Source organism: Polaribacter sp. 2305UL8-11 (assembly GCF_058147165.1).
Window position 1 is genome coordinate 1 of record NZ_JBYVJW010000019.1, and the last position, 57,671, is coordinate 57,671.

Consider the following 57,671-nt stretch of genomic DNA (forward strand, 5'->3'; position numbering starts at 1 on the left):
TGTTCAAATTAACTTTGGGAATATAACAAATCTTGATGTAAAAATTACCAACCATTTTTTGCCACATTACCTAAAATCTATGTAATTGATTTTGAATACATAAGATTTTTCTATTACAGTAGAAAATGACAAATTTTAATACTTTTCAGACAGTCTCCTTTTTTTCGCCTATAGAACTTAGTCTCTAATCAAAGGCAATGTAGAACAACGTAACAAACCTTCTTGTTTTGCAATTTCTGCATAAGGCACTTCTTCTACAATAAAACCATTTTCACGTAACCAAGAATTTAATCGTGTAAAGTTTTTTTCAGAGATAATTACTTCTTCTGATATAGAAAAAACGTTGCTGTTCATATTATACATTTCTTCTTTGGTAATTTCAAAAATATTTTCTTCACCAAAATAATTTACCAACCATTTGTATTCACTTTCAACTAAAAATCCATTTTTATGAAGTATGGCTTTATCTTTACCTATTGGTTGAAAACAACAGTCTAAATGCAAGGCATTTTCTTTAGGGTTTGTATTCGATTTTCTTAACTCAAAAGATTTTACAGTTTTATGAGGAAATAACTCTTGTATAGCAATTACTGCATCTATATTTGTTCTAGCAGTTATAAAATCTGCATAATCTTTACCTGAATAAGTGCCTATAAAAATGTAGTCATTCCATGGCATTACATCACCACCTTCTATATGACATTCTTCTGATAAAAGAATTATATTGTCTGGATTAATTTGAGATATTACATTATTTATAGCTTTGTATTCCTTTTCTCTGTCTGGTAAAATATTTGCTTTTATAAATTTATCTTCAATAACAAAGGCAATGTCTCTAGAAAATATTTGATTGTAGTCTTCAATTATTTCTGGTCTAAATACTTTTACATCATATTTTTCAAAAACTTTAGCAACTGCATCCATTTCTAAAATCATATCTGATTCTTTAGGGTATGTACCTGCTAAAACGTGTTCTACACTTTTAGGATCGTAACAATCTTCTACCTTTGGAATACCTCCATTACTTTGAGCAGTTCCTAAAATAACAGCTCTTAATCTTGATGTTTCATTATTAACATTAAGTTGTAACATATTTTTAAATTGATAAAAAAAGCTTCATTATTAATGAAGCTTTTAGTTATTTAGTAAAAATAATACAATTTTTTCTATCTATTCTCAATTTTTACAAAAGGTCTTACATTTTCTCCTGTATAAATTTGACGAGGTCTACCAATTGGTTCTTTATTTAATCTCATTTCTTTCCATTGTGCAATCCAACCAGGTAAACGACCTAAAGCAAACATAACTGTAAACATATCTACAGGAATACCCATAGCTCTATAAATAATACCTGAATAAAAATCTACATTTGGATATAATTTTCTGTCAACAAAATAAGGATCACTTAATGCTTCTTTTTCTAAGCCTTTAGCTATTTCTAAAATTGGGTCATTTACACCTAAATCATTCAAAACCTCATCAGCTGCTTTTTTGATGATTTTGGCTCTTGGGTCAAAGTTTTTATAAACTCTATGCCCAAATCCCATCAATCTAAAAGGATCATTTTTATCTTTGGCTTTTGCCATGTATTTTTTTGTATCTCCTCCATCTGCTTTAATTGCTTCTAACATTTCTAAAACAGCTTGGTTAGCTCCTCCATGAAGTGGCCCCCAAAGTGCAGAAATTCCTGCTGATAAAGATGCAAATAAACCTGCATGAGATGAACCTACAATTCTTACTGTAGATGTAGAACAGTTTTGCTCATGATCTGCGTGTAAAATTAGTAATTTGTCTAAAGCATCTTTAATAATTGGGTTAATTACATAATCTTCATTAGGTTGTTCAAACATCATTTTTAAGATATTTTCTACATAACCTATAGAAGTAGAACCGTAATTTAAAGGAAGACCTTGTTTTTTACGCATTGTCCAAGCAACTAAAACAGGAAATTTACCTAATATCTTAACAATTGAACGATACATATCTTCTTCAGAATCTACATTTACTGAAGATGGATTAAATGCTGTTAAAGCACTTGTTAGCGAAGATAAAACACCCATTGGATGAGCCGTTTTTGGAAAAGCGTCTAATATTTTTTTAATATCATCATCTACAACAGATTTAGATTTAATATCTGCATGAAATTTATCTAATTGCTCTTTAGTTGGTAGGTTGCCAAAAATTAAAGCATAAGCCACTTCTAAAAAATCTGCTTTTTCGGCTAATTCTTCAATACCATAACCTCTATATCTTAAAATTCCCTTTTCACCATCTAAAAAAGTAACAGCACTTTCACAAGAACCTGTATTTTTATATCCAGGATCAATAGTTATCACCCCATTTGTTGCGCCTCTTAATGTTTTAATATTTATGGCAACTTCATTTTCTGTACCTTTTACAAGAGGAAATTCGTAAGAATTATCTCCTATTTGTAACTTAGCTTTATCTGACATTTATTGATGTTTTTATGTGTTATTTTCTCTCCAACGAAGATACCAAATTTTAAAGGATTTTAAAAGTTGTTATTAATAGATTATAAGTATAAAAAAATAAGGTCTATCGATTTAACAATTCTTTAATAAAAAGCAAAAAACCTCGCAATAAAATTGCGAGGTTTTAAACTTTAAAAAAAAAGGAACTTAAATTTTAAATGCTTTCTCTTTTGGGAAATAAGCAACTTCACCTAACTCTTCTTCAATTCTTAATAATTGATTGTATTTTGCCATTCTATCTGAACGTGAAGCAGAACCTGTTTTAATTTGACCACAGTTTAATGCAACTGCTAAATCTGCAATTGTATTGTCTTCTGTTTCTCCAGATCTGTGTGACATTACTGATGTATAACCAGCATTTTTTGCCATATTTACAGCAGAAATTGTTTCTGTTAAAGATCCTATTTGGTTTACTTTAATCAAAATTGAATTTGCTATTCCGTTTTCAATTCCTCTTCCTAAACGTTCTACATTTGTTACAAATAAGTCATCACCTACTAATTGTACTTTATCTCCAATTTTTTCAGTTAAGTATTTCCAACCTTCCCAATCATTTTCATCCATACCATCTTCAATAGAAATAATAGGATACTTATCTGCAAGTTCTGCCAAATAATCTGCTTGTTCTTTACTTGTTCTAATCTTTCCTGTTTCTCCTTCAAATTTCGAATAATCATATTTACCATCAACATAGAACTCTGCTGCTGCACAATCTAAAGCAATTTTAATTTCATCTCCAAAAGAGTATCCAGCATTTTTAACAGCTAACTCAATTGTTTCGATTGCATCTTCTGTTCCGTCTAAAGTTGGTGCAAAACCTCCTTCATCACCAACTGCTGTAGATAAATTTCTGTCGTGTAAAACTTTTTTTAGATTATGAAAAATTTCAGATCCCATTTTCATTGCTTCAGAAAACGTTGCTGCCTTTACTGGCATAACCATAAATTCTTGAAATGCAATAGGTGCATCTGAGTGAGAACCTCCGTTAATGATATTCATCATTGGTACTGGTAACGTATTCGCAGAAACACCACCTACATATCTATATAATGGCATTCCTAATTCATTTGCAGCAGCTTTGGCAGCAGCCAAAGAAACTCCTAAAATTGCATTAGCTCCTAATTTAGATTTATTGGCTGTACCATCTAAATCTATCATTAATTGGTCTATAGTATTTTGTTCAAAAACAGAAACTCCTAATAGTTCTTCTGCAATAATATTATTTACATTATCTACTGCTTTTAAAACTCCTTTACCCATATAATCTTTTCCTCCATCACGTAATTCTACAGCTTCGTGTTCTCCTGTAGATGCTCCAGAAGGAACTGCAGCTCTACCTAAAATTCCGTTTTCTGTTGTTACATCTACTTCTACTGTTGGGTTACCTCTTGAATCAAAAATCTGACGTGCGTGAACGCTAATAATAATGCTCATTGTATTTTTATTTAATTAATTTAATCTTCTATTTCTCTGCTAAATTACAAAATGTAACAAGGATTTAATAGTTTGTTTTTGATTAATTACGAAAACGTTTGCTAACGGATTATAAACAAAAATCCCACTCAAATTAACGAATGGGATAGTTGCTATGATAAGGAGTGTGATACTTAAATCACCATTACAAAGATATTGCAACAAGACAACTTTAATATTTTTTTTTGTTGAATGGCATCAATTTATCGATAAACGGTCTTTAATTTATGACACAACTTTTTTTGTTTCTTTAATATTATGTATAAACTGATCAAATAAATATTCAGAATCATGAGGTCCTGGACTTGCTTCTGGATGATATTGTACAGAGAAAACATTTTTATCTTTTAATCTAATACCAGCAACTGTGTGATCGTTTAAATGAACATGTGTAATCTCTACGTTTTCATTTGCTTCTGTTTCTTCTCTATTGATAGCAAAACCGTGATTTTGAGAGGTTATTTCTCCTTTGCCTGTTAATAAATTTTTAACTGGATGGTTTATTCCTCTGTGACCATTATGCATTTTGTAAGTAGAAATACCTTGAGACAAAGCAATAACTTGATGCCCTAAACAAATACCAAACAAAGGTAAATCTTTATTTATAATCTCTTTAGCAACTTTTTGTGCTTCTTCTAATGGCTCTGGATCTCCAGGTCCGTTAGAAATAAAGTAACCATCAGGATTAAAAGCTGCTAAATCTTCAAATGATGAATTGTATGGAAAAACTTTGATGTATGCTCCTCTTTTTGCTAAGTTTCTTAAAATATTTTTCTTGATACCAATATCTAATGCAGAAATTTTTATTTCAGCATTTTCGTCACCTACAAAATAAGGTTCTTTTGTAGATACTTTAGAGGCCAATTCTAAACCTTCCATACTTGGAACGTCAGCTAATTGTTTTTTCAGTTGGTCAATATTATCAACTTCCGTAGAAATGATTGCATTCATTGCTCCATGATCTCTAATATAAGATACTAATGCTCTTGTATCAACATCAGAAATAGCCACTAAATTATGTTTCTGAAACCAGTCAAATAAATTTCCATCAGAATCTACTCTAGAGTGCGTAAAGCTAAAATTCCTACAAATTAAACCAGAAATTTTAATTCCATCAGATTCTACTTCATTATCATTTACACCATAATTACCAATATGTGCATTTGTTGCTACCATTAATTGGCCAAAATATGATGGATCTGTAAATATTTCTTGATAACCTGTCATACCTGTATTAAAACAGATTTCACCAGTAGAAGTTCCTTCAATTCCTACAGATTTCCCATAAAAAATTGTTCCGTCAGCTAATAAAACTAGTGCTTTTTTACGTGTTTGATATTTCATTGATAGTTGTTGTGTTTGCTTTTTTATTTGTTGATGTAAAAATATAAAAAAAGGGATAAACGTAAACGTTTATCCCTTTTATATAATTTAAAAAATTTTCATTTTTTATTCTTCTGATTTTTCTTCAGTTGCTGTACCCTCTACTTGAGCAGTTTCTGCTTTCTTAGAACCTCCTCTTCTACTTCTACGAGTAGATTTCTTAGCTTTAGTACCTTTAGGATTGTAGATTTCGTTATAATCTACTAATTCTACCATAGCCATAGGAGCATTATCTCCTTGACGATTTCCTAATTTAATGATACGTACATAACCTCCTGGTCTGTCTGCAACTTTTACAGAAATTTCTCTAAAAAGTTCAGTTACTGCATACTTATCACGTAAATAAGAAAATACAATACGTCTGTTGTGAGTTGTATCTGCTTTAGATTTAGTAATTAATGGCTCTACAAAAACTCTTAATGCTTTTGCTTTTGCTACTGTAGTATTAATACGTTTGTGTTCTATTAAAGAACAAGCCATATTTGCTAACATCGCTTTTCTGTGCGCTGTTTTTCTACCTAAATGATTGTGTTTTTTTCCGTGTCTCATTTTGACGTTTGTTTATGCTTTCATCTTGCATCTACTCATTTTGAGGAGCAAAATATGAAAGGTTAATCTTTATCTAATTTGTATTTTGTTAAGTCCATTCCAAAACTTAAACCTTTAACAATTACTAGTTCTTCTAGTTCTGTTAATGATTTTTTACCAAAGTTTCTAAACTTCATTAAATCACTTTTATTAAACGATACTAAATCTCCTAATGTATCTACTTCTGCAGCTTTTAAACAATTTAAAGCTCTGACAGATAAATCCATATCTATTAATCTCGTTTTTAATAATTGACGCATGTGTAATGATTCTTCATCATACGTTTCTGTTTGTGCAATTTCATCTGCCTCTAAAGTGATACGCTCATCAGAGAATAACATAAAGTGGTGGATTAATATTTTTGCAGCTTCAGTTAATGCATCTTTAGGATTGATTGATCCATCAGTATCGATGTCGAAAACCAATTTTTCATAATCCGTTTTTTGCTCTACACGAAAATTTTCGATTGCATACTTTACATTCTTAATTGGTGTGTAAATAGAATCTGTAAAGATTGTTCCTATTGGTGCAGAAGCTTTTTTATTTTCTTCTGCTGGTACAAACCCTCTACCTTTTTCTATAGTAATTTCTGCATTTAACTTTACAGATTTATCCATATTACAGATTACTAAATCTGGATTCAATACTTGAAAACCTGAAATAAACTTTTGTAAGTCTCCTGCTGTAAATTGCTCTTGACCAGATACTGAAATAGAAACAGTTTCTCTATCTGTTTCATCTATTTGCTTTTTAAAACGTACTTGTTTTAAATTTAAGATAATTTCTGTAACGTCTTCTACAATTCCAGGAACTGTTGAAAACTCATGCTCTACACCATCAACTCTTAATGAAGTAATTGCAAAACCTTCTAAAGAAGATAATAACACTCTTCTTAAAGCATTACCTACTGTTAAACCAAATCCTGGTTCTAAAGGTCTGAATTCAAATCTTCCAGAAAAATCTGTAGATTCGATCATAATTACTTTATCGGGCTTTTGAAAATTTAAAATTGCCATATTTTTTTCTTCGTTTTAATTGTTATTTAGTTGCGCGGTTTGTAAGTGTGAAGAAATACAAACAAACCCTTTGGCCAAATACCAATATGATTAATTTATTACTTAGAATATAATTCTACGATTAATTGCTCTTTAATGTTTTCCGGAATTTGTAATCTTTCTGGTACTTTTACAAAAGTTCCTGTTTTAGTATCGTTATTCCAAGTTAACCATTCGTAAACATTATTGTTAGATGCTAAAGCATCTTCAATAGCTACTAAAGATTTAGACTTTTCTCTTACTGCAACAACATCTCCTTCTTTTAATTGGTAAGATGGTATGTTAACAATTTCTCCATTAACAGTAATATGTCTGTGAGATACTAATTGACGTGCTCCGCTTCTTGAATTTGAAACCCCCATTCTGTAAACTACGTTATCTAAACGAGACTCACATAATTGTAATAAGATTTCACCAGTAATTCCTTGAGAAGCTGACGCTTTTTTAAATAAGTTACTGAATTGACGCTCTAAGATACCATAGGTATATTTTGCTTTTTGCTTCTCCATTAATTGAGTTGCATATTCAGATTTTTTTCCTCTTCTTCTTGCGTTTCCATGCTGTCCTGGAGGAAAATTTCTTTTTTCGAAGTTTTTATCTTCTCCAAAAATTGCTTCACCAAATTTACGAGCAATCTTAGTTTTTGGTCCTGTATATCTTGCCATTTCTTTTTTGTTATAGATAGGGGTTATGAATTAAGGCTTTCTCCTTCGATAACCTGTTTCCTATCAAGTTAAAATATAATTATTATTTGATATTCTCTTTTAAAGAAAAACTGAAACAAATTCAGCTTAAACTCTTCTTCTTTTTGGTGGACGACATCCATTATGAGGAATTGGTGTAACATCAATAATTTCTGTTACTTCAATACCTGCATTATGAATAGATCTAATTGCAGATTCTCTACCATTACCAGGTCCTTTTACATAAACTTTTACTTTACGTAAACCTGCTTCTTTTGCAACTGCTGCACAATCTTCTGCTGCTAATTGGGCTGCATAAGGAGTATTCTTTTTAGAACCTCTAAAACCCATTTTACCTGCAGATGACCAAGAAATTACGTCACCTTTTTTGTTTGTTAAAGAAATAATGATGTTGTTAAAAGATGCAGTTACGTGCGCTTCTCCAATAGCATCAATAATTACTTTACGTTTTTTTGAACTTGCTTTTGCCATAATTTTTAAAATTCAGTTATCGCTTTTTAGTAAATTGTATTAAAAAATACGGCACACTAAATGCTAATAACTAGTTTAATCTCTAACTTATTTTTTCTTGTTAGCTACTGTTTTTCTCTTACCTTTTCTAGTACGAGAATTGTTTTTAGTTCTTTGTCCTCTTAAAGGTAACCCCATTCTATGACGGATTCCTCTTTGACAACCAATATCCATTAAACGTTTAATGTTTATTTGAACTTCTGAACGTAATTCTCCTTCTATTGTAAAAGATCCAACTTGTTCTCTAATTGCAGCAATTTGATCATCAGTCCAATCTTGAACTTTAATGCTCTCATCAACTTTAGCTTCTGCTAAAACTTTTTTTGCTCTACTGTTTCCTATACCAAAGATGTAAGTTAAAGCAATAACTCCTCTTTTATTCTTTGGAATATCAATACCTGCTATTCTTGCCATTACCCTTGTCTTTGTTTAAATCTAGGATTTTGTTTATTAATCACGTATAATCTACCTTTTCTGCGAACTATTTTGCAGTCGGCACTTCTTTTTTTAACTGATGCTCTAACTTTCATCTGTTTTGTTTTTTAGTATCTGTAAGTAATTCTTGCCTTTGTTAAATCGTAAGGACTCATTTCTAATTTTACCTTATCTCCAGGTAAAAGTTTGATATAATGCATACGCATTTTACCAGAAATGTGTGCTGTTACAATATGTCCGTTTTCTAATTCTACACGAAACATTGCATTTGATAATGCTTCTGTTATTGTTCCATCTTGTTGAATTGCTGATTGTTTAGCCATATTATTATTTATTCGATTTTCTATTGCTATTTCCTGCTTTCATTAAACCATCATAATGACGATTTAATAAATATGAGTTAATCTGTTGCAATGTATCGATTGCAACTCCCACCATAATAATTAATGATGTACCTCCGTAAAACATTGCCCAGCTTTGTTGTACTCCAAACTGAACTACAATTGCTGGTAATATAGATAATGCTGCTAAAAATAACGATCCTGGGAACGTAATTCTAGATAACACAGAATCTAATCTATCTGCTGTGTCTTTTCCTGGTCTAATACCTGGTATAAAACCACCACTTCTTTTTAAATCGTCTGCCATTTTATTCGTAGGAATTGTAATAGCAGTATAGAAATAACTAAAAATGATAATTAACAGTGCAAAAATAATATTATAGCCTAAACCATTAATATCCTGCAAGCTTGCCATAAAAGGAAACCTTTGCGCTAAGGCAACTGGTAAAAACATAATTGCTTGTGCAAAAATAATTGGCATAACACCTGCAGCATTTAACTTCAAAGGAATATAATCTCTTGATCCTGCAACATTTTGTATGTTTCCTGCAACTGTTCTTCTGGCATATTGTACTGCAATCTTTCGAACTGCTGTTACTAATAGCACAGTTAATAAAATTACAACAAACCAAACTATGATTTCAATTAATATCATCATAATTCCACCTGCACCTGCATTTGTAGTTTTTGCAACAAATTCTTGTAAAAATGCTGCTGGAAAATTAGCGATAATACCTACTGTAATTAATAATGAAATACCATTACCAACTCCTTTGTCTGTAATACGTTCTCCTAACCACATTGCAAAAATTGTTCCTGCTGTTAAGATGATAATAGATGATATCCAAAATGTAGCTCCACTTACTAAAAAAGCTTCTGGGCCTAAACCGAACTGCGTTTTAATAGCTGTAATATACGTTGGTGCTTGTACCAAAGTAATACCTATGGTTAACCATCTAGTAATTTGTGTAATTTTTTTTCGTCCACTCTCTCCATCTTTCTGTAATTTTTGTAAATAAGGAACTGCTATTCCCATTAACTGAACTACAATAGATGCAGAAATATAAGGCATAATACCAAGTGCCATTACTGACGCTCTTGCAAATGCCCCTCCTGTAAATGCATTCAATAAACCTAAAAGACCACCTGAAGTACTTTCTTTTAATGCTGCTAATTGTAATGGGTCTATTCCTGGTAATGGAACAGCCGCCATAAAACGATATACTGCAATTAAACCGATTGTAAGAAGAATTTTGTTTTTTAATTCTTCAATACTAAAAATCTCTTTTAACTTATTAATTAAATTCATCATTTACAATATCTTATAAAGTAACAGCTTCTCCTCCAGCTGCTTCAATAGCTGCTTTTGCGGTTGCTGTAAATTTATGTACAGTTATATTTAATTTAGCTTTTAATTCTCCATTTCCTAGTATTTTTACTAAGTCGTTTTTACCTGCTAATCTATTAGCAATTAAAATGTCTAAATTTACTGTATCTGTTATCTTTCCACTGTCAACTAAAGATTGCAATTTATCTAAATTGATTCCTTGATATTCTTTACGATTCATATTTGTGAAACCAAATTTTGGCACACGTCTTTGAAGTGGCATCTGACCACCTTCAAAACCAATCTTCTTAGAATAACCAGAACGAGATTTCTGTCCATTGTGACCTCTTGTTGCGGTTCCACCTTTTCCAGATCCTTCACCTCTTGCAATTCTTTTTCCTTTTTTAACGGAACCTTCTGCTGGTGTTAAATTATGTAAACTCATTTTTATAATATCTTATTTAATTTCTTTAAAAGAAACTAAGTGTTTAACTGTATTTACCATACCAATAATTGTAGGAGTTGCCTCATGTTCTACAGTTTGGTTCATTCTACGTAAACCTAATGCTTCTAAAGTTCTTTTTTGGTTCTTTAAACGCCCGATTTGACTTTTTACTTGTGTAACTTTAATTTTTGCCATCGTTCTTAGATTTATCCGTTAAATACTTTTTCTAAAGAAACACCTCTTTGCTTAGCTATAGATGCAGCACTGCGTAATTGTAATAAAGCATCAAAAGTTGCTTTTACTGCATTATGAGGGTTAGAAGAACCTTGAGATTTTGATAATACATCATGAACCCCTACAGACTCTAACACTGCACGTACAGCACCACCTGCAATAACTCCTGTACCAGGAGAAGCTGGTTTGATGAATACTTTTGCTCCACCAAATTTACCTTTTTGTTCGTGTGGTAATGTACCTTCTAAAATTGGTATTCTTACTAAATTTTTCTTTGCATCTTCAACTGCTTTTGCAATTGCAGAAGAAACATCTTTAGATTTTCCTAGTCCATGTCCTACAACTCCATTACCATCACCTACAACAACAATTGCAGAGAAACCAAATGCTCTACCACCTTTTGTTACTTTGGTTACACGCTGTACTCCTACTAACCTATCTACAAGCTCTAATCCGCTTGGTTTAACTCTTTCTACGTTTTTATATCCTTGCATAATTTCTTAAAATTTTAAACCCGCTTCTCTTGCTGCGTCTGCTAATACTTTAACTCTTCCATGATATAAATAACCATTTCTATCAAAAGCAACTGTTTCTACTCCTGCTTTAGCAGCTTTTTCTGCAATTGTTTTACCAACTGCTGTAGCAGCTTCTGCTTTTGTAGTTGCTTTTATATCTCTAGATGAAACTGAAGCTAATGTTACTCCGTTTACATCATCTACCAATTGTGCGTAAATTTCTTTGTTGCTTCTGTAAACCGATAATCTTGGCTTAGTAGCAGTTCCAGAAATAATTTTTCTGATTCTACGCTTAATTCTGGCTCTTCTTTGTAACTTTGATAATGCCATAATGCTATATATTATGCAGATTTACCTGCTTTTCTTCTTAATATTTCACCAACAAACTTAACACCTTTACCTTTATAAGGTTCTGGACTACGAAAACTTCTAATTTTAGCAGCAACCTGACCAACTAATTGTTTGTCAAATGAAGTTAATTTAATGATTGGGTTTTTCCCTTTCTCAGATACTGTTTCTACTTTTACTTCTGGAGCTAAGTTTAAAATAATATTGTGAGAAAATCCTAAAGCTAAATCTAATTTTTGTCCTTGATTAGAGGCTCTATAACCTACACCAACCAACTCTAACTCTTTAGTCCATCCTTTAGAAACACCTTCAATCATGTTAGCGATTAAAGCTCTCATTAAACCATGTTGTGCTTTATGGTCTTTACTTTCTGATGCTCTATCTAAGGTGATAGTTCCATCTTCAATCTTAAGTGTAATACCTTCAGAAATTGTTTGAGATAACTCTCCTAATTTTCCTTTTACTGTAATTACATTGTCTTTTACGTTTACATCTACACCTTGTGCGATACTAACTGGGTTTTTTCCAATTCTACTCATCTTTCAAGATTTAATAAACGTAACATAAAACTTCTCCTCCAACATTTTCTTGACGTGCTTTTTTGTTTGTCATTACACCTTTTGATGTAGAAACAATAGCAATTCCAAGTCCGTTTAATACTCTTGGCATCTCTGAAGAGCCAACGTATTTACGTAAACCTGGTGTACTGATTCGTTGAATTTTTCTAATTACTGACTCTTTTGTGTCTCTGTCATACTTTAAAGCTATCTTAATAGTTCCTTGAACTTTATCGTCATTGAACTGGTAACTTAAAATATACCCTTGATCAAACAAAATTTTAGTCATTTCCTTCTTCAAATTTGAAGCTGGAATTTCTACTACTCTGTGTCCTGCTGCGATAGCATTTCTTACTCTTGTAAGAAAATCCGCGATTGGATCTGTATACATATTAATATAAAATTGCGATTCCGGTTTTCAATTACCTCTATTTATCCTACAGATTTCTCTGTGATAATTGAACCTATAATCAGTTAAAATTCTTATACTCAAAAAAAATAGAGCGTGCAAAGATACACATTCTATTTTTATTATAAAGCTTTAATTCTGATTTCTACCAACTTGCTTTTTTAACACCTGGTATTAATCCTTGATTTGCCATTTCTCTGAATGTTACACGAGAAATACCAAACTGCCTCATATATCCTTTTGGGCGACCAGTTAATTTACATCTATTATGCATTCTAACTGGTGATGCATTTTTTGGCAATTTCTGTAATGCTTCATAGTCTCCAGCTTCTTTTAAAGCTTTTCTCTTTTCAGCATACTTAGCAACTGTTTTTGCTCTTTTACGCTCACGCGCTTTCATTGATTCTTTAGCCATTTCTTAATTTTTTTTGAATGGTAAACCTAATTCTCCTAATAATGACTTCGCTTCTTTATCAGTATCTGCAGATGTTACAAAAGTAATATCCATACCATTAATTTTTTTCACTTGGTCTATATTAATTTCTGGGTAAATGATTTGTTCTGTAATTCCTAAATTGTAATTACCTCTTCCATCAAATCCATTAGCTTTTATACCGTTAAAGTCTCTTACACGTGGTAAGGAAGCAGTAACTAATCTATCTAAAAACTCATACATTTTATCACCTCTTAACGTAACTTTTACACCAATTGGCATTCCTTTACGTAATTTAAATGATGCAACATCTTTTTTAGACATTGTAGAAATTGCTTTTTGACCTGTAATTTTAGTCAACTCTTCTACAGCATAATCTATTAATTTCTTATCTGCAATTGCAGCACCAACACCTTTAGAAACAACTATCTTTTCTAATTTAGGCACTTGCATTACATTCTTATAACTGAATTCTTCAGTAAGAGCTTTAATTACTCTTTCTTTGTATTCTGCTTTTAATCTTGGTACGTAACTCATGATTATTCTTATTTTTTAGTTTTTTTAGAAACTCTAGTTTTAGTGTCTCCATCAACATTATAACCAACTCTTACAGCTACACCATCTTCTACTAACATTACGTTAGAAATGTGTAATGATGCTTCCTTTTTTACAATACCACCTTGAGGATTTTGAGCGCTAGGCTTAGTATGCTTAGATACCAAGTTTACACCTTCTACTAGTACTCTATCCTTGTCTTTGATAATTTGTAAAACTTTACCTTCTGATCCTTTATGATCTCCTGCAATCACTTTTACAGTATCTCCTGATTTTATTTTGAACTTCTTCATCTTGTATAATGATTTAAAGCACTTCAGGTGCTAATGATACTATTTTCATGAATTGTTTCTCACGAAGCTCACGAGCAACAGGACCAAATACACGAGTTCCTCTCATCTCCTCTGTAGGATTTAAAAGTACACAAGCGTTATCATCAAATCTGATATAAGATCCGTCTTTACGTCTTACTTCTTTTTTTGTTCTTACAACAACTGCTCTAGATACTTGACCTTTTTTTACAGTTCCGTTAGGAGTTGCAGATTTAACAGATACAACAATCTTGTCTCCAATACTTGCGTAACGTTTTCTTGTTCCTCCTAAAACTCTAATTACTAAAACTTCTTTTGCTCCAGTATTATCTGCGACTTTTAATCTTGATTCTGTCTGTAACATATTATTTAGCTCTTTCTAGGATTTCTACTAATCTCCAACGTTTAGATTTACTCATAGGTCTAGTTTCCATGATCCTAACAGTATCTCCTTCGTTGCAATCATTCTTTTCGTCGTGTGCAACATACTTCTTCGTCTTTAATACGAATTTACCATACATTGGGTGCTTTACTCTTTTAGTTTCAGAAACAACAATAGATTTCTCCATTTTGCTACTAGAAACAACACCAATTCTTTCTTTTCTAAGATTTCTTTTCTCCATCTTTAAAATGACTATAGAATTATTGTAATTCTCTTTTTGTTAATTCTGTTGCAATTCTTGCTACAGTTCTTCTTAAGCTTCTCAATTGCAATGGATTCTCCATTGGAGTAATTGCGTGAGCCATCTTAAGATCAGTATAATTCTTTTGCAACGCTCCCAACTTCTCATTTAGATCTGCTGTAGATAATTCTTTTATTTCTGATTGTTTCATTTGTTTTAGAATTAAGCGTTAATATCAAAATCTCTTGCTATAACAAACTTCGTTTTAACAGGAAGTTTCTGAGCTGCTAAACGTAAAGCTTCTTTTGCTATATGCATTGGTACACCACCAACTTCAAACAAAATTCTACCTGGTTTAATAACTGCAACAAAATGATCTGGTGCTCCTTTACCTTTACCCATACGTACCTCTAAAGGTTTTTTAGTAATAGGTTTATCTGGAAATATTTTAATCCATAGCTGCCCCTCTCTTTTCATGTGACGAGTAGCCGCGATACGAGCTGCTTCGATTTGACGAGAAGTTAATAAATTCTGGTCTAAAGATTTGATACCAAACATTCCATTAGAAAGTTGATTTCCTCTTTGAGAATTTCCAGACATATTTCCTTTGCCCTTCTGTACCTTACGGTATTTTACTCTTTTTGGCTGTAACATTTTTAATTTCTAATTTTAAAAATTATTTTCTTCTACGAGGTCCACGTTTAGATCTATCACCACCACCTTTATTGCCACCTTGCTTTTTAGACAAGCCAACTAATGGAGACAACTCTCTCTTACCATATACCTCACCCTTCATAATCCATACTTTAACACCAAGTCTTCCGTATTGAGTATGAGCTTCTACAAGTGCATAATCGATATCAGCCCTAAAAGTAGAAAGAGGAATTCTACCTTCTTTATAATGCTCTGAGCGTGCCATTTCAGCTCCGTTTAAACGACCTGAAATTTGAATTTTAATTCCTTCAGCATTCATACGCATTGTAGCTTGAATAGCCATTTTTACTGCTCTCTTGTAAGAAATTCTATTTTCAATTTGACGAGCAACACTAGTTGCAACTAATTTTGCATCTAATTCTGGACGTTTAATCTCAAAAATATTTATTTGAACCTCTTTACCAGTAATTTTTTTAAGCTCTTCTTTTAACTTGTCTACCTCTTGACCTCCTTTACCAATAATGATACCTGGACGTGCAGTTGTGATAGTAACGGTTACAAGTTTTAAAGTACGCTCTATTATTACTCTAGAAACACTTGCTTTAGACAATCTAGCATGAATATACTTTCTTATCTTATCATCTTCAGCTAATTTATCTCCGTAGTCATTACCACCATACCAGTTAGACTCCCAACCTCTGATGATTCCTAAACGATTTCCTATTGGATTTGTTTTTTGTCCCATTTCTACTTCGATTAATTACTTAAATTTTTACTAGCTAACTCTAAAGTTACATGATTAGAACGCTTACGAATTCTATGAGCACGTCCTTGTGGAGCTGGCCTTAATCTTTTTAACATTCCTGCGCTATCTACATAAATAGATTTCACAAATAATCCAGCATCCTCTATAGATGCATCTTCGTTTTTAGCTTGCCAGTTTGCAATTGCAGATAATAACAATTTTTCTAAATTAATAGATGCTTCTTTTGGACTGAACTTTAAGATTTGTAAAGCTTTTTCAACTTCAACTCCTCTTACTTGATCTGCTACTAAACGCATTTTTCTTGGTGATGTAGGACAGTTAGTAAGCTTAGCGAAAGCACGTTGCTTTCTATCTGCTTTTAACTGATCTGCCATATTTTTTTTACGAACTCCCATTTCCTACTATTTTTTACCTTTATTTTTTGCACCAGCATGTCCTCTAAAAGAACGAGTTGGTGAAAATTCGCCTAATTTATGCCCTACCATGTTTTCTGTAACGTAAACTGGTACAAACTGACGTCCATTATGAACAGCAATTGTTTGTCCTACAAAATCTGGAGTTATCATACTTGCTCTTGACCAAGTTTTGATTACAGTTTTGTTACCAGCTTCTACATTAGCTAACACTTTCTTCTCTAATTTATAGTGAACGTAAGGTCCTTTTTTTAATGATCTTGCCATAACTTATTATTTCTTTCTACGTTCTATAATATACTTATTACTAGCCTTAGTCTTAGATCTAGTTTTAAATCCTTTAGCAGGAATACCGTTTCTAGATCTTGGATGTCCTCCAGATGCACGTCCTTCTCCACCTCCCATTGGGTGATCGACAGGGTTCATTCTTACAGCGTTAACTCTTGGCCTTCTACCTAACCATCTTCTTCTACCTGCTTTACCAGATACTAATAACTGATGATCTGAATTTGATACAACTCCAATAGTTGCTATACATGTTAATAAGATTAATCTTGTTTCACCAGAAGGTAATTTTACAGTTGCATATTTACCATCTCTTGCCATTAACTGAGCAAAAGAACCTGCAGAACGAGCCATAACAGCTCCTTGACCTGGGCGTAACTCTATACATGAAATTGTAGTTCCCAAAGGAATTTCACTTAATGGCATAGCATTACCTATTTCTGGGGTAACACCACTTCCTGAAATAATTGTTTGACCAACTTTTAAACCGTTTTGCGCAATTACATAACGTTTTTCTCCATCAGCATAACTTAATAGTGCAATAAATGCTGTACGATTTGGATCATACTCTATTGTTTTTACTGTTGCAGGAATATCTTTCTTATCTCTTTTAAAATCGATAATACGATATCTTTGTTTATGACCACCTCCTATATTACGAGTTGTCATTCTACCCTGACTGTTACGACCTCCAGACCTTTTTTTCGGTGCAAGTAAACTTTTTTCCGGCTTATCAGTTGTTATGGTGTCGAACCCATTTACAACTCTAAAACGCTGACCTGGTGTTATTGGTTTTAATTTTCTAACTGACATTCTGTCTTTTCTTAAAGATTGTTATAAAAATCAATGCTTTCTCCTTCTGCTACCTGAACAATAGCTTTCTTATACCCACTCTTTACACCAGTTACTAAGCCTTTCTTAGTAAATTTTGTATTTCTTTGAATTGGGTAATTTAAAGTCTTAATGCTCGATATAGAAACTCCGTAAGCTGTTTCTACAGCATTCTTAATTTCTAATTTATTAGCTTTACTATCAACAACAAATGCATAGCGATTGAATAACTCACTATCGTTTGTAGCTTTTTCTGTGATAATAGGTTTTATTAAAATACTCATTTTGAATCCCTATTTACTTAAATTTGTATTAATTCCTTCTAAAGACCCTTCAGTAACTACTACTTTATTAGCATTTAAAATACCATAAGTGTTAATTTCTGAAGCTTTAATTACTTTAGAGTTTTTTAAATTACGTGAAGATAAATACACATTTGCATTTTCATCACCTAAAACAAATAATGATTTTTTAGTATCTAAATCTAAAGCTTTTAAAACATCTACAAAGTTTTTAGTCTTTGGAGTGTCAAAATTAAAATCTTCAATTACTACTAAATTTTTATCATTTGCTTGAATACTTAAAGCTGACTTACGTGCCAAGCGTTTTAAGTTTTTATTCAATTTAAATGAATAACTTCTTGGTCTTGGACCAAACATACGTCCTCCACCTCTAAAAACACCAGACTTGATAGAACCTGCTCTTGCAGTACCAGTACCTTTTTGTTTTTTAATTTTTCTTGTAGAACCACTAATTTCTGCTCTCTCTTTAGCCTTATGAGTCCCTTGACGTTGATTTGCCAAATACTGCTTTACATCTAAATAAATAGCGTGATCATTAGGCTCTACACCAAATACATCTTTAGAAAGTTCAACTTTCCTTCCTGTATCTTTTCCTTTAATATCTAAAACTGCTACTTTCATTATTTCTGAATAGTTACAAAAGCATTTTTGTGTCCAGGAACAGCTCCTTTAACAACAAGTAAGTTCTTTTCAGAAACCACTTTTAATACTCTTAAGTTTTGTACTTTCACTTTATCTCCCCCCATTCTACCTGCCATACGCATTCCTTTGAATACTCTTGCAGGATAAGATGCAGCACCAATAGAACCTGGAGCTCTTAAACGGTTATGCTGACCATGAGTAGCTTGACCTACCCCAGCAAAACCATGGCGTTTTACAACACCCTGAAAACCTTTACCTTTTGATACACCAGAAACATCAACGAATTCGCCTTCTTCAAAATGTTCAACTGTAATAGAGTCTCCTAATTTGTAACTCTCTTCAAACCCTTGAAATTCAACGACTTTTTTCTTAGCAGTGGTGCCAGCTTTTTTAAAGTGACCATCTAACGCTTTGTTAGAACTCTTCGCCTTTTTGTCATCGAAACCAAGTTGTAGTGCATTGTAGCCGTCAACCTCTTCAGTTCTGACTTGGGTAACAACGCAAGGACCTGCTTCTATAACTGTACAAGGAATATTCTTCCCATTTTCGTCAAATAAGCTGGTCATTCCAATTTTTCTTCCTATTAACCCAGACATTTAGTTAAAATTTTAGACGATAGATATTATAAATCCAGCGCGTCTATTAATAATTATTTGTTTGAAACTATTGTTTCATTTACATCCTTAGAGTTTGGGTCAAAAAAAACAGCGTAAAACAAATTCAACGCTGATTTTGTTTTTCCGTTTTTCCTTTGCGAAACGCTCTGGACATGTTACTATTATTGAATTTTAATCAATAATTAGCATCACCCTACTCTATTTCGGGTTGCAAAAGTATAAAAAACTTTCGGTTCAACAAAATTAAACCGAAAGTTAACACTTTATTTTTGTTCGAGATTCCGAAACAAGTTCGAAATGTATTCAACTAATAAACTTTTTTACTGAAAAGTTTAAGTTTCATTACACTTTAATCTCAACTTCAACACCACTTGGTAATTCAAGTTTCATTAGAGCATCAATAGTTTTCGAAGAAGAACTATAAATATCTAATAATCTTTTGTAAGCAGCTAATTGAAATTGCTCTCTAGATTTTTTATTTACGTGAGGAGAACGTAATACTGTAAAAATCTTTTTATGTGTTGGTAATGGTATAGGTCCGTTTACAACAGCACCAGTACTTTTTACCGTCTTTACAATTTTTTCAGCAGATTTATCTACTAAATTGTAATCGTAAGACTTTAATTTTATTCTAATTTTTTGACTCATCTTATATAATATTAGTAGATTAACCTTTCGCTTTTGCAATTACCTCTTCAGATACATTTGATGGAGTCTCTGCATAATGAGAGAATTCCATTGTAGATGTTGCTCTACCAGAAGACATTGTTCTTAAAGCTGTTACATATCCAAACATTTCAGATAATGGCACTAATGCTTTTACAACTTTAGAACCTGCACGATCGCTCATATCATTTACCTGACCTCTTCTTCTATTTAAATCTCCAACAATATCACCCATATTTTCTTCTGGAGTTAGAACTTCTAACTTCATTATAGGCTCCATAATTTTTGCTTTTGCAGCTTTTGCAGCAGCTTTATAGCCTAATTTTGCAGCCAATTCAAAAGATAATTGATCAGAATCTACTGCGTGAAAAGAACCATCTTTTAAAGTAACCTTCATAGAATCCATTTCGTAACCAGCTAATGGTCCATTCTTCATTGCTTCTTTGAAACCTTTCTCTACAGAAGGTACAAATTCTTTAGGAACGTTACCACCTTTAATAATTGACTCGAACTGTAAACCTTGAACACCTTCATCTGCAGGCTCCATAGTAAATACAATATCAGCAAATTTACCACGTCCACCAGATTGTTTCTTATAAACCTCTCTATGATCTGCAGCAGCTGTAATAGCTTCTTTGTACTCTACTTGAGGTTGTCCTTGATTTACTTCAACCTTAAATTCTCTTTTAAGACGATCTACAATTACATCTAAGTGTAGCTCACCCATTCCAGAAATAATAGTTTGACCAGAAGCTTCGTCTGAACGAACTGTAAAAGTTGGATCTTCTTCAGCTAATTTACCAAGTCCAATTCCTAATTTATCTACATCTGCTTTTGTTTTTGGCTCAACAGCAATACCGATTACTGGATCAGGAAAATCCATTGACTCTAAAATAATAGGATTTTTCTCATCAGTTAAAGTATCTCCTGTTTTTATAGACTTAAATCCAACAGCAGCACCAATATCTCCAGCCTCAATATAATCAATTGCGTTTTGCTTATTTGCATGCATTTGATAGATTCTGGAAATACGCTCTTTTTTACCTGAACGATTATTTAAAACGTAAGAACCAGCATCTAAACGACCAGAATATGCTCTAAAAAATGCTAAACGACCTACAAAAGGGTCTGTAGCAATTTTAAATGCTAAAGCAGCAAAAGGCTCCTTTACATCTGGTTTACGAATTTCTTCTTCTTGTGTATCTGGATTTACACCTACAATACCCTCCTTATCTAAAGGAGATGGTAAGTAACGACATACAGCATCTAAAAGAAACTGAACACCTTTATTTTTAAATGCAGAACCACAAATCATAGGAATGATAGCCATATCCATTACAGCAGCTCTTAATGCAGCATGCACTTCTTCTTCTGTAATAGAATCTTCATCTTCCATGAATTTTTCTAAAAGATTCTCATCATAACTTGCTACTTCTTCAATTAAAAGCGCACGATATTTACGAGCTTCTTCTTTTAATTCTTCAGGAATATCAATTACATCAAAAGTTGCTCCTTGAGTTGCATCATGCCATACAATAGCACGATTTTTAACTAAATCGATTACACCTTTAAACTCATCTTCATCACCAATATTTAAAACAATTGGCACTGCATTTGACTTTAACATGTCTTTAACTTGTTGACAAACTCCTAAAAAATCTGATCCTTGACGGTCCATTTTGTTAACGAAACCAATTCTTGGAACTTTATAGTTATCTGCTAACCTCCAGTTTGTTTCAGATTGAGGCTCTACACCATCAACTGCAGAAAACAAGAAAACCAAACCATCTAATACACGTAAAGAACGGTTAACTTCAACCGTAAAATCTACGTGTCCTGGAGTATCTATAATATTAAAGTGATATCCTTTTGTTTCTGGAGTTGGCTCTGCATTTTCTAAAGGAAACTGCCAAGTACAAGTTGTTGCAGCAGAAGTAATTGTAATACCTCTTTCCTGCTCTTGCTCCATCCAATCCATTGTAGCTGCACCATCATGCACTTCTCCAATTTTATGAGAAACACCTGTATAATACAATACACGCTCTGTTGTTGTGGTTTTACCAGCATCAATATGTGCTGCAATACCAATATTTCTAGTATATTTTAAATCTCTAGCCATTTCTATTAAAATCTAAAGTGAGAGAATGCTTTATTTGCTTCTGCCATCTTGTGAGTATCTGTACGTTTTTTAACAGCAGCTCCTTCTTCTTTAGCCGCAGCTAAAATTTCAGCAGCTAATCGCTGTGCCATTGTTTTCTCGTTTCTTTTACGAGTATACAAAATCATCCACTTAATAGCCATAGATACTTTACGATCTGGTCTAATTTGCATTGGAATTTGGAACGTAGCTCCTCCAACACGTCTAGAACGTACTTCTACATGTGGCATAACATTAGACAATCCTTCTTTCCAAATTTCTAAAGCCGACTTTTCTTCGCCCTCTCCTTTTCTTTCTTCTACGATATCCATTGCATCGTAAAATACTTTAAATGCTACTGACTTCTTACCACTCCACATTAAGTTGTTAACAAAACGTGTTACTAACTGATCATTAAACTTTGGATCTGGTAATAAGACTCTTTTTTTTGCTGCTCTTTTTCTCATGTCTTTACATTAAAAAAGTTACTAATTTTACTTTTTTGGGCGTTTTGCACCATACTTTGAACGACGCTGGGTTCTACCCTCAACACCTGCTGTATCTAATGCTCCACGTACCACGTGATATTTAACACCTGGTAAATCTTTTACCCTTCCACCTCTAACTAATACTATCGAGTGCTCTTGCAAGTTGTGTCCTTCACCTGGAATGTATGCGTTTATCTCATTACCATTTGTTAATCTAACTCTGGCAACTTTACGCATTGCTGAATTAGGTTTTTTTGGTGTTGTAGTATAAACACGAGTACAAACTCCACGTCTTTGAGGACAAGACGACAAAGCAGCCGATTTACTCTTCTTAGTTATTTTGGTTCTTCCTTTACGAACTAATTGTTGAATAGTTGGCATACTAAATAATTACTGTTTTTCGTTTATAATTAAACTCTGCTCTTTTTTAAGAGTGCGCAAATGTACGATTAAATTCTAATTATTCAAATATCAGTTAGTTATTTTTTTCTTATTGATTTTTTATTAGTAGATTTTTACGATTTAAACTACTTTTGAAGCTAATATTTCATGAATTTTGAAGCAAAAACCTAGTCATTATATATATATAATTTTTATCCTGTTTTCTTCAACAGGTCATTTTGCTCAGAAATTATCTTTAAAAATATCGTCTAACAACGAAAAAGAACTGAATATTTTAGAAGAAATAGATTACCAAAAAAAGCATAATGACACTATTTCTATCTATGAGGAAGTTCATCAAATATCTATATATTTAAAGAAAATCGGATATTTTACCAATACTATTGATAGCTTAAAAAAAGTAGAAAAAGAATTTACAGCATACTTTTCTTTAAACGAAAAAATAGATACAGTAATTATCAAAATACAACCCAAATATAATTTTGCATTTAAAAAACTTCCAAAAAATAAAAAAAGCATTTCTATTCCAATAGAAAAACTAACAACTACACTATCTGAAATTTCAAACGGTTTAGATAAGAAAGGAAAATCTTTTTCTAAAGTTCGTTTAAAAAAGATTTTTATTAAAGATAAAACACTTTTTGCGGAGCTAGAAATTTATCAATCTAAGAAAAGAGTTATTGATAAAATCATCATAAAAGGTTATGAAAAGTTCCCAAAGTCATTTCTGAAAAATTACTTTAATATAAGAGAAAATACAATTCTTAGTCAACAAAAAATAAAAGAAATATCAACTGCTTCAAAAAGTTTAGATTTTATCAAAGAAATAAAAACTCCAGAGATTTTATTTACTAAAGATTCTACATTATTATATATGTATCTAAAAAAACAACAAAATAATAGTTTTGATGGAATCGTAAATTTTGCATCCAAGGAAAATGGAGGTGTTTTAATTAATGGAAATTTTGATTTAAAACTAAATAACATAATAAATACAGGCGAAAAACTTGAATTATTCTGGAATAGCATTGGTGAAGAAAGACAAGAATTTAAATTTTTAACAGAAATACCTTATGTGTTTAATTCGAAAATCAGCCCTCAAATTTCTTTCTCTATCTATAAACAAGATTCTACATTTCTAAATACAAAATTTGATTCAAAATTATTTTACAACCTTAATTCAAAAACAAAACTTGCAATAACTTATAATTCTGAGTCATCTGAAAACCTAAAAAAAACGATTGATAACAATATAGAAACATTCAATAATTATTTTTTAGGTATGCAACTCCAATATAAAATCAAAAAAAATGATTCTTTTTTTAATGATACCTTTTATTTAGAAATAACCCCTTCTGTTGGATCAAGAAAAACATCTTCAAACTCTTCAAATCAATTTAAAATTAAAACTATAATATCATATTTATGGAATATATCTTCAGATAACAGTATTTACATTAAAAACGAAATTGGCTATCTAAACTCAGAGTTACTTTTAAACAATGAATTATTTAGAATTGGAGGCGCAAATTCTTTAAGAGGTTTTAATGAACAATCTATTTTTACAAATAACTACTCTTACTTTAACTTAGAATATAGAAGAAACACATCTAACAAGTCATACTTATATACTGTAACAGATTTTGCAAAAACTAAATTAAACTCTAAAAACAACTATTTATTAGGACTTGGTTTGGGATACAAATTTTTAACAAAAAAAAGTCTTGTTAATATAGGTATAGTTAGTGGAAATAATCTAAATAATGCTTTAAACTTAAAAAAAACGAAGTTTATATTAAGTTTAAAAAATTATTTTTAACATTTCACAAAACAATAAAAGCCTAATTTCTATATATTTATATAAGTAAAATGGTGTTTTGCTATAATTATATTTTATTTAAACCTCTTTTTTATGTTAAAAAATTGTTTTTTTAAGATTTATTTAAGACTTTTGGGCTTAATTAATTCAAATAATTATAAAATGAAGACAAAGTTTAATGGAATTTTAACGCTTTTATTAGCGTTTGTAGTGCAAATTTCCTTTGCACAGCAAAAAACTATTTCTGGAACAGTATCTGACGAATCAGGTGCCTTACCAGGAGTAAGTGTTGTTATTAAAGGAACAACCAAAGGTACTGAAACTGATTTTGATGGTAAGTATAGCATTAAAGCAAATACTGGAGATGTTTTAGTATTTAGATACCTTGGTTACAAAGTATCTCAAAGGACTGTTGGTGGTTCTAATACTATTAATTTAACAATGGTAGAAGATTCTAATGTTTTAGACGAAATCGTTGTAACTGGTGTTGCAAGAGGAACTTCAACTAAAAAATTAGGTTTCTCACTTGCAAAAGTTAATACAAAAGCATTACAAGAAGTACCTGCAGCAGATCCTGCAAATGCCTTAAGAGGTAAAGTAGCTGGGGTTAGAGTTGTACAACCTTCTGGTAATCCTTCTTCTGCACCACAGATTAGATTAAGAGGATCTACTTCTATTAGTGGTTCTCAAAGTCCATTAATTATAGTTGATGGTATTATTACTGATGGTAGCTTAAGAGATATCCCTGTAGAGGATATTGCAAGCATGGAGGTTGTAAAAGGAGCTGCTGCTGCTTCTCTTTATGGTTCTTTAGCTGCAAATGGTGTTATACAAATTATTACTAAAAAAGGTAAAGGTAAATTTAATGTTACTTTAAGAACAGAGTATGGTTTTTCTTCTATAGCAAATGACTATCCTGTAACTAATAAGCATTCATATACTAACGATCCTTTAGGAGTTAGAAATGGAGACTGGGACAATGACCCAACAACACCAGACACTAGTAACTTTGGTTTTGATTTATCTTCAGGAAACAGAGTTTTAGATCCAGATGGTTTATTTGACAATAACTATTTGAGTCCTCTTTTTGACAATGTAGATGGTCTTTTTCAACCTCAAGATGTAAGTACAAATACAATTTCGTTACAAGGTTCTGATGAAGCTTATAACTACTACTTATCTTTTCAAGATATGAATCAAGGTGGTGCTTTAGAGCCAGTTCCTCCTTTTAGAAGACAAACTGTTAGAGCTAATTTTGGTGTAAAACCAACTGAAAAGTTAGAAATTAAGTTTACAGGATCTTTAACAAAATCTGATGGACAAAACATTACAGAGCAAGGACAAGGTGCAAACTTTTTCTATAGTGCTTTAACTGTTGAACCATTTATTAACTTGAATGCAAAAGATGCTAACGGAAATTTCCAAAATAGTGGTATTCCTGGTTACGATGTTCAAGCTGGTAACTTCCAAAACCCTTTATATGTAGCGCAATTAGATGAAAATACATTTTTAAGAAACAGAACTTTGTTAGGTGCAGACTTAATTTACGACTTAACTGATGACATTCAATTAAGTTTTAGTCAAAGTATGGATAGAACAACACGTAGTGATACTAGATATGTACCAAAAGGTTTTGAAACTCCAACACCAAGTGCTCAATTAAACAATGGTTTTATTTCTGAAAGAGAGCGTACTTGGCAAACTAATGTTTCTGGTATCCAAGGTATTTATACTAAAACATTTGGAGATGTTAATTTTGCTGCCACTGTAAAGTATTTATTCGAAAGTAGAACTTATGACGATTTATTTGCAAGAGGATTCGATATTATTGCAACTGGTGTAAAAAATGTAGAAAATACACAACAAGCAAATCAAGTTGTGAGTTCTCAAACACAAAGAGAAATTGCAAGAAACTACTTTGTTAATTTAGACTTTGATTATAAAGATAAATTAATTTTAAACCTTTTAGGTAGACGTGATGAATCTTCTTTATTCGGTGCTAACGAAAGATCAAAATACTATGGTAGAGGATCTTTGGCATATAGATTAACGCAAGATTTAGAAATTAATAACGTTCAAGAATTAAAATTTAGAGCTGCTTATGGTACTTCTGGTTTAAGACCTCCTGTTTGGAATGCTCAATATGAAACTTATTCTGTAACAGCATCAGGAATTCAACCTGGTACTTTAGGTAATAAAAACTTAAAACCTTCTGTTTCTGCAGAACTAGAACTAGGTTTAGATGCTAACATTTTTGATAGAGTAAGTGTTGTATTTAATTATTCTGATACAAAAACAAAAGATGCAATTGTTAGTGTGCCATTACCTGGTGTTGCTGGTTTTGCAAGACAATATCAAAATATTGGAGAATTAGCAAGTACATATTATGAATTGAGTGTAAATGCTAATGTTATTAATAAGGAAGATTTATCTTGGGATTTAGGATTTAACTTTGATACTGGTAACCAAAAAATAACTAACTTAAATGGTGTACCTCCTTTTACTAGAACAGGATTAGGAGCTGTAAATATATTTAGAGTTGAAAAAGGATTGCCTTATGGTACCATGTATGGACAAAGTGTTGTAAGAAACTTATCTGATTTAGCGACTGATACTAATGGAAACGTATTGAATTTTGGTGGATCTGGAGCTGCTCCAGGTGGTACTGCATCTGAATATAGCCTAAATGCTGATGGTCTAGTTGTAAAAACTGCTGACATTGGAACTGCAAATGAAACTCCTTTATTAAAATATGACACTAAAACGAGTCAAAACGAAGTTAGTTCTATTGGTAATACAAACCCAGATTTTAATGTTGGTTTTAATACAAACTTTACGTACAAAAACTTTAGTTTTTATGCTTTAGTAGATTGGCAAAAAGGTGGAGATATTTATAACTATACTAAGCAAAACTTGTACTTTAATGAAAGACACATAGATTTAGAAAACTTTGGTGCTGCTGGTAAAAATTTACAATATGCTCAAAACATTTATAATAGAGCTGAAGCAACAGATTATTTCGTAGAAGATGGTTCTTTTGTTAAAATTAGAGAAATATCTGTAGCATATACTTTAAACACCAAAGAAATCGGAGTAGATTTTATAGACAGTGTTAAATTTTCAGTTGCGGGAAGAAACTTATTTACTTTTACAGACTATACAGGATGGGATCCTGAAGTTGCGATTAATACTAACCCAACAAACTTTAGGTTAGATGAATATGCCTATCCAAACTTAAGAAGTTTCTCTTTTATAGCAGAAATTAAATTTTAATTAAAAAACTTTAAACAAATGAAAAAAATTATTAATTATTTAGTATTTTCTACTGTATTGTTTTTATCATTCACTTCTTGTGAAGATTTAAATGTAGAGAATTTAAACCAACCTGATAGAGAGCGAGCTCTTGCTCAGGATGGAGATGTTATCAGTTTGATTGATGGGGCTGTTACAAACAATTTATTCCATATAATTGGCTTTGCTGGTATTTACATGGATAATATGGCAGATCAATCTACCACTACAAATGCTTTCAGAAGTTTTTGGAGTTTTGCTAATGAGCCAAGAGAGCAAATTAACAATAGTCCAACTAATGGAGATTTAGGTAGTCACATAGGTAACCCTTGGGGAGCTTTAAATTCTTATATTAATTCAGCTAACACTATCATCACTCTTATTGAAACTGATGGCAAGACCTTGTTAGATCAAAGTGGAGCTGATGTAACTAATACAAAGTTAGCAGCAGCTTATTTTGTAAAAGGTTTATCTCAAGGATATTTATCTTTAATTTATGATAAAGCTTTTATCGTAAATCCTGATACAGATTTAGGTGCTTTAGAGTTTTCTACTTACAAAGAAGTAATGGAAGCTGGATTAACAAATATGGATAAAGCTATTCAATTAGCTGGTAACACTGCAACTTTAAGATTGCACGATGCTTACACACTAAGTAATGCAGAATTCAAACAAGTTGCAAATTCTTTTGCTGCAAAAATTTTAATTGGTAATGCAAGAACTAAAGCTGAAGCTGCGACTACAGATAAAGCTAGAGTATTAGCTTATGCAAATGCAGGTATTACTGCAGATTTTGCACCACCTGCAAGACAATCTGTAATATACAATAACTTACAAGATTGGAGAACATTCTTTATTGCTGGACAAGGGTATTTACCTACAGACATTAAAGTAATGCATTTCTTAGACCCTAATTATCCAGTAGATTACCCTACAGATCCTAACATTATTTTACAACCTATAAATAGTTCAGATCCAAGAGCAAGTTATTTTGAATACAATTCAGGTTTCGGTTTCTTGAGAGAGTCAAGAGGTAGACACTTATTTACAAACTATTTTAACGTAAGAAAATTTTCTAATAATAATAGAAACGTAGATGGTACTCCTTTAGATATTTTTATGTTAGCTGAATTACAATATATTAAAGCAGAAGTAGCAGCTAGCCCTGCAGATGCAGCAGCAATGCTAAATGCTTCACCTAGAAAAACAGTAGGTTTAATAGACACTCCTGCAGATGCAGCAGCAGTTGAAAAAGCATTATTATATGAATATTCTGTAGAATTAGATTTAAATGCATCTATTGGAACAGTTTGGTTCTATATGAGAAGAAATGATATGTTACAACCAGGTACACCTTTACAATATCCAGTTCCAGCTACGGAATTAGAAATTATTGGTAAAGAATTTTATACTTTTGGTGGTCCAGCTAACGTTGGTCAAGAAGGTACAGCAAGTGGTTCTAACTCTTGGAAAAACTTTTAACCAAATTTTTCTTACATAAATCAAAAGACTACCTTATATTTAGGGTAGTCTTTTTAATTCTATATAATATGAAAAAAATAATAATTTTATCAATAAGTCTTTTTTTTATAAGTTTTCAAAGTTGTTCAAACAAAGAAAACCAAAACACAGAAGATACAGTAACAATTTCAGCTAAAAAAATAGTGATGCAATATGACAATACTAAAATAGCTACAATTAAAAATAATGATTCCTTTATTTTTGATAATCATAAAATGGTGCACAAAGATAACTTCCTCCAAATAAATACTCCATTTTCTTTACCATCTTCAAACCCAATTTTGATACAGAATGATGTTAAAACATTAGAAGAGAAAATGAATATTATATCTATGGCAATTATTTTTTCAAAAAAGATAGCACCTTTAAATGAATATAATTTTATTAACTTAAGACAAACTAATATTAATGGTAAATTAACAATAGAGAGAAAAGATGGTAAAGACATCACCATAAAAAAACCTAAATCTTACCCTCTTTTTATAGAAGAATACAAAAAATAAATAGTTGATTTGACAGAAAACACTTATATATATGGTATTCGAGCTATAATCGAAGCTATAGAGGCTGGATCTACAATTAGTAAACTTTTTCTACAAAAAGGTCTAAGAGGAGATTTATTTTTTGAGTTAAATAAACTTATAAAAGATAGAGGAATTGCTGTAAGTACAGTACCTATAGAAAAGTTAGACAGACTATCTAAAAAGAACAATCACCAAGGAGCTGTTGCTTTGATATCTCCAATAGAATTTGAAGATTTAGAAACCTTGGTAGATTCAACTATTTCAAAAGGTGCTACTCCATTATTTTTATTACTAGATCAACTTTCTGATGTTAGAAATTTTGGTGCTATTATAAGAACAGCTGAATGTACTGGTGTTCATGGAATTATCATACAAAAAAATGGAAGTGCCCCAGTAAATGCAGAAACAATAAAAACCTCTGCTGGTGCTGCCTTTAAAATACCAATCTGTAAAGTAAATCATATTAAAGATGCCTTATTTTTGTTGCAAGCAGCTGGTATAAAAACTGTTGCAGCAACAGAAAAAACAGAAGCATCAATTTATGATGTTAAATTTAACCAACCCATAGCAATAATAATGGGGTCTGAACATAGAGGTGTAAATCCATCGATTTTAAAAATGGTAGATTATAAGGCAAAACTACCTTTGTTAGGAGAAATAGAATCTCTTAATGTATCTGTTGCTTGTGGTGCTTTTTTATATGAAACTGTTAGGCAAAGAATTCAGTAAGGAGTAAGGAGTAAGGAGTAAGGAGTAAGGAGTAAGGAGTAAGGAGTAAGGAGTAAGGAGTAAGGAGTAAGGAAAATTATTTTTTTATTCTTTTAATTCCTCCTCTATTTTTGGTGGAGAGAAATTTCCGTTTTCATCAAATAATAAATCAAATTCTGTTTCTATAAATTGATGTTCTTCTTTTACAATTCCTTTATTTCTATAAATAATTGCAAAAATAAATCCGACTAAAAAGCCAGACAAATGACCTTCCCAAGACATTCCCTCTTTTATAGGTAAAACATACCAAATCATACTTCCATATAGAAAAATAATAACTAAAGAAAGTGCTACTAACCTGTAATGTTTTTTAACTATTCCACTAAAAAAAACAAAGCTAAAAAGCAAGTATACAATACCACTTGCGCCAATATGATAAGAATCTCTACCAATTATCCAAGTTAAAAAACCTGTAAAGAAACCTCCCAATAACAAAACTTTATAAGCTGTATCTTTATAAAAATAAAAAAGACTACTTAATAAGACAAATAAAGGTACTGAGTTGCTAAAAAGATGGTTTGTATTGCTATGTATAAAATGTGTTAAAAAGACACCTCTAAACCCCTTTAATGTTCTTGGAAAAACACCAAACTTATTAAAATTGAAAGAAAACTGAATTTCTATCCAATAAATAATCCATATTAACAAAACGTATAAAATAGGAATTACAAAAATTGACTTTGATATTTTTAGCTGATTATCTGTATTCATCAAATTCAAAGAAACAAAAATCTAACCAAATAATATTTTTACAAATTCTGTCAGAAATCTTTACTATTTTTACTTTATGAATGAACCTTTGGCAGAAAGAATTAGACCTAAAACTCTTGACGATTATATAAGTCAGCAACATTTAGTGGGAAAAAAAGGTGTTTTGACTAATTTAATAAAACAAGGAATCATACCTTCTTTAATATTTTGGGGGCCTCCAGGAATAGGAAAAACAACCTTAGCGAATATTATAGCTTCAGAATCTAAACGTCCTTTTTATACATTAAGTGCTATAAGTTCTGGTGTAAAAGATGTTAGAGATGTTATAGAAAAAGCCAAAAAAAGTGGTGGTTTATTTACTGCAAAAAATCCTATTTTATTTATTGATGAAATTCATAGGTTTAGTAAATCTCAACAAGACTCATTATTAGGAGCTGTAGAAAAAGGCTGGGTTACATTGATTGGAGCAACTACAGAAAACCCTAGTTTTGAAGTGATTCCTGCACTACTTTCTCGTTGTCAAGTATATATTTTAAATTCTTTTGACAAGGATGACTTGATTGCACTTATAAAAAGAGCCATAGAAAAAGATGAGTTTTTATCAAAAAAAAAGATAATTTTAAAAGAAACTGATGCTTTACTTCAGGTTTCAAGTGGTGATGCTAGAAAGCTTCTTAATATATTTGAATTGTTAGTTTCTGCAGAAGACAAAATTACAATTACCAATGATCTGGTTCTTGAAAAGATACAGAAAAACACAGTTAGGTATGATAAAACTGGCGAACAACATTATGACATTATTTCTGCTTTCATAAAGTCGATAAGAGGAAGTGACCCAAATGCAGCTGTTTATTGGTTAGCTAGAATGATTGAAGGTGGTGAAGATGTAAAATTTATTGCTAGAAGATTATTAATATTAGCGTCAGAAGATATTGGCAACGCAAACCCGACTGCATTAATTTTAGCAAACAATACTTTCCAAGCAGTGTCTGTTATTGGGCATCCAGAGTCTAGAATAATACTAAGCCAATGTGCTGTATATTTGGCAAATTCAGCAAAAAGTAATGCTTCTTACTTAGCAATTAATGATGCACAACAATTGGTTAGAAAAACAGGAGATTTATCTGTACCTCTACATTTAAGAAATGCACCCACAAAATTAATGAAAGACTTAGGTTATGGTAAAAATTACAAATATTCTCATAACTATGAGCATAATTTTGTAAGTCAAGAGTTTTTACCTGATGAAATTTCTGGGACAAAAATTTATGAGCCTGGTCATAATTCTAGAGAAAATCAATTTAGAGAAGTTTTAAAAAATAGATGGAAAAACAAATATAATTATTAGAATTTTACTTGAAACCTTTCTATTATAAGTGCATTATTGTTGTAATATTCTGCAATCCAAACTCCCTCATTTTTATAAAATATTCCATTTTTATCTTTGATGATAAAAACATCTTTTACATTTGTTTTTAAAACTTGAAAAACAACAGCTGGTTTTGTATTTACCAATTGAAAACCATTTTCAGTTGTTTGTGCATATAAAATATTTTTTGCTATACTTTGTTTTGAGTTTGTAGGAATATTCTTTGTTTTACTAACTATTTTTATTGGTTCATCTTTTATAACTTCTGTAACTTCTTCTATTTTTACCACTTTTTTTTCTTTAGGCTGATATGAATGCCTAATATCAGCCATAGTATTGTATGCATTTCTAATAGATTCTTGATATGCTTTCTTATACTCTTTTAACTTACTTTTACCCACTTTAGAGGTGAATATAACATTAGAATAACAATCTTTAAATACAATTTTACTTTTGGTGGTAAACATGCTAGATTCATCAACAACACTAACTGTTAAAGCTTTACATCTATCTTCATAAAAATCTTTTGGTAAGTTTTTTTTGCCTAAATAAACTTTAAAATTAGATTTTTCAAGTAAAAATTTTGTCAAAGAACTTGTCTGATATTGATCTGGAGTTTTTAAAAAATCAAACTTCTCTTCAACAATAAGGTACTTATAATTATTTAAGCTTTTCGTTTGTCCGTTAATTAGCATTGAGCTTATAAACAAAACTAAAACTGCTATTTTTTTTATCATCTTAATTAAAAATTACATTTACTCCTAGTTGTATAGAAGTATTGTTACTATCTGCAATATCGTTAAATTGTGCGATATTATCAACCATACCATAAAGATTTATTTTACCTATTTGAGTAGACAAGCCAAACCCAACATTGTAAAAAGAAAATTCGTCTATGGTATAAGTTAGTTTAGTTTGCAGTTTTTGAGAGAATCTATGCTCATAAAAACCAGTTAAAGCCAATTGCGGACTTAATGGCCTAAATATTGAATATAACTGGGCTCCTATTGCATTTTTATAATAATCTTTATAGGTATTATCATAACAATATTTACTCCTTATTTCTCCAAAATTATACTTTATTGCAGCATTAAATTTTGTTGGCCTCCAAGAAACGTAGCCATTTGTATTTTCTTTTACAGGTACTTTATCTCTAAAATCTGCATCTAATTCATTCCAATAATCTGGATTATTATTGCTGTAATCAAATTCTACACCTTCAAAAGTATAAGAACCTTTTATAGTTGTATTTTTTACATTTTTTTTATGATTTACAAAACCAAAGTCTAAAATACTTGCTGTAAACTCTAACTGAGGATTTATATGGTAGGTAAGTCCAAAATCTAATCCAACACCAAGATTACTACCAAAAAAAGTATTTTTAAGATATGATGATGCATCAGAAATGTACTCATTGGTATTGCTATCTACTATACCAGAAGTTTTTAAATCTACATCTATATTTTCTAGATAATGAATATATATATTATTGTTACCTAATGTGGTTGTAAAGCTACCTGTGTTGTTTTTAGATTGTGCATTTAATGCAGATGAGTAAATTTTAAACCTACCTCCTAATGTTAATTTTTCGTTTAATTTCTTAGATACTCCAAAATGGAAAACTCCTAAAACATCTAATTTATAATTAATTTGAGAGAGGCTAAAATTTTTACCAATATAAGCTGCATTCCCTTCGTTAATTAATGTTACAGGGTCTTTTGCAAAGTAACCAATACCATCTATTTCTTCATAAAAACCAAAACTAAAATAAGTATTATCATTAAACCTAAAACCAGCATTTAAAATTTCTATCTGAGAGTTAAATAAAACAAAATCTCTTGTATTTATTTGATTTAAAACGTTTGTAACTTTTTGATTAATTGTTCTATTGTCTTTTTGAAAAACATCTTTTATAGTAAAACCTGTAGTCCCAAATTCTGCTGAAAAACCAGATAATAATGGCACTCCAATATGATATTTATAGTTTGTTTCTGCACCTGGATTTAGAAGTAGAGTTTGTGGTAGTTCTGCAAACCCATATTGTATTTGTTTATTTTGAGATTGCAAAACAAAACTAAAAAAACAGAAAAGAAATATTGCTTTTATTTTCATTATTTAAGAGATGTCTCTAAGTATACTGTAGAAGCCGATTTAAACTGAAACTCACCTATGTCTGATGCTGTGATAGGCATTGATGGATCATCTAAACTTATAGTTATCCTAACTCTTTCTGTATTTTTTATATTGGGATTATTAGCTACTAAAATAGTTTCTGTAGGTGGTTTATTTAAAGTATTTGCAGCAATTTTTAAATCATTCAATTTTTTAATAAGATTACCATTGGCATCTAAAAGAGAAATTTCTATTGTAAAATCTTTATTAAATTCATTATTAACCTCAAATGTATAGTCTGTTTTTACTAAATTATTTTTTATAATCTCGTTTTCAAAAATTTTATATTCTGTTTCTTGAGTTATTGAGGTTTTAGATGGACCACCACCAACAGCGATAAAATCGTTTGGTGTAACTTTAAAAAAGGCTATAGAAAAAGAAAAAGCGGGTTTTGTTGTGTAATCTTCTATTTGCTCAAAATCTAAATCTTTTACACAGGAAAAAATTACAAAGAGACAAATAAATAAACTGTATATTTTTTTGGAGGACATAAATTACAAAATTATAATTTTAAACGATAAAAAACTAAAGATATTGTTTTATTTCTAAGAGAGAGTTTACAGTAATAAAATCTTCTGAAACAATGTTTTCTTCTCTAAAATCACAATGTATTGCTTGTAATCCAAAATGTATTGCCCCATAAATATCGGCTTCTATACTATCTCCAATCATGATAGAATTTTCTTTATTTGCATTTGCTGTTTCTAAGGCAAAATGAAATACTTTAGGATTTGGTTTTTTTACTCCAACAGATTCTGAAGTTACAATTTTTTTAAAATAATGATGAATATTTGAGCTAAGCATTTTTTTACTTTGAATTTCTTCAAATCCGTTAGTAATGATATGCAATGTATATTTTTCTTTTAAATAGTCTAACAGCTCAAAAGTTCCGTCAAATAAATGATTAAAATCTGCTAAGTAATTAATATAATCTTCTGATAGCTTATCAATTAAATTATCAGAAATTTTATAGTCAATTGCATCAAAAGTATCTTTTAACCTACCATATCTTAGTTGTTTTTTAGATACTTTTTCTTCTCTATACAGCTTCCAATATTCAAAATTTAAAGGTTTATATACTTTAAAAAAAGTATCAGAATCTATTGAAAGGTTATTAATTTTAAATATTTTTTTAAAAGTTAAATCAGAATTTTTTTCAAAATCCCAAAGGGTATGATCTAAATCAAAAAATATGTGTTGGATATCTTTCATTTACTTTATATTTGATAAAAGTATTTTTTTTGAGAGTAAAAGTAAGGAAAAACCCGTTATCATTTTTTTATAAGAATGTTCTTATAATGTTAAGAGGTACATTAATTGCTCAAATCTTAGCTTTTGTTGGTGCTATTTTCTTAGCAAAACTTTATGGAGAAAAAGCGTATGGTATTTTTGGTCTAGTTGTGAGTATAATTACTATTTCATCTACAGTAGCTACTTTACAATTAGATAAATGTATTGTAATTTCTAAAAGCAAAAAAGAGAGTGTTAACTGGTTTAATTTTTTATTAATTGTTATTCCAGTTATAACTTTTATCATCTTTTCTGGACTCTTTATTGTTTCTTTATTTTATTTTAAAGATAAATTAAATACTCCTATACTTTTAATGGCATCAATTGGTACACTTCTTTTTTCTTTAAATCTACTGCATGAAAATTATCTTACATTTAAAAAACAATTTACAATCATCTCAAATTCAAAAGTTTTTATAACAATAAGTAATGTTTTTTTACAAATCACATTGTTTTACACTTTTAATTTGCTTGGTTTAATTATCGGTTTTTTAATTTCTCAAGTTTTAATTCTTTGCTATTATTTCTTTAAAAATAGAAATGTAATTTCTAAAACTGATTCCGTTAAAATTAGGACTGATTTTAAAAAAAACAATTCGATTATAAAATATTTGTTGCCTTCTAATGTCATAAATAGTTTAGCCAACCATTTGATGCCAATTTTAATTTTAGCTTTTTTTGGAGCAAAAGAAGCCGGAATTTATTTTTTTAGTACAAAAATTTTGGGGGCGCCTTTATTTTTAATTTCGGCTTCTGTTTCTCAGGTTTTTTTTCAAAAATCATCTGAACTTTTAAAGGAAAACAAGAAAGAATTATTTAAACTTACTAAAAAAATCGTAGGATCTAACCTACTTTTAATGCTGCTTTTTTTAATTCTGATAAATACAATAGGTATCTATTTTTTAGAAATTTATTTTGAAGATAAATGGAATAATTTACGATTATATACACTTTTCTTATCTTTTCTTATTCTTGCACGTACTTCTTTTAACCCTATTAGTAGTTTAATTGTTGTCTTAGATAAAAGTTTTGAAAGCCTTATTTTTAATAGTTATCTGTTTTTAGTGAACTTAATTGCTATATATTTTGGATATTTATATCATGATATTACTAAAACAATTTTAATTCTTGTTATTTCTGGTGGGGTAGGTTATTTAATATTAGTTGCTTATTTTTTAAATGAATTAAAAAATATTACAAAAAAAAATGTTTAAAAAATTAGATTTTTTCTTTTTTGGGTGGCTTATAAATTGGTTATATCCTGAATATTATAGACCAAAATATGGGTATCAGCGATATTATATTTTGTTTTTTCATTATTTAATTCCTCAAAAGCTTTTTAGGTTAAACCCTAAAGTAAAATGGCCAGTGCATTTTACCTCTAAAGTAATTGCTCCAGAAAATATTAAAAAAGGAATTTTATGTGATCCTGGAGATAATCTAAATAATTACATACAAGCAAATAATGGAATTATATTTGGCAACAATATAGAATTAGGCCCAGGAGTTTCTATAATTTCTTCAAATCATAAAAGCGATAATTTAAGAGAACATACAAAAGGAAAACCTATTTTTATTGGAAATAATGTCTGGATTGGTGCTAATACTACTATTTTACCAGAAGTTACAATTGGTAATAATGTTACTATTGGAGCAAACTCGTTAGTAAACAAAAATATTCCAAGTAACTCAATTGCTGTGGGTAATCCTTGTAAGGTTATTAAAGAAAAAAGCGAGTATAGAGAAGATTTGACTTGTATTGTTTTTAATAGAAAGCTTAAAAAACTATAGCTCCTATCCTATTTTCTCTGTACTTTGTGTTTTCCTACAATTTTTTTTAGTAAATAATATACAAGTTCTCCTTTTATAATTGTTTCTGCATCATAAACTTTTTTGTATTCCATAGGTATTCTTTGGAAGTGGAAATTTGTACTTTCATCTTTTAAACCAGATGTGCCAAAACTAATGATGTTTTTTTTCTCTATTTCTTTAAAAAATTCTTTAGAAACACCATCATCTGAAAAAGGAAAAGAAAAATATCGCTTTTTTAAATTATATTTTTCTTCAATTGTTAAAACACTCTCTATTGTTTCTTTTAACTGATTTTTTAAATTGATTTGAGAATATCTTGGATGATTCTTACTATGAGCCCCAAAATAAAATCCCATTTCTTTTAACTCTTCTATTTGAGCATCATTTAAATAAGGCTTTTCATTTTGTAAAAAGTCTTTAATAGAAAGCTTTAATATTTCACAAAGTTTATCTAAAACTGGTGCATCTTTAATTTCTAATTCTTTCAGTAATTTTATAATTTTTTCTTTGTCAAACTCTTTAATATTAAAGAGTTTAACTATATTTTTTTGCTGTTTTTCATCAATGCTATTAGTACATAAACTTGTAATTAAAAGATTTACTTGATATCTATAAAATAATTCTTTATTATTTATAAAGTTTGAATTTAAAAAGTTGATTGCTGGTATATTTTCTTTTTTTAAAATTGGAGCTACAGTTGTAAAAAAATTTGATAAACCATCATCAAATGATAGCAAAAAACTTAGCTCTTTGTTTTTATTATTTAAAAAATCGCAAATAGATAATGGGTGGAAGTATTTTTTAAAAAAATGTAAATCTTTTAAAAATTGATCTTCATTTTTTGGTGTATATAAGTGGTTAACTAAACCTGTATTTTTATTACTTATAAAATGATAAAAAGGTAATATTGTTTTTTTATTAGCACATTTCATCAAAAAACGAACAGGAAGAAATTTATATAAAAAAGATATTCTAAAAAAAAATTCTTTTAAAGACATTCGTTTTATAATTGTAATAATTTGTTACTTCACTTCCATAACTCCCATAAAAACTTGCTATATTTTTAATAGAAGAACCTTCGAAATCTAAAATAATATCTGTATCTGAATATTGACGAATAACACTATCTAATAAAAAAGTTGTGGCTCCATGTTTTTTACCTAAAGTATTAGATGCAGCAAAAAGATAATAAATTCTTTTATTATAGTTCATAAAAAACCCAGAACAAACTAGTGTATCTTCGTAAAAAACATTTCTTATAAAACCTCTCTTGTTATTTAAAGAAAAATCGATAATATTATTTATAGTCTTAAAATATTCATCATTTATATTTAAATGCTTAAAAACTGACTGATACAAGTTTATTAATGGATTCTTATTATTAAAATCTCTAAACTTTAAATTTGCATTATTTGCTTTACGTAAACTTTTCTTTCTGTCTTTTCTGTAGTTTTCAAAAATATGAGTATAGCTCTCGTTTAAATTTAGTTGATAATTTTTTTTTGAGGTAATAGTACCAAAATTTACTTTTGAGGTTATATTAAATTGAATATATAAAAAATAGAATGGTATTTTTTTAAAAAAAATTGGCTTATCTACTTCTTTTAATGAGAAAACATCTAGCTGTTGACAAAAATAAGGCTGAGTTATATATTTTAATCCCCATTTAGATTTCCAAGGAATTGGCATCACAGCCTCATAATCATCTAAAACCAATACATCCCAGTTATCTGCAACAATATCTAGATACCAAGAAAAAGCATATATTCTAGATTGAATTGAGTTGGCTATGCAAGCATCGTATTTTTTAACATTAAGATTTTTTCTTTTTATATATTGAATCATCTTAAACCATACTGATTTTAATCATAGAGTCATATAATCTTTTCCATCCTTTCCATCGATCGTAATCGCTTAGACTTTCGTTATGAAATAGTGTAATAAATGTTCCGTTAACAGCTTTTACTTCGTTTTTTAAATCTCTAATTCTACCTAAAGATTGTTTGGGGGTTAGCTTCATATAATCATTTAAAGTAGTGTCCATTAGCGCAAATGGAAAAACTTTTAAAGGCGTTTGAATTTCAAAATCTAAATCGTAAAAATAAAAAGGAGTACATGTGCCTGCTCTAAAACCAACATTGCTGGCATATCCCATAGAGTAATCTTCTTCTATTTCTAAATCTATTAAATTTTGATAGGTTTCTGGCAGATTAAATCTTAAAAAATGTTGTCTAGACCTTTGTATAGGCATATTAATAATGTGCTCTAATCTAATTTTTTCTTTTTTTAATAAAGGCACATTATTCATTGTAAAATATGAAGGATGCAAACCAACTTTTGCATAGTCTAACATTTCTTTAATTAGAAGTCTAAATTTTGTTTTAGAAGCAGAAACATTTGTATCAAAAGTGGTGTAATCTCCTACCAAAAAAAAGAAAATAGTTTCAATATTTTGTTCTTTTCTAACTTTTAAAATTTTATCAAAAGTATCAAAAGGATCTTTTTTAATATTAAGGGTTACTGCAAATCTGTTCCAAACATTTATCAATCTAAAATTTACTAAGTCTTTAAAAAAACCTCCTACACTTCTTATTAAACTTTTATGCTTATATGCAAAGGCATTGTCTATATCTATAGTAGAAATAAATTCGAAATCTCTTTTCTTATACTCATAATTTGGAAACTTTTCTTTAATAGCTTCTAAGAGTTTAAAAGCCCAAATATCTACAACTGGTTTTTCTAGAAAACCATATTTATAAGCTAAACTTTGTTCTGCAGTATAACGTGCATGATTGTCTTTTACGTGGGGCAAATACTCTTCATATCTAGAAATAAGATAAAAACTTGCTGCAAAAACATCAAAAGGAATAGCAGATTTTGGTCCAGTTTTAAAAAAACAAGGAACACTGTCCCATTTTTGGACAACAATTTCCATATCATTTACACCTTGCTCAAACAACAAATCGTTGCTTTTTACAAAAAACTCATTACTTAAAGGTGTTTTTGTATACGTTAATTTAGGACCATTATGTGCTACAAATTCTTCTACTTTAGAGGTGAAATCTACAGATATCAATAAAGTTCTTGTAAAAATATGCTTAAAAATATAACGAATTCTTGGTGTTATTTTATGTGAGTAAATTAATATCATTAAATGAATTACGAATTTTGAATTAAGAATTTTGATTGGTTACAAAACCCCTTCATCTGCAAAGCTAAAATACGCTTTTTCAGTAATTATTAAATGGTCTAAGAGTTTAATGTCTAAAGTATTTCCTGCTTCTTTTATTTTTTGCGTTAATTGTTTGTCAGAAATACTAGGCTGCAACTTTCCTGATGGATGGTTATGACACACAATTACTGCTACAGAAGTCAACTCTAAAGCTCTCTTAAACAGTAACCTAACATCTACTATTGTGGCTGTTAGCCCACCTTTACTTATTTGGTTTTTTGCCAAAACTTTGTTAGAATTATTTAAAAATAAAACCCAAAATTCTTCGTGTTCTAAATCTCCAATAATTGGCTGCATTAAATTAAAAACGTCTTTGCTACTGGTTATTTTGGTTTTTTCTAAAGCGGTTTCTAATTGTCTTCTTTTACCCAACTCTAAAGCAGTTATAATTGAGATTGCTTTGGCTTCTCCTATACCTTTAAAGGATGTTAATTTTTCTACAGATAATTTAGCAAGTTCATTTATATTACCATCAACAAATTTTAAAATTCTTTTTGATAATGCAACAGCACTTTCAGTTCTGTTTCCAGAACCTATTAATATTGCAATAAGTTCTGCATCAGAAAGAGAGGTTTTTCCTTTGGCTAAAAGTTTTTCTCTTGGTCTATCATCTAAAGCCCAAGATTTAATGGTTAGATTTTCCATTCATCAATTTTTTATAAAAATACAAAAACAGAAATTAACTATAATTGATTTAAAAAATTAATGTATTGTGCGTTATTAGGATACAAAGTATTTAGTTTTTTTATAGTGGCCTTGGCCTTTTCTTTTTGGTTGGATTTAGAGTAAATATATCCTAAAGCATATAATATACCTTCATTGTTAGCATCTATTTTTAAACCGTTAATAAAGATTTTTTCTGCATTTTTATAATCATCTTTTTTACCAAACATCAATCCTAAATTATAATAAACACGTATGTTTCTGGGCATTATTTCATTTGCTTTTTTTAATTGAATTATTGCGTCATCTACTCTATTTAATTCACCATATAATAATGCTAAAGAGTAATAAACTGGTCCAAATTTTGGCTCTTGCTTTATAACTTCTTTAAAAGCAGCTTCAGATTTTACATATTGTTTATTATTATAATACAAAGTTGCCAAGTTCATTCTAACTTGATTATTAATATTATCAATAGCTAGTGCATCTTCGTAACTTTTTATAGCTTTGTCTAAATTGCCTTTTTTGGCATAATAATTACCCTTTTTAATTCTACCTCCCACAAAATCGGCATTTGTTTTTAGATGTAAAAAAAACTCTTTTTTTACTTTTTGATAAGCCTGTTTATAAACTTTTGGGATCTCATTTTCTTGCAATTCTGCCAAACCAAAAAAAGCTTTAATTCTAACACTTCTTTTAGCATCTTCTAACAAAGGGAAAAAATAAGAGGTATAATCTTTAGAGTTAATGCTACTTAAAACATCTACACTAGTTCCTCTTACCAAAGCAGAATCGTCATTTAAAAGTGCTAAATATTCTTCTATAAAGTTTTGCACGTTATAATTAGAGAGTATTTTGGTTGCAGATGCTCTTACAATTTCTGGTTGATGTTTATCATTTACCAACTCAATTAAACCTAGATGTGCATTGGCCTCTCCAGAAATACCTGGTGCTAATTTCTCAGAATAATGGATAGAATCAACCTCTCCAAATAATTTTTTAAAGTTTTTTGCTGCCCAAATATCATTTTTATCTTTATGACAACCAGAACAAGCATTTGGTGTACCATATTTTATGCTTAAATCTGGTCTAGGAACTCTAAAACTATGATCTCTTCTAAAATCATTTCCCATATAAAATTTTCCTGTCATGTGGCAATTAATGCATTTTGAAGCTTCTGTATCTTTTGGATGAAAGTGATGTTTTGGAGTATCATATTTCTCAGAAACATGGCATTGTGCGCATAATTTGTTTCCATTAAACTTTAATTTTAAAGAATGTGCATTATGACAATTGGTACAAGTAACATTATTTTGATACATTTTACTCTGAACAAAAGAGCCATACACATAAACTTCATCTAAAATTTGACCATCTGCGTAATACAATCTATCTTCTATTAATTGTGGAAAATAATGATCTAAAAAAGTTCCTTCAAAATTAAAAGCTTCAGAAAATTGTTCTCTTCTAACATGACAACGTGCACATTGATCTACTAATGTTTTGGGCGCTGTTTTTTTTGTCATTTGAAAAGTACCACTTTCTACATATTTTTTGCCCATTTTTTCTACATCTGTAACGTGTTGTTTTCCTGGTCCATGACAAGCTTCGCAACTCACATTTATCAATGCAAATTTTGTTTCGTAACTGTGTGTTGCTTCTGTATAGTTTTTACGAACGTTTGTAGAATGACAATCTGCACACATATTATTCCAATTTAAACCTCCTCTAGACCAATGCAACCATTCTGAATGAACAACTTTAAAATCTGGGTATAAATCAAACCATTTATTTTTTTGGGTATCCCAAGCTGTTCTTAAACATTGATAATGACCATTGGGAAATTGAACTATATATTGTTGTAATGGTGTAACTCCAAAAGTATATACAATTTTATAATCGTGATTTTTACCATCTGGTCCTTCTGTATTTACAAAAAAGCTACTTTCTTTTTTATAAAACTTAGAGGTAACACCTTGACTTACAAATTTTTTGTTATTAAAATCACCTAAAACAGTACTACTATCTGCAATTTGCATAGCCTTATCATGATGAGAGCCTTTCCAAGATTTATATTCATTTTTATGGCATTCTTTACACTTTTTATCACCTAAAAAATAACTATCTGGAATAATTTTACCTGAAAGAAATGTACTTGCAGTATGATTTACTTTTTTATATGCCTCCTTTCTTTTACACGAAATAGTTAGCATGAAAAAGATTAAAATAATGTATGTAAAGTAAATAGATATTCTTGATAAAAAATTATGATGGCTAAATTTCAAAGCAAACATGTTTTTAATTGCAGCAGTAAATTTAAAATTTATAAATCCTTTAAAAAAAGACAAATATCATTTTTTATGATAAAAATTTAAATCTAAAACAGATGTAATGTAAGTTAAAACATTTTTTTTATTTGTATTTGCACCCAAACTCTTTATATCTTTGCAGCTTATTTCTATATTTTACAATATGAAAATTATCATAGCTGGTGCTGGAGACGTTGGTTTTCACTTAGCTAAATTACTTTCTTATGAATCTCAAGATACTTACATCATAGATTTTGATGGTGAAAAGTTAGAGTACATCAATAATCATTTAGATGTAATTACAAAAAAAGGAGATGCAACTTCTATAAAATTACTAAAGGAGCTTGGAATAGATTCTGCAGACCTCTTAATTGCAGTAACAGACAGCCAAAACACTAACTTTACAATTTCTGTAATTGGTAAATCTTTAGGGGCAAAAAAGACAATTGCAAGAATAGATAATTCTGAATTTTTAGATGAAAACAATTGCGAAGTCGATTTTCAAAAATTTGGATTGGACTTTATGATTTCTCCACAAGAATTAGCTGCAAATGAAATAAAAATGTTGCTAAACCAGTCTTCTTTTAATGATACTGTTGCTTTTGAAAGTGGCCTTTTTAATGTGATGGGAACTCCATTAACCTATAAATCACCCATTTTAGATTTAACAGTTAAAGAAGCTAAGCAAAAGTTTTATAATGTAGATTTTATAACTATTGCTATAAAAAGGCAAGGAGTTTCTCAAACTATAATTCCAAGAGGAGATACAACATACCAATTAGATGATCAAGTTTATTTTTGTGTACCTAATTATAGTATGAAGGACCTCTACCCTATTATTGGTAAAAAACAATTTAATATCAAAAATGTGATGATTCTTGGTGGAAGTAGCATTGGCGAAAAAACCGCAAGAAATCTTTGCAAAGATAATTTTAAAGTTAAATTAATAGAAGTAAATAGAGAAAGAGCAGAAACACTTGCAGAACAACTAAATGATACTTTAGTTATTAATGGAGATGGAAGAGATTTAGAACTTTTAGAAGAAGAAAATATTAGAGAAACTGATGCTTTTATTGCTGTTACAGGTAATTCTGAGACCAATATTATGTCTTGTTTAGTAGCCAAATCTAAAGGAGTAAAAAAAACAATTGCTTTGGTAGAAAACATGGATTATATTGATATTTCTCAAACTATTGGTATACAATCTTTAATAAACAAGAAATTAATTGCTGCAAGTAATATTTTTAGACATATACGTAAAGGAGAAATTCTTGCTTTAGCCAATCTGCACAATATAGATGCAGAAGTTTTTGAATTTGAAGTAAAAGAAAATGCTAAAGTTACAAAGTCACAAATTAAAGATTTACGCTTTCCTAGAGAAGCCGTGTTTGGCGGAATTATTAGAGATGAAAAAGCAATTTTAGCAACTGGAGACAAGCAAATAAAAAAGGGAGACAAAGTAATTGTTTTTTGTTTACCAGAAGCAATAAGTACAGTAGAAAGTCTTTTTAAGTAGCAAAATGAGTACTCTAAACACAAAAATAATATTTCGTTTTTTAGGCATTACTGCCATTTTAAACGGTTTTTTTATGTTTATTGCTTTTCCTTTTAGTGTTTTTAATGATGAATCTGCAAAATGGGGAATACTAAATGCAGGAATTGTAACTGTAGTCATTGGAGCTCTTTTATATTTTGTTAACAAACCTAAAAGCACAAGCATTCATAAGAAAGAAGGTTATTTAATTGTAACGTTAGGTTGGCTTACACTCTCTATTACAGGCATGTTGCCATATCTTTTTTCTGGAGCTATACCTGAGATTTCAAGTGCTTTTTTCGAAACCATTTCAGGGTATTCTACAACAGGTTCATCTATTTTAACAGATATAGAGTCTATGCCAAAAGGAATTTTATTTTGGCGAAGTGCAACTCATTGGATTGGTGGAATGGGAATTATTGTCTTAACAATAGCAATACTTCCTCTTTTAGGAATTGGTGGTATGCAACTTTTTATGGCAGAAGCACCTGGACCTTCTGCAGATAAATTACATCCAAGAATTACAGATACAGCAAAACGTTTGTATTTGATATATGTAATTTTAACTTTAGCACAATTTTTATTACTTAAAGTTGCAGGTATGACTTGGTTTGATGCCATAAATCATGCAATGGCAACCATGAGCACAGGTGGTTTTTCAACCAAAAACAGCAGTATTGCATTCTATAATAGTTTACCTTTTGTACAATATATTATTATCTTTTTTATGTTAGTTGCAGGTACAAACTTTGTATTAACATATTTTGCTTTAAAAGGTAAAATCCAAAAAGTATTTAAAAGCGAAGAATTTAAATATTATCTTTTTGGTATTATAGGAATTGCATCAATTATAACAGTTATTATTATTTATTATCAAGACCCCAATTTACAAACCAGCATAACACATCCAATGGTTTATGGTAAAGAAGAGAGTGCTATAAGGCATGCCTTGTTCATGGTAACATCAGTAGTTACAACAACAGGATTTGTAACTGCAGATTTTACTATGTGGAATTTCTTTGCAACAGGTATTTTCTTTGCCTTATTTTTTACAGGAGGCTCAGCTGGCTCTACAAGTGGTGGTGTAAAAGTTGTAAGACATATTGTAATGTTAAAAAATAGTTTTTTAGAATTTAAAAAGGCATTACATCCAAACGCAATCATTCCTGTTAGGTATGATAAAAAAGCAGTAAACCATAATATTGTTTTTAATATTATATCATTTTTTATTATTTACATGCTTATATTTATAATGTCTTCTGTAATCTTAACACTTTTTGGTTTAGACTTTATTTCTGCTTTAGGTGCTGCAGCTTCTTCCTTAGGTAATATTGGCCCTGCAATTGGTTCTGTTAGCCCTGTAGATAATTTTGCTCATTTAACTACATCTGCAAAATGGTTTTGCTCTTTTTTAATGTTAATTGGTAGATTAGAGCTTTTTACAGTACTTATTTTACTTACACCTTTTTTTTGGCGTAAAAATTAAAAGTTAATCGCACACACATTATCTTATTGTTAAATAGTTTTTTGTGCTTTTACTTTATAAAATTTTTAGTATTTTTAAATTTCTAAAAATTTACTTATGAAATACAATTACTTTTTTAAAATTACTTTTTTATTTTTTATTACATTATCACTTAACTTAAGTTTACAGGCTCAATCTACGGGTGATATAGCATTCACAGGTTTTAATGTTGAAACTACAACAGGAGATAAAGATTTTTCAATTGTAATATTAGCAGATTTAGCAGCAAATTCTACAATTTATATTTCAGATAATGAGTCTAATGGTACTGGAGGTTTTGTTTCTGGAGAAGGAGCTTTATCTTGGAATACTGGAAATAAAATAATTAAAGCTGGTACAATTGTTATTTTTTCTGATGTAAATAATGATACAAATAGAACTGTATCTATAGGCTCTGTAACTGAGCCTGATGCAGGATTTAACCCAACAGATAAAGATGGATTATTTATTTATACAGGTACTGACGAAAATACTGTTACAACTTTTATTTTTGCATTGCAGATAGGAAATGACTCCGCTCAAACAGGAAACTTAACAGGAACTGGTCTTGTTACTGGTACCTCACATGTTATTATTGATAATAGTGCTTCTCCTGATGGAGGTTTTTATAGTGGTTCCAAATCAAATCAAACCGTATACAGCAATTATTTAACTTTAATTTCAAATAAAACAAATTGGACAACAACAACTGGTGATGGAGAAGCACTTACAATTCCTTTTTCAACAGAGTCTTTTACAACAAATACTACTACATGGATAGGAACAACTGCTGTTTGGAATTTAGACAGCAATTGGTCAAACAATATTCCCTTATCAAGTTCCTTGGTAAATATACCAGAAGTAGCAACCTTTGCCCCAGAAATAGCCACTGGAACAAGTGCTTTAGCAGGGAATTTATCTATAACTGAAGCAGATGGGTTATCAATATTAGGGGGTAATTTATCTGTTTCTGGAAATATTACTATAGCTTCTGGAAGCTCTTTGTATTTGGAGTCTACAATTACATCCTCTAAAACAATTGATGCAGCTACAGTAATTTTAAATGGTACTTATACTTCTGTAGATGCAAATAAGTTTTTTTATTTTACAGAAACTTTTATAGACAACACTTCTCAATGGACTTTAATTTCATCTCCAACATCTGGTGAGGTTATTGATGGTGGTGCAACAGGTTTTGCTACCTTTAATAAACTCCAAACTAATGGTACTAACTACGGAATTGCGCCTTATGACAATGCAGTGGCTTCTGCCAATAGATGGGATTATTATACAACTACAGAAATTGCTGCCACTAATAATATTATTATGACTAGTGGTAAAGGATATTCTGTATTACCTAAAACTGTATCAGACACAGATACAAATAAAGGTAAATTAGGTTTTAAGGGAGCATTAAATACTTCTGATGTTAATATAGCTATCACAGACAATTCTGGTGGAATTGGTAATGATTTTAATTTAATAGGTAATCCATATGCAGCTTTTATCCCTGCAGATAATAATGCAGATGCAACAAATGCATTCTTAAATATAAATTCATCTCAATTAGACGAAACCACATTATGGTTTTGGGACAAGACAACAGCTGATTACATAACAGTCAATCAAACATCAAATAGATTCATTGCTCCAGCACAAGGTTTTTTTGTAAAAGCAAAATCTGGTGGAGGTACAATTAGCTTTAAAGAAGTTATGCAAAGTCATCAATCTTCAGGTACTTTTAATAAGACTTCAAACAATAGACCTGAAATAAAATTTAGTGTTGTTAGTAATGGAGTTGAAAAAAACACATTAATCTATTATTACAAAAATAAAACAACAGGATTTGACGACGGATATGACAGCTCTATATTTGGAGGCGTTAGTAATTCTTTCTCTCTGTTTACGCAGTTAGTATCTGATAACGAGGGCAAAAACTTAGCAATACAAACCTTACCAGATACAGGTTTAGAGAGCATGATAATTCCTATTGGCTTAAATGCAATTGCTGGTAAAGAACTAATTTTTACTGCAAATGCTTTTAACCTACCCAATGGTTTAAAAGTTTTTTTAGAAGATAAGGTATCAAAAACAGTAACCAGATTAGATGAGGTAGATAGTGAGTATAAAATCACTCTTAAAGATGCTCTAAATGGTATTGGAAGGTTTTATTTACATACAAAATCTTCATCAGCTTTAAGTACAGATAACGAAATTTTAACTAATGTTAATATTTATAAAACTAGCAATAGTAATTTAAAAATAACGGGGCTTACCCAAGGAAAAGCAACAGTTACTTTGTTTAGTATACTTGGTAAAAAGGTAATGAAAACTTCTTTTGATGTTACTACCACTAACAATATTTCTATACCTAACGTATCTTCAGGTATTTACTTAGTAAAACTTGCAACAGAAAAAGGGAATATTACCAAAAAAATAATTTTAGAATAATTAAAATTTAAATCTAATAATTAACCAAAGAGAAAATATTTTTTAATTTACAAAAAAGTATCTGCTTAAAGTCTAGAAGCACTGAAACAAGATTTTAATAACAAACAATTTTTACTAAACGTCTCACTTTTGAGGCGTTTTTATTTTTTATAATTAATAAAATAGCTACTTTTATTTTTTATGAAAAAAACACCTAATTTACTATATAAAGTTGTTGAAAACAAAACAGTAGTTTGGCTAGAAGAATCTAATGAATATCTAGTTTTAGAAAACACTACTGCAGATATTTTAAAAAGATTAGGCAAAGGTATTCCTATTAAAGAAATTGCTTCTGCTCTATCTAAAAAATTGTCTATCCCTTTAGAAAAAACAATAGATTTTATTATTGAATTAGAAAAAAAAACCTTCAAAGAAAAAAAAATAGAAAAACAAATTGTTAATGACTATAGAGACATAGAAATACCAAAAGCATTTAAATTTGTTAAATATTATAAAATTAATAATAAAATATTTAAAATTTCTTTTTTAAGTGAACAAGAATTAGCTTTTGTACACCCAAAATTTGCCCATTTAGTTATAGACAATAGTAGTGTATATGATTATCAATTTGATGTTTTTATAAATAATAAATTTATTTTTTTATTTATTGATAAGAAAATAATTGGTGGATGGAGCAACAAAGATGTTCATTTTTTTCAAGGTAAATTTTCTATGGAACTCATTCAAAAAATTCATCAAAAAGAAGAACGAGAATGGATGGGAGTATTTCATGCATCTGCTGTTAGCAATCAAAAAAAATCAATATTATTTTTAGGAGATTCTGGCAATGGTAAAAGTACATCTTTGGCACTTTTACAAGCAAATGGCTTTACTTGTTTGGCAGATGATTTTGTACCAATAGATATAGAGAAAAAAGAGGTTTTTAGTTTTCCTGCTGCAATATCTATTAAAAAAAGTAGTTTAGAAACATTACTTCCTATTTACCCTGAATTAGAAACCACTGCAGAATATAATTTTAAAAGATTAAATAAAATAGTACGTTATTTAAAACCAAATAACGCAAACTTTTTTGCCCATTTACCTTGTAATGAATTGGTATTTATCAAATATGAAAAAGAGGCAGATTTAACTTTTAAAACCATATCAAAATTAGATGCTTTTCAGCAATTGGTTCCAGATTCTTGGTTATCACCAAAAAAAGAAAATGCCCAGATTTTTTTAGATTGGTTCGAATCTTTAAAATGTTATCAAATTACATATTCTAACAATCAAGAAATGATTGCAACAGTTGCAAAAATTTTTAACAATGAATTATAAAGAAACATTGTTTTTTATTGGAAAATGTTTGACAGTTTCCAATGATAAAATCAACAAAAAAAACATTGAAAATACTTTAAAAAAAGGCGAAGTAGATTGGGATTCTATAGTAAAAGTCAGTACTGCACACTATGTATTTCCTGCACTTTATTGCAATTTAAAAAAGGTAGATTTTCTTAATTATCTTCCAGAAGATTTAGTAGGATATATGAAACATATAACTGATTTAAATCGAGAAAGAAATTCGCAAATTATAGCGCAAGCAAAAGAAATTAACCAGCTTTTACTAAATCATAACATTACCCCTATTTTTTTAAAAGGAACTGGAAATTTATTAGAAGGTTTGTATGATGATATTGCAGAAAGAATGGTGGGTGATATTGATTTTATCGTTTCTAAAAAGAACTTCACAGAATCTGTTAGAATTTTAAAAGAAGTTGGCTATAACTCTGAAAAAGAAACTTTAGATTTTACAACATTTAAACATTACCCTAGGCTTTTAAAGGATAATAAAATAGCAGCTATAGAAGTTCATAAAGAACTTTTAGTTAAAAAATATGCATCAGAATTCAATTACGATTTTATTAAAGTTGATAGTCAGAAAATAAATAATTTTAAAGTTTTGAGCTATGCAAATCAATTATCCCTATCAATAGTTGCAAAACAAATTAATGATAATGGGGTTCATTATAAAAATATTGCATTAAGAAATGCGTACGATGTTTTTTTACTTTCTAAAAAAACAATTGCAAAAAATGCTTTTTTAAATTTTAATCTTTTAAAAGTACCATTAAATAATTTTTTAGCGAGTTGTTATGAAATTTTTGGAGAAGTAAAAACTTTAGAATATCATAAAACTGAGGAAACAAAACAATATATCGCAATTTTTACCAATCAACTGTCAGATAATTATATGAAATCTAACAAACAAACAAAAATTGCTCGGAAATTATTTTTTGGTAAAAGATTAGAAATAATTACAAAATCTTTCTTTGACAAAGAATATAGGAAATGGTTGTTTGCTAGAGTTTTAGATAAAAAATGGCAAAAAGAAAAACTGATTCAATTAGGTTTAAAAAAGTCTAAACCAAACTCTTAACTTCTTCAAAATCTAAGCCTCCATAATTACCAGAACTCATTAAAACTACAGCAGTTTTATCTAAATTAAGATTGAATAAAAACTCTTTAAATTCTAATGGATTTGTGTAAATAATTAAATCATCACGTTTAAAAACATTTGCTATCTGCTCTGCTGTAACTTCTTCTAATTGTTTAATTTTTACAGCTTTTGGTGAGTAAAAAACAACAGCTTTATCTGCAAACGCTAAAGCACCTTTGTATTCTGATAAAAATTCAGCATTTAAACTAGAATAGGTATGCAATTCTAAACAAGCCAAAACAGTCCTTTCTTTATATTGTTCTTTAACCGCTTTTGTAGTTGCTGCAACTTTACTTGGGCTATGTGCAAAATCTTTAAAAATTACGGTTGACTCATTTTCTACAATTTTTTCTAAACGTTTACTTGCTCCTTTAAAACTAGCAATAGCTTCGTAAAAATCATCCTCATCAATTCCTATATGTTGACAAATCCATTTTGCTCCAGCTAAATTTTGTAAGTTATGTTTCCCAAAAATTTCTAAAGGCAAATCTCCTTCATCAGTCTCTAAATAAGTAATTCCGTTTTTTATAAAATGTTGTGGTGTTTTATAAGGATACTTTTTAATATGATTTTCTGATGATTCTACAATTTCTTTTACATTCTCATCTTCTACATTATATACCATACTTCCTCCATTAATCATAGAGTCTGTAAAAATTGCAAATTGATTTTTATAATTTTCGAAAGTAGGAAAAACATTAATATGATCCCAAGCAATACCACTTAACAAAGCAATATTGGGTTTGTATAGGTGGAATTTAGGGCGCATATCAATAGGAGAACTTAAATATTCATCTCCCTCTAAAATAATAAATTCGTTTTCTTGGGTTAAATGCACCATCGTTTCAAAACCTTCTAATTGTGCACCAACCATATAATCTACTTTTTTTTCATGGTAATTTAACACATGTAAAATCATAGAAGTAATGGTTGTTTTTCCATGAGATCCACCAATTACAACTCTCGTTTTGTCTTTAGATTGTTCATATAAAAATTCTGGATATGAATAAATTTTCAACCCTAATTCTTGGGCTTTTAACAATTCTGGATTCTCTTTTTTTGCATGCATTCCTAAAATAATTACATCTAATTCAGATGAAATTTTATCTGGAAACCAACCAAATTCATTAGGCAGCAATTCGTATTTTTCTAATCGTGATTTTGATGGATCGTGAATGGTATCATCACTTCCAGAAATTTGGTATCCTTTTTGGTGTAAAGCAATTGCTAGGTTATGCATGGCACTTCCGCCAATAGCAATAAAATGTATGTTCATTTTAAACGAGTTGTCAGGTCGAGCGCAGTCGAGACCTTAATAATAACCTCTCGACTGCGCTCGAGGAGACATAAAATCTTACACAAAAATACAAAAGCTTCTAACAATATTGATTATATTTAGAACGAAACTCAATTAAAAATAGGTTTTACAGGCTTAAATGCCTCTTTAACTCATTTTAGATTGTTTTATAAAATGATTTATACGTGCTTTGACAGCATAGATTCTCTATGTTAAGAGTATATAACGTTTCAATTGAAACCTAGTAGAAAGTTTCTAGGAATCATTTTTAAACCTTTTTGATTATGAAAAAAATTACAATAACATTACTAATGATTATATTCTTCTCAACAATTTCTAACGCTCAAAATACCTTTGAAAACCTTTGGTTACAAGTAGAAAAATTTGAGGTTGATAACTTGCCTAAATCAGCATTAGAAGTTGTAGAAAAAATATACACAAAAGCTGAAAAAGAAAATGAGGCTCCTCAAATAATAAAATCGTTATTTTATAAGAGTAAATTTTCTCTAACTTTAGAGGAAGATGCGCAATTAAAAGTCATTCAAAACTTTAAAAAACACATTTCTAAAAGCAAATTTCCAACAAAAAATGTACTACAAAATATATTGGCCAATTTGTATTGGCAATATTTTAATCAAAATAGATATAAATTTTATAACAGAACAAAAGTTAATGCAAATTTATCAAACTCAAAAAATACTTCGTCAAGCTCATCACAAGACTTTAGAACTTGGGATTTAAATACTTTATTCAAAGAAATTCACCATCATTTTAGTGCTTCTTTAAAAAACACAACACAACTTCAAAAAGTAAACACTCGTGATTTTTCAGACATTTTAAACCTCCAAAAAGATTCTAAAAAATACAGACCCACTTTGTACGATTTTTTAGCAAATAATGCTTTAACTTTCTACAAATCATCAGAAACTTCCATTACAAGACCTTCTTATAAATTTGTGTTAGACAATCCTGCTTTTTTAAGTAATTATCAAACATTTTCAAACATAAAATTAGCATCCAAAAACAGCTTGTCCTTGCAATTTAATGCATTAAAAATTTATCAAAAATTAATTCATTTTCATCAAAAAGAAAACAATTTAAATGCATTGGTAGATATTGATATTCATCGATTGCATTTTGTAAACCAACATGCAACTTTTAGTAATAAAGAAGATATTTTATTATCAACTTTTAAAACATCTAAAGAAGTTTTTAAAAATAATGAAGTGAGTGGTTTGTATGCTTTTGAAATTGCTAAAATGTTTAAGGAAGAAAGAACTTCTCAAATTGAAAATGATAAATTTAAAATTTCAACTAATGAAGTAGCAATATATTATTGTAAAGAAGTCATTAAACAATTTCCAAAAAGTTTAGGAGCTGAAAAATGTAGCGTTTTAAAAAATCAAATTGAAGCAAAATCTTTAGCCATAACTGCAGAAGAATATATCCCAATCAATGCACACTCTAGGATTTTAGTTAACTACAAAAATATAAACGCACTTTTTTTTACAGCTTATAAAGTTGATGAAAAGCAATTAGAAAAATTCAATGTAACATATCAATCAAAAGAAAAAATAGCATTAATCAATTCTTTTGAAAAAGTTAAAAAATGGAATGTAAAATTAAGAAATGAGCAAGATTATTTACAACATACTACAGAGGTTATTGTACCTAAATTAAATAGAGGAAAGTATCTAATTATTACTTCTGAAAACAAAGGTTTACTTGTTAACCAAATATTTGGTTCAGCAACTATACAAGTCACCAATTTGGCTTTAATTACTAATAATTTTGATGACCAATACAATTTTCAAATTGTAGACAGAAATACAGGAAAACCAATTAAAAATGCTGAAATTTTACTAACCAACAGAAGTAAAAATGAGGATAAATATATCAACAAAAAAATAGTAACTAACAAAAAAGGATTTGCCTCTTTTAAAAGCAGAAATAATTATTACAACGTAAAAATTGCTGTTAAAACAAAAAACGATTTTGCTTCTTTTGGTAATCACTATTTCTATGATTACAGTAAAAATAAAAACATAAATAATGAAAACGAAACCGTTATTATAAAACCTTTTATTTTTACAGATAGAAGTATCTACAGACCAGGACAAACTGTTTATTTTAAAGCCATTATCATAAAAAAACAAGGAACAATAACTGAGGTTTTTAAAAATGAATATGTTGAAATCATCTTAAGGGATGTAAATCGTCAAATTGTAAAAGAGTCAAATTTAAAGTTAAACGAATTTGGTTCTGTTGCTGGAGAATTCATTTTACCAAACAATGGTTTAACAGGTGATTTTTCTATTGAAGTTGATGAAAGTTCTGAATATGAAAGTAAATTTTATGAAAATGCAGATTTTGACGTTGATTATAATAACTCAGTAAAGATTTCTGTAGAAGAATACAAAAGACCCAAATTTGAAACCGAATTCAAACCTATTACAGAAAGCTACAAAATAAACGATTCTGTTACTATAAAAGGGTTTGCCAAAGCTTTTTCTGGTGCAAATATTACTGATGCAAAAGTAGTTTACCAAGTACAGAGAACAGTACAATACCCTACTTGGTATTATTGGAGAATGCCAAATATAAATTCTTCTGCACAAGAAATTACCAATGGTACAACTACAACCAATAACAAAGGCGAATTTGAAATTACCTTTAAGGCAATACCAGATGAAAGTGTTGCCAAAAAAGGAAATCCAATTTTTACCTACAAAATTACTGCAGATGTAACTGACGTTAATGGAGAGACAAGAAGTGCAACCACAATTGTAAAAGTGGGTTATCATTCTTTAATTGCTTCTATTTCTATTGCTGATAAAATCGATAAGAATCAGAAAGAAACTGTGATTAACATCGATACAAAAAATTTAAATGAAGAATTTGTTGCTGCAAAAGGAACGATTCATATTTACAAATTGCAAGCACCAAAATATCCTTTAAGAAAAAGACCTTGGTCAGCTCCAGATTACCAAGATATTTCAGAAAAGACCTTTAAAACGCTGTTTCCAAATGACCCTTATACTAATGAAGAAGCAAATGAAAATAATTGGAAAAAAGGAAAATTGGTTTTCTCAAGTGATTTTGACACTGAAAAATCGAAAGAGATTATCTTAAATAAGATTAAAAATTGGGTTTCTGGTAAATATATCGTGGTTTTAGAAAGCCAAGATAAATTCGGACAAAAAGTAAAGGATGAAAAACGTTTCACCTTATTTTCTTCAAAAGAAAAGCTAGTGCCAGATGCCAAATTATTTGTTATAATTACCGATAAAAACTTTTATAAAATAGGAGATGTTGTAAAGTTAAATATTGGTTCTGCTTCTAAAAATATTACTGTAGTTGTACAAATTGAAAAAAATCATAAAATTGTAGAAACTTGCTTAGTAAAACTAAACAACACCACAAAAACCCTAAAAATTCCTGTTACAAAAAAAGATTTAGGAGGCTTTGCTATTAAGTATCATTTTGTAAACTACAATTATTTTAAAAGTGGTAACCTAATTGTAAATGTCCCAGAAAAACAAGAATCTATAGCAATTGAAACTAATATTTTTAGAGACAAACTACAACCTGGAGCAGAAGAAACATGGAGTTTTAGTATAAAAGATGATAAAAATAATGCAGTTACTGCAGAAATTTTAGCATCTATGTACGATGCTTCTTTAGATGAATTTAAGGCTCATAATTGGAGTTTTAATCCTTTGGCTCCAAAACCAAGTTATAACTCCTATCAAACTAGCAATGCCAACCATAGTTTTAAAAACACACGTTTTAATATTAGATATAACCAAAATAGATATTATAGTTTTCCAAGTATTTCCTATGATACTTACAATTGGTTTGGTTTTAGTTTGAATAACAATCGTTGGCAAAATCAGCAATATTTAAGGAGAACAAAAACAAAAATAGAAAGTACCAGAACTGATTTTGATGGTACAAATACAGGAACTGTTTCTGACGAATCTGGTG

General features: G+C 29.8%; 61 protein-coding genes (1 of these 61 running past the window's edge). 14 read left to right on the forward strand and 47 right to left on the reverse strand.

The window, feature by feature from the left end:
* Window positions 1-177: 177 nt before the first annotated feature.
* The 36 genes from ACY2RW_RS15200 to rpsL all read right to left on the reverse strand — a co-directional run bounded on the left by ACY2RW_RS15200 (window position 178) and on the right by rpsL (window position 22,920).
* Window positions 178-1,092, reverse strand: coding sequence for a dimethylarginine dimethylaminohydrolase family protein (locus ACY2RW_RS15200; protein ID WP_490123594.1), 915 nt, complete (start codon window positions 1,090-1,092; stop codon window positions 178-180).
* Between the two features lie 74 nt (window positions 1,093-1,166).
* On the reverse strand, window positions 1,167-2,453 hold the full coding sequence (locus ACY2RW_RS15205; protein ID WP_490123595.1) for a citrate synthase: 1,287 nt from the start codon (window positions 2,451-2,453) through the stop codon (window positions 1,167-1,169).
* Window positions 2,454-2,639: 186 nt separating this feature from the next.
* Window positions 2,640-3,926: a phosphopyruvate hydratase gene (gene eno / locus ACY2RW_RS15210; RefSeq protein ID WP_490123596.1), complete on the reverse strand. Its 1,287-nt coding sequence runs from the start codon at window positions 3,924-3,926 to the stop codon at window positions 2,640-2,642.
* A 264-nt stretch (window positions 3,927-4,190) separates the two neighbouring features.
* Window positions 4,191-5,309, reverse strand: coding sequence for a glutamine-hydrolyzing carbamoyl-phosphate synthase small subunit (gene carA, locus ACY2RW_RS15215; RefSeq protein ID WP_490123597.1), 1,119 nt, complete (start codon window positions 5,307-5,309; stop codon window positions 4,191-4,193).
* A 105-nt stretch (window positions 5,310-5,414) separates the two neighbouring features.
* Window positions 5,415-5,897, reverse strand: a complete 483-nt coding sequence (gene rplQ / locus ACY2RW_RS15220; RefSeq protein WP_490123598.1) for a 50S ribosomal protein L17 — start codon at window positions 5,895-5,897, stop codon at window positions 5,415-5,417.
* 62 nt (window positions 5,898-5,959) lie between these two features.
* Window positions 5,960-6,952, reverse strand: a complete 993-nt coding sequence (locus tag ACY2RW_RS15225; protein ID WP_490123599.1) for a DNA-directed RNA polymerase subunit alpha — start codon at window positions 6,950-6,952, stop codon at window positions 5,960-5,962.
* A gap of 98 nt (window positions 6,953-7,050) precedes the next feature.
* Window positions 7,051-7,656, reverse strand: a complete 606-nt coding sequence (rpsD, locus tag ACY2RW_RS15230) for a 30S ribosomal protein S4 (protein WP_490123600.1) — start codon at window positions 7,654-7,656, stop codon at window positions 7,051-7,053.
* 126 nt (window positions 7,657-7,782) lie between these two features.
* Window positions 7,783-8,166 (reverse strand): 30S ribosomal protein S11, encoded by a 384-nt coding sequence (gene rpsK, locus ACY2RW_RS15235; protein ID WP_249981681.1) that lies wholly within the window; start codon window positions 8,164-8,166, stop codon window positions 7,783-7,785.
* A gap of 87 nt (window positions 8,167-8,253) precedes the next feature.
* On the reverse strand, window positions 8,254-8,619 hold the full coding sequence (gene rpsM, locus ACY2RW_RS15240) for a 30S ribosomal protein S13 (RefSeq protein ID WP_490123601.1): 366 nt from the start codon (window positions 8,617-8,619) through the stop codon (window positions 8,254-8,256).
* Entirely contained in the window at window positions 8,619-8,735 is a 117-nt protein-coding gene (ykgO, locus tag ACY2RW_RS15245) for a type B 50S ribosomal protein L36 (RefSeq protein ID WP_004568720.1), read from the reverse strand. The genes rpsM and ykgO overlap by 1 nt, the downstream gene beginning before the upstream one ends.
* Window positions 8,736-8,747: 12 nt before the next feature.
* Window positions 8,748-8,963 (reverse strand): translation initiation factor IF-1, encoded by a 216-nt coding sequence (gene infA / locus ACY2RW_RS15250; protein WP_015482241.1) that lies wholly within the window; start codon window positions 8,961-8,963, stop codon window positions 8,748-8,750.
* Between the two features lie 4 nt (window positions 8,964-8,967).
* The gene (gene secY, locus ACY2RW_RS15255) at window positions 8,968-10,290 is read right to left on the reverse strand and encodes a preprotein translocase subunit SecY (protein ID WP_490123644.1); all 1,323 of its coding nucleotides are present in this window, start codon (window positions 10,288-10,290) and stop codon (window positions 8,968-8,970) included.
* Window positions 10,291-10,303: 13 nt separating this feature from the next.
* On the reverse strand, window positions 10,304-10,753 hold the full coding sequence (rplO, locus tag ACY2RW_RS15260) for a 50S ribosomal protein L15 (protein WP_490123602.1): 450 nt from the start codon (window positions 10,751-10,753) through the stop codon (window positions 10,304-10,306).
* 12 nt (window positions 10,754-10,765) lie between these two features.
* On the reverse strand, window positions 10,766-10,948 hold the full coding sequence (gene rpmD, locus ACY2RW_RS15265; RefSeq protein WP_490123603.1) for a 50S ribosomal protein L30: 183 nt from the start codon (window positions 10,946-10,948) through the stop codon (window positions 10,766-10,768).
* An 11-nt stretch (window positions 10,949-10,959) separates the two neighbouring features.
* Window positions 10,960-11,484: a 30S ribosomal protein S5 gene (gene rpsE / locus ACY2RW_RS15270; RefSeq protein ID WP_490123645.1), complete on the reverse strand. Its 525-nt coding sequence runs from the start codon at window positions 11,482-11,484 to the stop codon at window positions 10,960-10,962.
* Between the two features lie 3 nt (window positions 11,485-11,487).
* Complete coding sequence (rplR, locus tag ACY2RW_RS15275; RefSeq protein WP_490123604.1) at window positions 11,488-11,832, reverse strand: 50S ribosomal protein L18; 345 nt, start codon at window positions 11,830-11,832, stop codon at window positions 11,488-11,490.
* A gap of 11 nt (window positions 11,833-11,843) precedes the next feature.
* Window positions 11,844-12,389 carry a 50S ribosomal protein L6 gene (gene rplF / locus ACY2RW_RS15280; RefSeq protein ID WP_490123605.1) on the reverse strand — a complete coding sequence of 182 codons (546 nt, stop codon included), beginning with the start codon at window positions 12,387-12,389 and terminating at the stop codon, window positions 11,844-11,846.
* A gap of 10 nt (window positions 12,390-12,399) precedes the next feature.
* Window positions 12,400-12,798, reverse strand: coding sequence for a 30S ribosomal protein S8 (rpsH, locus tag ACY2RW_RS15285; RefSeq protein WP_490123606.1), 399 nt, complete (start codon window positions 12,796-12,798; stop codon window positions 12,400-12,402).
* A gap of 163 nt (window positions 12,799-12,961) precedes the next feature.
* A complete protein-coding gene (gene rpsN, locus ACY2RW_RS15290) occupies window positions 12,962-13,231 on the reverse strand; it encodes a 30S ribosomal protein S14 (protein ID WP_068363324.1) in 270 nt (89 codons plus the stop codon).
* 3 nt (window positions 13,232-13,234) lie between these two features.
* On the reverse strand, window positions 13,235-13,786 hold the full coding sequence (gene rplE / locus ACY2RW_RS15295) for a 50S ribosomal protein L5 (RefSeq protein WP_299050867.1): 552 nt from the start codon (window positions 13,784-13,786) through the stop codon (window positions 13,235-13,237).
* 8 nt (window positions 13,787-13,794) lie between these two features.
* Window positions 13,795-14,097, reverse strand: coding sequence for a 50S ribosomal protein L24 (gene rplX / locus ACY2RW_RS15300; protein WP_490123607.1), 303 nt, complete (start codon window positions 14,095-14,097; stop codon window positions 13,795-13,797).
* Window positions 14,098-14,110: 13 nt separating this feature from the next.
* Window positions 14,111-14,479 carry a 50S ribosomal protein L14 gene (rplN, locus tag ACY2RW_RS15305; RefSeq protein ID WP_004568733.1) on the reverse strand — a complete coding sequence of 123 codons (369 nt, stop codon included), beginning with the start codon at window positions 14,477-14,479 and terminating at the stop codon, window positions 14,111-14,113.
* A 1-nt stretch (window position 14,480) separates the two neighbouring features.
* The gene (gene rpsQ / locus ACY2RW_RS15310) at window positions 14,481-14,738 is read right to left on the reverse strand and encodes a 30S ribosomal protein S17 (protein ID WP_091891527.1); all 258 of its coding nucleotides are present in this window, start codon (window positions 14,736-14,738) and stop codon (window positions 14,481-14,483) included.
* 19 nt (window positions 14,739-14,757) lie between these two features.
* Window positions 14,758-14,949 carry a 50S ribosomal protein L29 gene (gene rpmC, locus ACY2RW_RS15315; RefSeq protein WP_068363305.1) on the reverse strand — a complete coding sequence of 64 codons (192 nt, stop codon included), beginning with the start codon at window positions 14,947-14,949 and terminating at the stop codon, window positions 14,758-14,760.
* 11 nt (window positions 14,950-14,960) lie between these two features.
* Window positions 14,961-15,392, reverse strand: a complete 432-nt coding sequence (gene rplP / locus ACY2RW_RS15320) for a 50S ribosomal protein L16 (RefSeq protein ID WP_490123608.1) — start codon at window positions 15,390-15,392, stop codon at window positions 14,961-14,963.
* 22 nt (window positions 15,393-15,414) lie between these two features.
* Complete coding sequence (gene rpsC, locus ACY2RW_RS15325) at window positions 15,415-16,137, reverse strand: 30S ribosomal protein S3 (RefSeq protein ID WP_490123609.1); 723 nt, start codon at window positions 16,135-16,137, stop codon at window positions 15,415-15,417.
* An 11-nt stretch (window positions 16,138-16,148) separates the two neighbouring features.
* Window positions 16,149-16,553 (reverse strand): 50S ribosomal protein L22, encoded by a 405-nt coding sequence (rplV, locus tag ACY2RW_RS15330; RefSeq protein ID WP_490123610.1) that lies wholly within the window; start codon window positions 16,551-16,553, stop codon window positions 16,149-16,151.
* Between the two features lie 6 nt (window positions 16,554-16,559).
* Entirely contained in the window at window positions 16,560-16,838 is a 279-nt protein-coding gene (gene rpsS, locus ACY2RW_RS15335; protein WP_015482224.1) for a 30S ribosomal protein S19, read from the reverse strand.
* A gap of 6 nt (window positions 16,839-16,844) precedes the next feature.
* A complete protein-coding gene (rplB, locus tag ACY2RW_RS15340; protein WP_490123611.1) occupies window positions 16,845-17,669 on the reverse strand; it encodes a 50S ribosomal protein L2 in 825 nt (274 codons plus the stop codon).
* A gap of 11 nt (window positions 17,670-17,680) precedes the next feature.
* Entirely contained in the window at window positions 17,681-17,971 is a 291-nt protein-coding gene (gene rplW / locus ACY2RW_RS15345) for a 50S ribosomal protein L23 (RefSeq protein WP_490123612.1), read from the reverse strand.
* A gap of 9 nt (window positions 17,972-17,980) precedes the next feature.
* Window positions 17,981-18,610, reverse strand: a complete 630-nt coding sequence (gene rplD / locus ACY2RW_RS15350; protein WP_490123613.1) for a 50S ribosomal protein L4 — start codon at window positions 18,608-18,610, stop codon at window positions 17,981-17,983.
* Entirely contained in the window at window positions 18,610-19,227 is a 618-nt protein-coding gene (rplC, locus tag ACY2RW_RS15355; protein WP_490123614.1) for a 50S ribosomal protein L3, read from the reverse strand. Before rplC ends, rplD begins: the two co-directional genes overlap by 1 nt.
* A 363-nt stretch (window positions 19,228-19,590) precedes the next feature.
* Entirely contained in the window at window positions 19,591-19,896 is a 306-nt protein-coding gene (gene rpsJ, locus ACY2RW_RS15360; RefSeq protein WP_068363283.1) for a 30S ribosomal protein S10, read from the reverse strand.
* Between the two features lie 19 nt (window positions 19,897-19,915).
* Entirely contained in the window at window positions 19,916-22,033 is a 2,118-nt protein-coding gene (gene fusA, locus ACY2RW_RS15365; RefSeq protein ID WP_490123615.1) for an elongation factor G, read from the reverse strand.
* 5 nt (window positions 22,034-22,038) lie between these two features.
* The gene (rpsG, locus tag ACY2RW_RS15370; RefSeq protein WP_490123616.1) at window positions 22,039-22,518 is read right to left on the reverse strand and encodes a 30S ribosomal protein S7; all 480 of its coding nucleotides are present in this window, start codon (window positions 22,516-22,518) and stop codon (window positions 22,039-22,041) included.
* 27 nt (window positions 22,519-22,545) lie between these two features.
* Window positions 22,546-22,920, reverse strand: a complete 375-nt coding sequence (gene rpsL, locus ACY2RW_RS15375) for a 30S ribosomal protein S12 (protein ID WP_018943587.1) — start codon at window positions 22,918-22,920, stop codon at window positions 22,546-22,548.
* Between the two features lie 175 nt (window positions 22,921-23,095).
* Between rpsL and ACY2RW_RS15380 the strand changes: the two genes are divergently transcribed.
* The 5 genes from ACY2RW_RS15380 to rlmB all read left to right on the forward strand — a co-directional run bounded on the left by ACY2RW_RS15380 (window position 23,096) and on the right by rlmB (window position 30,825).
* Window positions 23,096-24,760, forward strand: coding sequence for a BamA/TamA family outer membrane protein (locus ACY2RW_RS15380; RefSeq protein ID WP_490123617.1), 1,665 nt, complete (start codon window positions 23,096-23,098; stop codon window positions 24,758-24,760).
* 162 nt (window positions 24,761-24,922) lie between these two features.
* Window positions 24,923-28,033 (forward strand): SusC/RagA family TonB-linked outer membrane protein, encoded by a 3,111-nt coding sequence (locus tag ACY2RW_RS15385; protein ID WP_490123618.1) that lies wholly within the window; start codon window positions 24,923-24,925, stop codon window positions 28,031-28,033.
* 18 nt (window positions 28,034-28,051) lie between these two features.
* The gene (locus tag ACY2RW_RS15390) at window positions 28,052-29,533 is read left to right on the forward strand and encodes a RagB/SusD family nutrient uptake outer membrane protein (protein WP_490123619.1); all 1,482 of its coding nucleotides are present in this window, start codon (window positions 28,052-28,054) and stop codon (window positions 29,531-29,533) included.
* Between the two features lie 68 nt (window positions 29,534-29,601).
* On the forward strand, window positions 29,602-30,075 hold the full coding sequence (locus tag ACY2RW_RS15395; protein WP_490123620.1) for a hypothetical protein: 474 nt from the start codon (window positions 29,602-29,604) through the stop codon (window positions 30,073-30,075).
* Between the two features lie 9 nt (window positions 30,076-30,084).
* Window positions 30,085-30,825 carry a 23S rRNA (guanosine(2251)-2'-O)-methyltransferase RlmB gene (gene rlmB, locus ACY2RW_RS15400; RefSeq protein WP_490123621.1) on the forward strand — a complete coding sequence of 247 codons (741 nt, stop codon included), beginning with the start codon at window positions 30,085-30,087 and terminating at the stop codon, window positions 30,823-30,825.
* 84 nt (window positions 30,826-30,909) lie between these two features.
* Here the strand turns inward: rlmB and ACY2RW_RS15405 are convergent, their stop codons facing one another.
* Window positions 30,910-31,575: a rhomboid family intramembrane serine protease gene (locus ACY2RW_RS15405; RefSeq protein ID WP_490123622.1), complete on the reverse strand. Its 666-nt coding sequence runs from the start codon at window positions 31,573-31,575 to the stop codon at window positions 30,910-30,912.
* 76 nt (window positions 31,576-31,651) lie between these two features.
* Between ACY2RW_RS15405 and ACY2RW_RS15410 the strand changes: the two genes are divergently transcribed.
* On the forward strand, window positions 31,652-32,923 hold the full coding sequence (locus ACY2RW_RS15410; RefSeq protein WP_490123623.1) for a replication-associated recombination protein A: 1,272 nt from the start codon (window positions 31,652-31,654) through the stop codon (window positions 32,921-32,923).
* Here the strand turns inward: ACY2RW_RS15410 and ACY2RW_RS15415 are convergent.
* From ACY2RW_RS15415 to ACY2RW_RS15430, 4 genes are read right to left on the reverse strand one after another with little or no spacing between them, the layout of a single operon-like run.
* Window positions 32,920-33,681, reverse strand: a complete 762-nt coding sequence (locus ACY2RW_RS15415) for a hypothetical protein (protein WP_490123624.1) — start codon at window positions 33,679-33,681, stop codon at window positions 32,920-32,922. The two genes, ACY2RW_RS15410 and ACY2RW_RS15415, sit on opposite strands and share 4 nt — an antisense overlap.
* A gap of 1 nt (window position 33,682) precedes the next feature.
* On the reverse strand, window positions 33,683-35,056 hold the full coding sequence (locus ACY2RW_RS15420; protein WP_490123625.1) for a DUF5723 family protein: 1,374 nt from the start codon (window positions 35,054-35,056) through the stop codon (window positions 33,683-33,685).
* Window positions 35,056-35,607: a hypothetical protein gene (locus ACY2RW_RS15425; RefSeq protein ID WP_490123626.1), complete on the reverse strand. Its 552-nt coding sequence runs from the start codon at window positions 35,605-35,607 to the stop codon at window positions 35,056-35,058. Before ACY2RW_RS15425 ends, ACY2RW_RS15420 begins: the two co-directional genes overlap by 1 nt.
* Window positions 35,608-35,641: 34 nt before the next feature.
* Window positions 35,642-36,328, reverse strand: a complete 687-nt coding sequence (locus ACY2RW_RS15430; protein WP_490123627.1) for a YjjG family noncanonical pyrimidine nucleotidase — start codon at window positions 36,326-36,328, stop codon at window positions 35,642-35,644.
* A 29-nt stretch (window positions 36,329-36,357) separates the two neighbouring features.
* Here ACY2RW_RS15430 and ACY2RW_RS15435 point away from each other — a divergent pair, with 29 nt between their 5' ends.
* Together ACY2RW_RS15435 and ACY2RW_RS15440 are read left to right on the forward strand one after the other, a co-directional pair.
* On the forward strand, window positions 36,358-37,620 hold the full coding sequence (locus tag ACY2RW_RS15435) for a lipopolysaccharide biosynthesis protein (protein ID WP_490123628.1): 1,263 nt from the start codon (window positions 36,358-36,360) through the stop codon (window positions 37,618-37,620).
* Window positions 37,613-38,197, forward strand: a complete 585-nt coding sequence (locus tag ACY2RW_RS15440; RefSeq protein WP_490123629.1) for a DapH/DapD/GlmU-related protein — start codon at window positions 37,613-37,615, stop codon at window positions 38,195-38,197. Before ACY2RW_RS15435 ends, ACY2RW_RS15440 begins: the two co-directional genes overlap by 8 nt.
* Window positions 38,198-38,205: 8 nt before the next feature.
* Here ACY2RW_RS15440 and ACY2RW_RS15445 read toward each other — a convergent pair whose 3' ends face one another.
* Genes ACY2RW_RS15445 through ACY2RW_RS15465 form a run of 5 tightly spaced genes read right to left on the reverse strand, consistent with a single transcriptional unit; the run spans window position 38,206 to window position 44,326 of the window.
* Window positions 38,206-39,150, reverse strand: a complete 945-nt coding sequence (locus tag ACY2RW_RS15445; protein ID WP_490123630.1) for a polysaccharide deacetylase family protein — start codon at window positions 39,148-39,150, stop codon at window positions 38,206-38,208.
* A 40-nt stretch (window positions 39,151-39,190) separates the two neighbouring features.
* Window positions 39,191-40,063: a hypothetical protein gene (locus tag ACY2RW_RS15450; protein WP_490123631.1), complete on the reverse strand. Its 873-nt coding sequence runs from the start codon at window positions 40,061-40,063 to the stop codon at window positions 39,191-39,193.
* Window position 40,064: 1 nt separating this feature from the next.
* Window positions 40,065-41,369 (reverse strand): polysaccharide deacetylase family protein, encoded by a 1,305-nt coding sequence (locus ACY2RW_RS15455; RefSeq protein ID WP_490123632.1) that lies wholly within the window; start codon window positions 41,367-41,369, stop codon window positions 40,065-40,067.
* A 39-nt stretch (window positions 41,370-41,408) separates the two neighbouring features.
* Complete coding sequence (gene radC / locus ACY2RW_RS15460) at window positions 41,409-42,095, reverse strand: RadC family protein (protein WP_490123633.1); 687 nt, start codon at window positions 42,093-42,095, stop codon at window positions 41,409-41,411.
* Between the two features lie 38 nt (window positions 42,096-42,133).
* Window positions 42,134-44,326: a tetratricopeptide repeat protein gene (locus ACY2RW_RS15465; RefSeq protein WP_490123634.1), complete on the reverse strand. Its 2,193-nt coding sequence runs from the start codon at window positions 44,324-44,326 to the stop codon at window positions 42,134-42,136.
* A 259-nt stretch (window positions 44,327-44,585) separates the two neighbouring features.
* Here ACY2RW_RS15465 and trkA point away from each other — a divergent pair, with 259 nt between their 5' ends.
* From trkA to ACY2RW_RS15490, 5 genes are all read left to right on the forward strand, one after another.
* Window positions 44,586-45,938: a Trk system potassium transporter TrkA gene (trkA, locus tag ACY2RW_RS15470; protein ID WP_490123635.1), complete on the forward strand. Its 1,353-nt coding sequence runs from the start codon at window positions 44,586-44,588 to the stop codon at window positions 45,936-45,938.
* A gap of 4 nt (window positions 45,939-45,942) precedes the next feature.
* Window positions 45,943-47,442, forward strand: a complete 1,500-nt coding sequence (locus ACY2RW_RS15475) for a TrkH family potassium uptake protein (protein ID WP_490123636.1) — start codon at window positions 45,943-45,945, stop codon at window positions 47,440-47,442.
* Window positions 47,443-47,538: 96 nt separating this feature from the next.
* On the forward strand, window positions 47,539-49,911 hold the full coding sequence (locus tag ACY2RW_RS15480; RefSeq protein ID WP_490123637.1) for a T9SS type A sorting domain-containing protein: 2,373 nt from the start codon (window positions 47,539-47,541) through the stop codon (window positions 49,909-49,911).
* Window positions 49,912-50,091: 180 nt separating this feature from the next.
* Window positions 50,092-51,228 (forward strand): hypothetical protein, encoded by a 1,137-nt coding sequence (locus tag ACY2RW_RS15485; protein ID WP_490123638.1) that lies wholly within the window; start codon window positions 50,092-50,094, stop codon window positions 51,226-51,228.
* Complete coding sequence (locus tag ACY2RW_RS15490) at window positions 51,218-52,327, forward strand: nucleotidyltransferase domain-containing protein (protein ID WP_490123639.1); 1,110 nt, start codon at window positions 51,218-51,220, stop codon at window positions 52,325-52,327. The genes ACY2RW_RS15485 and ACY2RW_RS15490 overlap by 11 nt, the downstream gene beginning before the upstream one ends.
* Here ACY2RW_RS15490 and ACY2RW_RS15495 read toward each other — a convergent pair.
* Window positions 52,311-53,663: a UDP-N-acetylmuramate--L-alanine ligase gene (locus tag ACY2RW_RS15495; protein ID WP_490123640.1), complete on the reverse strand. Its 1,353-nt coding sequence runs from the start codon at window positions 53,661-53,663 to the stop codon at window positions 52,311-52,313. The two genes, ACY2RW_RS15490 and ACY2RW_RS15495, sit on opposite strands and share 17 nt — an antisense overlap.
* Window positions 53,664-53,968: 305 nt before the next feature.
* On the opposite strand from ACY2RW_RS15495, the gene ACY2RW_RS15500 reads away from it, so the two are divergent.
* Window positions 53,969-57,671: the 5' portion of an alpha-2-macroglobulin family protein gene (locus tag ACY2RW_RS15500; RefSeq protein ID WP_490123641.1), read on the forward strand. The gene runs 3,011 nt beyond the window's last position; 3,703 of the gene's 6,714 nt are visible here — the first part of the coding sequence; the start codon lies at window positions 53,969-53,971; its stop codon lies off the right edge, out of view.

Excerpts from the sequence above, each read along its gene's own strand:
- rplQ (WP_490123598.1), bottom strand. The coding sequence starts at position 5,897 with ATGAGACACGGAAAAAAACACAATCATTTAGGTAGAAAAACAGCGCAC.
- rplV (WP_490123610.1), bottom strand. The coding sequence starts at position 16,553 with ATGGGAGTTCGTAAAAAAAATATGGCAGATCAGTTAAAAGCAGATAGA.
- radC (WP_490123633.1), bottom strand. The coding sequence starts at position 42,095 with ATGGAAAATCTAACCATTAAATCTTGGGCTTTAGATGATAGACCAAGA.
- rplN (WP_004568733.1), bottom strand. The coding sequence starts at position 14,479 with ATGTTACAGACAGAATCAAGATTAAAAGTCGCAGATAATACTGGAGCA.
- infA (WP_015482241.1), bottom strand. The coding sequence starts at position 8,963 with ATGGCTAAACAATCAGCAATTCAACAAGATGGAACAATAACAGAAGCA.
- rplP (WP_490123608.1), bottom strand. The coding sequence starts at position 15,392 with ATGTTACAGCCAAAAAGAGTAAAATACCGTAAGGTACAGAAGGGCAAA.
- ACY2RW_RS15485 (WP_490123638.1), top strand. The coding sequence starts at position 50,092 with ATGAAAAAAACACCTAATTTACTATATAAAGTTGTTGAAAACAAAACA.
- ACY2RW_RS15495 (WP_490123640.1), bottom strand. The coding sequence starts at position 53,663 with ATGAACATACATTTTATTGCTATTGGCGGAAGTGCCATGCATAACCTA.
- ACY2RW_RS15385 (WP_490123618.1), top strand. The coding sequence starts at position 24,923 with ATGAAGACAAAGTTTAATGGAATTTTAACGCTTTTATTAGCGTTTGTA.
- secY (WP_490123644.1), bottom strand. The coding sequence starts at position 10,290 with ATGAATTTAATTAATAAGTTAAAAGAGATTTTTAGTATTGAAGAATTA.
- ACY2RW_RS15475 (WP_490123636.1), top strand. The coding sequence starts at position 45,943 with ATGAGTACTCTAAACACAAAAATAATATTTCGTTTTTTAGGCATTACT.
- rpsK (WP_249981681.1), bottom strand. The coding sequence starts at position 8,166 with ATGGCAAAAGCAAGTTCAAAAAAACGTAAAGTAATTATTGATGCTATT.
- rpsG (WP_490123616.1), bottom strand. The coding sequence starts at position 22,518 with ATGAGAAAAAGAGCAGCAAAAAAAAGAGTCTTATTACCAGATCCAAAG.
- rplC (WP_490123614.1), bottom strand. The coding sequence starts at position 19,227 with ATGTCTGGGTTAATAGGAAGAAAAATTGGAATGACCAGCTTATTTGAC.
- ACY2RW_RS15430 (WP_490123627.1), bottom strand. The coding sequence starts at position 36,328 with ATGAAAGATATCCAACACATATTTTTTGATTTAGATCATACCCTTTGG.
- ACY2RW_RS15480 (WP_490123637.1), top strand. The coding sequence starts at position 47,539 with ATGAAATACAATTACTTTTTTAAAATTACTTTTTTATTTTTTATTACA.
- rpsN (WP_068363324.1), bottom strand. The coding sequence starts at position 13,231 with ATGGCTAAAGAATCAATGAAAGCGCGTGAGCGTAAAAGAGCAAAAACA.
- ACY2RW_RS15455 (WP_490123632.1), bottom strand. The coding sequence starts at position 41,369 with ATGATATTAATTTACTCACATAAAATAACACCAAGAATTCGTTATATT.
- rpmD (WP_490123603.1), bottom strand. The coding sequence starts at position 10,948 with ATGGCAAAAATTAAAGTTACACAAGTAAAAAGTCAAATCGGGCGTTTA.
- rplE (WP_299050867.1), bottom strand. The coding sequence starts at position 13,786 with ATGAGTTACGTACCAAGATTAAAAGCAGAATACAAAGAAAGAGTAATT.
- rpsD (WP_490123600.1), bottom strand. The coding sequence starts at position 7,656 with ATGGCAAGATATACAGGACCAAAAACTAAGATTGCTCGTAAATTTGGT.
- rpsS (WP_015482224.1), bottom strand. The coding sequence starts at position 16,838 with ATGGCAAGATCATTAAAAAAAGGACCTTACGTTCACTATAAATTAGAG.
- ACY2RW_RS15415 (WP_490123624.1), bottom strand. The coding sequence starts at position 33,681 with ATGATAAAAAAAATAGCAGTTTTAGTTTTGTTTATAAGCTCAATGCTA.
- ykgO (WP_004568720.1), bottom strand. The coding sequence starts at position 8,735 with ATGAAAGTTAGAGCATCAGTTAAAAAAAGAAGTGCCGACTGCAAAATA.
- eno (WP_490123596.1), bottom strand. The coding sequence starts at position 3,926 with ATGAGCATTATTATTAGCGTTCACGCACGTCAGATTTTTGATTCAAGA.
- ACY2RW_RS15445 (WP_490123630.1), bottom strand. The coding sequence starts at position 39,150 with ATGAAATGTGCTAATAAAAAAACAATATTACCTTTTTATCATTTTATA.
- rpmC (WP_068363305.1), bottom strand. The coding sequence starts at position 14,949 with ATGAAACAATCAGAAATAAAAGAATTATCTACAGCAGATCTAAATGAG.
- ACY2RW_RS15390 (WP_490123619.1), top strand. The coding sequence starts at position 28,052 with ATGAAAAAAATTATTAATTATTTAGTATTTTCTACTGTATTGTTTTTA.
- ACY2RW_RS15425 (WP_490123626.1), bottom strand. The coding sequence starts at position 35,607 with ATGTCCTCCAAAAAAATATACAGTTTATTTATTTGTCTCTTTGTAATT.
- rpsM (WP_490123601.1), bottom strand. The coding sequence starts at position 8,619 with ATGGCAAGAATAGCAGGTATTGATATTCCAAAGAATAAAAGAGGAGTT.
- ACY2RW_RS15490 (WP_490123639.1), top strand. The coding sequence starts at position 51,218 with ATGAATTATAAAGAAACATTGTTTTTTATTGGAAAATGTTTGACAGTT.
- ACY2RW_RS15405 (WP_490123622.1), bottom strand. The coding sequence starts at position 31,575 with ATGAATACAGATAATCAGCTAAAAATATCAAAGTCAATTTTTGTAATT.
- ACY2RW_RS15200 (WP_490123594.1), bottom strand. The coding sequence starts at position 1,092 with ATGTTACAACTTAATGTTAATAATGAAACATCAAGATTAAGAGCTGTT.
- trkA (WP_490123635.1), top strand. The coding sequence starts at position 44,586 with ATGAAAATTATCATAGCTGGTGCTGGAGACGTTGGTTTTCACTTAGCT.
- ACY2RW_RS15440 (WP_490123629.1), top strand. The coding sequence starts at position 37,613 with ATGTTTAAAAAATTAGATTTTTTCTTTTTTGGGTGGCTTATAAATTGG.
- rpsC (WP_490123609.1), bottom strand. The coding sequence starts at position 16,137 with ATGGGACAAAAAACAAATCCAATAGGAAATCGTTTAGGAATCATCAGA.
- rplF (WP_490123605.1), bottom strand. The coding sequence starts at position 12,389 with ATGAGTAGAATTGGAAAAAACCCAGTTAGTATCGCACAAGGTGTAGAT.
- rpsQ (WP_091891527.1), bottom strand. The coding sequence starts at position 14,738 with ATGGAGAAAAGAAATCTTAGAAAAGAAAGAATTGGTGTTGTTTCTAGT.
- rplB (WP_490123611.1), bottom strand. The coding sequence starts at position 17,669 with ATGTCAGTTAGAAAATTAAAACCAATAACACCAGGTCAGCGTTTTAGA.
- rpsL (WP_018943587.1), bottom strand. The coding sequence starts at position 22,920 with ATGCCAACTATTCAACAATTAGTTCGTAAAGGAAGAACCAAAATAACT.
- rplO (WP_490123602.1), bottom strand. The coding sequence starts at position 10,753 with ATGAGTTTACATAATTTAACACCAGCAGAAGGTTCCGTTAAAAAAGGA.
- ACY2RW_RS15225 (WP_490123599.1), bottom strand. The coding sequence starts at position 6,952 with ATGGCAATTTTAAATTTTCAAAAGCCCGATAAAGTAATTATGATCGAA.
- rpsJ (WP_068363283.1), bottom strand. The coding sequence starts at position 19,896 with ATGAGTCAAAAAATTAGAATAAAATTAAAGTCTTACGATTACAATTTA.
- rplW (WP_490123612.1), bottom strand. The coding sequence starts at position 17,971 with ATGAGTATTTTAATAAAACCTATTATCACAGAAAAAGCTACAAACGAT.
- rplX (WP_490123607.1), bottom strand. The coding sequence starts at position 14,097 with ATGAAGAAGTTCAAAATAAAATCAGGAGATACTGTAAAAGTGATTGCA.
- rpsH (WP_490123606.1), bottom strand. The coding sequence starts at position 12,798 with ATGTATACAGATCCAATCGCGGATTTTCTTACAAGAGTAAGAAATGCT.
- ACY2RW_RS15420 (WP_490123625.1), bottom strand. The coding sequence starts at position 35,056 with ATGAAAATAAAAGCAATATTTCTTTTCTGTTTTTTTAGTTTTGTTTTG.
- ACY2RW_RS15205 (WP_490123595.1), bottom strand. The coding sequence starts at position 2,453 with ATGTCAGATAAAGCTAAGTTACAAATAGGAGATAATTCTTACGAATTT.
- ACY2RW_RS15410 (WP_490123623.1), top strand. The coding sequence starts at position 31,652 with ATGAATGAACCTTTGGCAGAAAGAATTAGACCTAAAACTCTTGACGAT.
- carA (WP_490123597.1), bottom strand. The coding sequence starts at position 5,309 with ATGAAATATCAAACACGTAAAAAAGCACTAGTTTTATTAGCTGACGGA.
- ACY2RW_RS15465 (WP_490123634.1), bottom strand. The coding sequence starts at position 44,326 with ATGCTAACTATTTCGTGTAAAAGAAAGGAGGCATATAAAAAAGTAAAT.
- rplR (WP_490123604.1), bottom strand. The coding sequence starts at position 11,832 with ATGGCATTATCAAAGTTACAAAGAAGAGCCAGAATTAAGCGTAGAATC.
- fusA (WP_490123615.1), bottom strand. The coding sequence starts at position 22,033 with ATGGCTAGAGATTTAAAATATACTAGAAATATTGGTATTGCAGCACAT.
- ACY2RW_RS15450 (WP_490123631.1), bottom strand. The coding sequence starts at position 40,063 with ATGATTCAATATATAAAAAGAAAAAATCTTAATGTTAAAAAATACGAT.
- rplD (WP_490123613.1), bottom strand. The coding sequence starts at position 18,610 with ATGAAAGTAGCAGTTTTAGATATTAAAGGAAAAGATACAGGAAGGAAA.
- ACY2RW_RS15395 (WP_490123620.1), top strand. The coding sequence starts at position 29,602 with ATGAAAAAAATAATAATTTTATCAATAAGTCTTTTTTTTATAAGTTTT.